Raw genomic sequence first — 54452 nt, 5'->3', positions numbered from 1 at the left:
GCGGGGGCGCCCCGGCCCTGGGCCACCCCGGCCGGCCCCCCCCCCCCGGGGGGGGGGGGGGGGGGCGCCCCCCCCCCCCCCCCCGGGGGGGGGGGCCCCCGCCCCCCCCCGCCGGGGCGCCCCCGCAGGTGATCGTCGTCCTCACCGACCAGCAGCGCTGGGACACGACCGGGGTGCACGGCAACCGGGCCGGGGTGACACCCGAGTTCGACCGGATCGCCCGCGAGGGCACCCTGTTCGAGCAGACCGTCACCCCCAACCCGGTCTGCGCGCCCGCCCGTTCGTCCATCCAGACCGGTCGCTACCCGACGGCGACCGGTGTCTTCCGGAACGGCCTTCCGCTCCCCGGGAACATTCCCACGCTCGCCGGTGAGTTCGCGGCGGCCGGGTACGCAACCGGCTACATCGGGAAGTGGCACCTGGCGGGTGACGAGAATCCCGACGGCCCCGTTCCGCCCGCCTTGCGCGGCGGCTACGGCAGCTGGCTCGCGTCGGACCGGCTGGAGTTCACCTCGGACGCCTACCGCACGGTGGTGTACGACGAGGACGGTGCTCCGGTCCGGCTGCCCGGCTACCGCTCGGACGCACTGATCGACGCGGCGATCCGGTTCGTCGCCGACCACCACGACCGGCCCTACCTCCTCTTCGTCTCCCTCCTGGAGCCGCACCACCAGAACCCGACCGACGACTACCCGGCCCCGGCGGGCTACCGCGAGCGGTACGAGGGCGCCTGGCTGCCGCCCGACCTGGCGGCGCTCTCCCCGGGCGCCGTGCAGGGCGGCGCACACCGCCACCTGGGCGGCTACCTCGGGCAGATCAAGCGGGTCGACGAGGGCGTGGGCCGGCTCCGGGACGCCCTGCGCAGCCTGGGCACCGAGGAGAACACGGTCCTGGCGTGGACGGCGGACCACGGCTCCCACTTCCGTACCCGCAACAGCGAGTACAAGCGCTCCCCCCACGACGCGTCGGTGCGCGTCCCCTTCGCGATCACCGGTGCCGGCTTCACCGGCGGCGGCCTCGTCCGGCAGCCCGTCGGCACCCTGGACCTGATGCCGACGCTGCTGGAGGCCGCAGGCCTCCCGGTGCCGCCGGGCGTGCAGGGGCGCTCGCTGCTCCCGCTGACCGGCGGCGGGCGCGATCCCGGGCGACCGGACTCCGCGTTCGTCCAGATCAGCGAGGACCAGGTGGGGCGCGCGGTACGCACCTCACGGTGGAAGTACGCCGTGGAGGCGCGGGGCGCGGACGCCTGGAACGACCCGGACGCGGGCCACTACACGGAGACCGGGCTGTACGACCTGGCGGCCGACCCGTACGAGCTGGACAACCTCGCGGGGCTGGAGTCGCACCGCGCGGTCGCCGACGAGCTGCGCCAAGACCTCCTCGACTGGCTGGAGCGGATCGAGGGCGCGAAGCCCGTCGTCGAGCGGGCTCCGGTGCGCCCGGCCGGGCAGCGCCGCGCGGAGTCCTCCCCGGACGGCGCGCCGTGGGAGGGGGTCCGCTTCGGTCACAGCCCGCGCGGGTGACGCCGCGAGGGCATGGGGTACGTGACCGCGCTCGGCGAGGGCGTCGAGGAGCTGGCCGCCGGTGCCCGGGTGGCGTGGTTCCACCCCCCCGGGCAGCTGCGCGGAGCTTCTGGCCATCCCGGCGGAGAGGCTGGTCAAGGTGTCCGACGAGGTGCCGGACGAGACGGCGGCCGCGGTGATGACGCAGGGGCTCACGGCGAACCGCTTCACCACCGAGACGTACGCCGTCGGCCCCGGCGACACGGCCGTGGTGCACGCGGCAGTGTCCGCTCGGCATCGTGGTCTCCGGGATCGGGCCGGCCTCGGCGGGCGCGCAGGCCGTCGCCGCCGAACTGCTGGACCGCCGGCAGAACGCGCCGGCCGCCGGGTCCGGCACATGCAGTCGATCGGGGAGACCGACGCCGGCCGGGACGCGGACCGCTCGGCGGCGGCGCTGCCGGCCGGGATCCGGGGAGGTGTGGTGATCCTGCTGTCCACCGGCAGCCCGGCGCATCCGGAGGCGGCCCTGGATCAGGGGCATCACCGATCTGCGCAGCCGAAACGAAAGGCCGTGAGCGGGGACAGCTGCTAAGATCGACGGGCCGTTCAGCGTGTACGAGGAGACCAGACATGGCAGGCGACGACGACATCTCCGGGTGATCCCGGAGCCCCGTAGCCGCAGCGGGCGCCCAGGGCGCCACCGCAGTGGCCATGTCGTTGTTCCCTCAGGCCATTTCCCCGGGGCCGCGGGCTCCGCCCTCCCCGGATTCACACGCGAGGTCCCCGTATGCCCGACGCATCCCTCATCTGCTCGAACCTCTCCTTCTCCTGGCCGGACGACACCCCGGTCTTCTCCGGCCTGTCCTTCAGCGTGGGCAGCGGCCGTACCGGGCTCGTCGCCCCCAACGGCTCCGGGAAGAGCACGCTGCTCAAACTGCTGGCCGGCGAGGAGCGCCCGAGCGCCGGTTCCGTCACCGTCGACGGCACGCTCGGCTACCTCCCGCAGAGCCTTCCCCTGACCGGTGACCTGTCGGTCTCCGAGGTCCTGGGCGTCGACGCGGTGATCCGCGCGCTGGACGCCGTGGAGTCCGGCGACGTGGACGAGAAGCACTTCGCCGCCATCGGCGACGACTGGGACATCGAGGAGCGCACCCGCGCCCAGCTCGACCGGCTCGGCCTCGACGGCATCGCCCTGGACCGGAGCATCGGCACGCTCAGCGGCGGCCAGGTCGTCTCGCTCGGACTCGCGGCGCAGCTGCTGAAGCGGCCGGACGTCCTGCTGCTCGACGAGCCGACGAACAACCTCGACCTCGACGCACGGCACCGCCTCTACGACACGCTGGAGTCGTGGAACGGCACGCTGATGCTCGTCAGCCACGACCGCGCGCTGCTGGACCGCATGGACCGCATCGCCGAACTCGGCGTATCGGAACTACGGCTGTACGGCGGCAACTTCACGGCGTACGAGCAGGCCGTACGGGCCGAGCAGGAGGTGGCCGAGAAGAACGTCCGCAGCGCGGAGCAGGAGCTGAAGCGGGAGAAGCGCGAGATGCAGCAGGCCCGTGAGCGGGCCGAGCGGCGCGCGAGCAACGCGGCCCGCAACCTCAAGAACGCGGGCCTGCCCCGCATCTTCGCCGGGAACATGAAGCGGGGTGCCCAGGAGGCGGCCGGGAAGTCGGGCCAGACGCACGCCGCGCGGGTCGGCGAGGCGCAGGCCCGCCTCGACGAGGCGGGGCGTGCGGTACGCGACGAGCAGCGCATCACGCTCGACCTGCCGGACACCGATGTGCCCGCCGGCCGCACGGTGCTCCTGGCCGAGCGGCTGCGGGTGCGTCTCGGCGGCCGGGAGCAGTTCGCCGGCGACGGCGTCGATCTGACGATCCGGGGCCCCGAACGCATCGCGCTGACCGGGCCCAACGGCGCCGGCAAGAGCACCCTGCTGCGGCTGGTCAACGGCGACCTGGAACCGGACGGCGGGTCGATCAGGCGGGCCGACGGGCGGATCGCGTACCTCTCGCAACGGCTCGACCTGCTCGACCTCGGGCGCACGGTGGCCGAGAACTTCGCCGCGTACGCCCCGCACCGGGAGGAGGCCGAGCGGATGAACCTCCTCGCGCGCTTCCTCTTCCGCGGCGACCGCGCCCATCTGCCGGTCGGCGTTCTGTCGGGCGGCGAGCGGCTGCGGGCCACGCTGGCCTGCGTCCTGTGCGCGGAACCGGCCCCGCAGCTGCTGCTCCTGGACGAGCCGACGAACAACCTGGACCTGGTGAGCGCCGGCCAGCTGGAGAGCGCGCTCGCCTCGTACCGGGGCGCGTTCGTGGTGGTCAGCCACGACGAACGGTTCCTGGAACGAATCGGGGTGGGCCGGTGGTTGCGGCTGGCGGACGGGGAGCTGCGCGAGACGGGGGCACCGGAAGCATGAGCCGCGCCCTCCTCGCCCACGACCTGGTACGCGTCCTCGGCACGAAGCGCGTCCTGGACGGCGTGTCGCTCACCGCGTCGCCCGGCGACCGCATCGGCCTCATCGGGGAGAACGGTGTCGGCAAGTCGACACTCCTGCGGCTGCTCGCCGGGGTGGACGAACCCGACGCCGGACAGGTCACCCGGCCCGCCGATGTGGGATTCCTGCACCAGGAGATGCCGTTCGACGCGGACTCCACCATCGCGGGCGTCCTGGACGACGCGCTGCGCGAGGCGCGGGCCGGTCTCGCCGAGCTGGACCGGCTCTCCGGTCTGCTCTCCCGTACGCCGGAGGACTCTCCGGAGCACGCGGAGCTCCTGGAGGCGTACGGCGGGCGACTCGAACAGGCGGAGGAGCGGGAGGTCTGGGACGCCGACCGGCGCGCGGCCGTCGTGCTCGGCGGGCTCGGGCTCGGGTCCCTGCCGCACGGGCGGACGCTCCGCTCGCTCTCGGGCGGGCAGCGCGGCCGGCTGGCGCTCGCCGCGCTGCTGGTCCGCCGGCCGGCCGCGCTGCTCCTCGACGAGCCGACCAACCATCTGGACGACGAGGCCGCCGCGTTCGTGGAGGACCACCTGCGCACGATGTCCGGGCCCGTGGTGCTCGCCGGCCACGACCGGGCGTTCCTGGACGCGGTCTGCACGGATGTCATCGACCTCGATCCGGCGGTCGACGGGCCCGTACGGTACGGCGGCGGGTACAGCGCGTACCTGGCGGAGAAGCGGGCGGAGCGGGCCCGGTGGGAGCGCCGGTACACCGAGGAGCAGGAGGAGATCGGGGAGCTGCGCCGGTCGGCCGCGGTGACCGCGCGCCAGGTCGCGCCCGACCGGGGCCCGCGCGACAGCGAGAAGATGGGGTACGGGGTGCGGGCCGGCCGGGTGCAGAGCCAGGTCGCGCGCCGGGTGCGCAACGCCACCCGGCGCCTGGACGAGGCGGAGCGCCGCCAGGTCGCCGAGCCGCCGAGCCCCTTGCGGTTCCGGTACCCCGAGCGGGCCGAGCCGTCGGAGCCGGGCACGCTGGTGTCCCTGCGCGGGGTGCGGTTCCCCGGCCGGTTGGCCGTCGACAAGCTCGATGTCGGGGCGTCCGACCGCCTGCTGGTGACCGGCGGCAACGGTACGGGGAAGTCGACGCTGATCGCGGTGCTCGCGGGCCGGCCGGTGGCGGTCGGCGAGGTGGTCAGACGGCCGGGCCTGTCCGTCGGGGTGCTCGCGCAGGACAGCGTGTTCGCCCGGCCGGACCGTACCGTCGCCGACACCTACGTACGGGTGCTGGGCGCCGACCGGGCGGAGCTGGTGCCGTTGGTCTCGCTCGGGCTGTTGCGCGAGGCGGACCTCGGCAAGCAGGTGCGGCAGCTGTCGGCGGGCCAGCGGCGCAGGCTCGCGCTCGCGCTGCTGATGGCCCGCCCGCCGGAGCTGCTGCTGCTGGACGAGCCGACCAACCACCTCTCCCCCGCGCTCTGCGACGAGCTGGAGGAGGCGTTGGGTCCCGGACCGGGCGCGGTCGTGGTCGCCAGCCACGACCGCTGGCTGCGGCGGCGCTGGCGGGGGCGCGAGGTGCGGCTGGGCGCTCAGGCAACCGATTGAACAGGCCGACGGCCGGTCCCCCAGGCCGAGGCTGATCCGCTGCCCGGCGTCCGCCCAGGCGGGCGGTGTTCTGGCCACCAGGTGCACGGTGGCCGGCGCCCGGGCGGTCCCGGCGCGCGGCTCGGATTCGTACCGCGCGAGCGCGTCGCGCACGCGCAGCCAGAAGGACAGGAAGGGATCCTCGTCGGGCCGGTGAGTGGTCATCAGCACTCACCTTGCGCGGACGGGTCCCCCAATCTGTGGAGGTCCGGTCGCCGGCCGCGCAGCCCCTATTCGGTCAGGCCGGCCGCCAGCGCGGCTCCCAGCTCCCAGCATGCCTCGGTGTCCGCCCTGGTCGGTTCGCCGGTCACCTGCACGGCGTCCGCCGCCCGGCGCCAGCCGAGACCGGTGGTGATCGTCTCGATGCCGCGCACGGCGCCCGTGACGTCGTTGCCGCCGTGCACGTAGTAGCCGAAGGGGCGGCCCCGCGTCGTGTCGAGGCACGGGTAGTAGATCTGGTCGAAGAAGTGCTTGAGCGCCCCGGACATGTAGCCGAGGTTCGCCGGCGTGCCGAGGAGCAGCCCGTCCGCTTCGAGTACGTCAGTGGCCGTCGCGGCGAGCGCGGCGCGCCGTACCACGCGTACGCCCTCGATCTCGTCCGTCGTCGCGCCGGCGACGACGGCCTCGAAGAGGGCCTGGCAGTTCGGCGAGGGCGTGTGATGCACGATCAGGAGAGTGGGCACAGCACGGAACCCTGCCGTCCCCCTTCCTCCGCCGCAAGCCGGGCGCGCGTGGCGCGCCGCGGTGTCAGGAGCGGTGGCCGAAGAACTCGACCTCGGCGACCGCCACCCGGCGGCCCTTCCCGGTGCCGTAGGCGGAGTCGATGGTCAGCCGGAGGCGGACGGTCTGCGAGCCCCGCACGTCGAACGTCTGCTGGCCCGCCTGGTCGGCGAGCCGGATCGTCTTCGTGCTCCTGGTGCCGTCCCGCGCGGTCAGTTCGGCGATGAGCCTGGCCGGCCGGGCCTGCGTCAGATATTCGTCCGTACGCGTCGACGTGCCGGAGAACACCACCATCTTCCGCAGCCGGACCGGCGAGTCGAACGTGCACTCAAGGAACTCCCCCGCACCGCCGCCGGCGGCCCTGGGCGCCCAGTAGCGGTTGTTGAAGCCGTCCACGGCGGCGGCCGCGGCATGCCCGGGGGCCGCGCTCGACGCGTGGCACGCGGTGGGGGGCATCGACTCCGGCGCGCCCGTCTCCTCCTTGGCGAGGCCCAGCAGCCCGGACAGGTGCGGCAGCGCGAACCACACCCCGGCCAGGACGAGGAGCAGGGCGAGGGGGATCCCGAGCCGTGGCCCCCGCCGACGGCGCCGCGGGCGCGCCCCGGCCTCGTGGCCCCGCGCCGGGCCCCTGCGGAAGAGGCGGCGCCACCACGGCGGCCGGGCGGCGGGTGCCGGACCGGGGTCGAGAAGCAGGGCGCACCGGACGCACAGGGTGCGGTCGGGTGCGTTCTCGGTGCCGCAGCCGGGGCACCGCACGGGCGCGCCGGCCCTGGCCGGGGCGGTGGCCGGTGGTTCGGGCGACGACGCGTCGGGGGTCCAGGCAGCGGGGCCGGGAGGGGTGTCCGGCCGGTCCCCGGGGCGCCGGGGGGCGGCGCCGGCGGGCGGCACGGGGGCGGGGGGCGTGCGGGGCGACGGGTCCGGGGCGCGGAGCGCGGGGACCGGCGGGCGTTGCGGCGGGATGGCGGGGAGGGGGTTCGCCGCGTGGGGCGGATCCGGTGGGGCGGGAGACGCCGGGCGGGGCGGGTCCGGGCGCACAGCGGCGGGCGGCGCGGTGGCCGGGGGGACCGCGCGCCGTCCCGGTTCGGGAGCGACGGGTGGTGGCGGGGCGGACGCGGGCGGGGCCGGTTCCGGCGGACCGGGCTGCGCGGGCGGGCGGGCCGCAGGAGGTCCCGGTGCGGGTTCGTCGCCCTCCTCCCACGCCAGGAACGCCTCGCACGACACGCAGAATTCGCGGCCCGGTTCGTTCCTCGTCCCGCACGACTCGCAGATCACCGCACAGCACCCCCCGCGCCCTCCTCCGAGGGCAGGATCTCCAGCGTGAAGCCCACGTGGGCCGGCACCTCCGTGCCGATGAGTTCCTCCAGCCGGGCCCGGTCGACGGGCCGGCCGCGCCCCTCCCGGACCCGGATCGTCACCCAGGGGCGTGGCGCGCCGGGGAGTGTGGTGCCGGGCCCGGTGGACCAGGCGGTGCCACCGCTCTCCGTGATCTCCGGGTCCGCGCCGGTCGCCAGGCGGAGCGCCTCGGCGAGCCCGCCCGCCGTCCCGCGCCGGGCGTGCCGGGCCACCGCACCGCGTACCGTCTCACGGCGCCGTTCGGCCGGGCCGTCCTCGGGGGACTCCGCCGCGACCCATTGCGCGAGCCAGGCCAGGAAGTCGTCGGGGGCGCTGCGCGGGTCCAGGTGGGCGGGGAGGTTGTCGATGGTGAGCAGGACCGGGGCGAGGACGTCGTCCAGCGCGCCGAGGAAGCGGCGGAGGAAGTCCTGTTCCAGGTAGACGGCGGGGAGCTGGTCGATGAGGGGGTGCGGGGTGGGGAGCCCGGGGACGCCGGTGCGCATGGGGTCAGGCTCCTCTCACGCGGAGCTGGTGCTCGTAGCTGAAGACCAGCGCGTGCCGGTCGAGCGGGATCTTGGTGGTGGCGTCGGTGCGCTCACCGGTCACCGGGTCGGCGCGGTAGAGGCGTACGTCCTCCACCAGGTCCACGCCCGGCACCCGCTGGAGCACGGCGAACGCCTCGCCGGACTGGACCGGGCGCCCGAAGGGCCAGCCCTGCCCGTTGGGACCGCCGGTCAGGGGGTTGAAGTAGCCGTACAGCGCGGCCAGCGCCGCGTCGCGCACGCGGTCGCGGTCCGCGCCCGGCTCGGCCTGGACCGAGGCGACGACGGTGACGCCCTGGTAGAAGGGCGGTTCGACGGCGAGGCGGGCGCCGATCGGGCGGCGCTCGTCCAGGTGCCCGGCGATGAGGCGCAGGGTCCGGGCCGGCGGGACCAGCTCGTCGAACTCGATCCGGCCCTGCTCGTCGCTGCGCCCGGCCGGCACGACGAGGAGCCGTACGCCCTGGGCGGTGGCGTCGCTCTCGTCGCCGTCGGCCCCGGCCCGGATGCAGTGGACGCGGGCGGCGTCCGGGGCGACCTCGCGGGCCAGGAGTTCGTAGTCGTGCGGGACGACGGCCCGGTGCAGGGTGCGCAGCGTCATGGGGCCGCGTACCCGGGCGCTGTCGACGCTCTCCCCGTCGACCCCGCCGAGCGCGGGCCTGCGGTTCTCGACCCGGGCCACGTACGGGATCGCGCTGCGCAGGATCCTCAGGGTCGAGCGGGCGACGTTGCCCCGCAGTCCGCCTCCGGTGCGGTACGAACGCACCCGGACGGTGGCGCCCTTGGCGGGGACGGCTCCGTAGTAGCGGATGGAGCCGTCCCGTTCGCGTACGGCGGGGCCGAACTCGACGCGGCCGGAGTTCGGGTCGAGGGTGATGTGCCGGTCCTCGGGGCCGGAGTGCGCGAAGTCGTCGACCCTCGTCCAGCGGGTGTACTCCGGCTCGGGGCCGCCGGCCGGGTCCGCGACCTCGACCACGAAGTCCCCGGGCACGACGGGCGACCGGGCCAGGGTGAACGCCTGGCCCGGTACGCCCTCCGCCGCGCCGAGCACTTCGTCGGTGATGGTCTCGGCGTGCTCGGCGGCGACGGTCGCGCCGATGGTGAAGGCGGTGACGGAGCGGACCACGGGGGGCGCCAGGTAGGTCGGGCGGCCGGGCTCGGCCTCGATCAGGCGGCAGCGCAGCCAGCCGCCGGTGCGCCGGACGACGGCGGCCGGGGTGTGGGTCCTCGGCAGGTGCAGGATGAGTTCGCCGGAGCGGTTGAAGCCGCCGGTGTCGTCCTTCTCGACCTCGCAGGCCGCCCAGGTGGCGCCGTCCCACGCCTCCCAGACCAGGGGCGGGCGCAGCGGGTCCACGCCGACGCCCTCGACGCGGCAGTCGAGCCGCAGGACGACGACTCCGGCCGGCACGGCGGCCGACAGGCCCACGTAGAGGCAGTCGCCGGGGGCGGGGGTGGCGCCGAAGCAGGCCACGTCGCGGCCGATGGCGAGCTGTTCGGTGCGGTCGACCACCTCCTCGGCGACGGGCCAGGTCGCGAGGTGGGCGAACGAGCAGGGCACGACGGTCAGTTCGGACGAGGTCGTGAAGACGACCGCCTCCTCCGTCTCCGTACGGACGGTCGCGACCTCGGTCCCGGCGCGCACCACGACGGGGTCGGGGCGGGGCGCGGACAGCCGGAAGGTCACATCGGTGCGCGCGGCCGTCGGCGGGTGCAGCCGTACGCCGATCAGGTCGAGGAAGGTGAGGTAGCTCTTCTCCGGTACCCGGTTCACCCGGTAGACGAGCTGGTCGACCATCGTCGCGAACGCCTCGATGAGCGTGACGCCCGGGTCCGACACGTTGTGGTCGGTCCACTCCGGGCAGCGCTGCTGGACCAGGCGTTTGGCCTCGTCCACCAGGCCCTGGAAGCGGCGGTCGTCCAGATGGGGACTGGGCAGCGTCACGCGCCGGCCTCCTCGTCGTCGGGGTTCGTCTCCGGCCCGTGCGGGGGGATCACGTAGAACGGGAAGACGAGGTTGCGCGGGTCGTTGGAGCCGCGCACCGTGTAGCCGATGTCGATGTAGAGCACCCCGCTGTCCGCCGCGTCGAACCGGACGGTGACGTCGGCGACCTCGATGCGCGGTTCCCAGCGTTCCAGGGCGAGGCGCACCTCGTACGCGAGCTGCCCGGCCGTTCCGGCGTCGGCGGGGGCGAACACGTAGTCGTTGACGGCGCAGCCGAATTCGGGCCGCATCGGGCGCTCGCCCGGCGAGGTCGCGAGGATCAGCCGGATCGACTCCTCCAGTTCGCGTTCGCCGCGTACCAGGGCGATGGACCCGGTGGCGTCCGTACGCGGCGGGAAGGCCCAGCCGGCCCCGATGAACTGCTCTCCCATGTCCGTTCAGCCTCCGATCAGCACCGTGGCGCAGCCCGAGAGGATCGGCGCTCCGCAGCCGCTCAGGTCACCGACGCGGGCGGCCGGCCTGCCGCCGATGAACACGCTCCGGCTGCCCGGGGGCGCGATCGGAGTCGGCGGATGTCCGAGCGGCGACGCGCACTGGTGGGTGGTGCCGACCGTGGCCGCGGGTCTGCCGCCGATCAGCACCGAGGCCACCCCGGGCGGCCCGACCGTGCCCGGGTGACCCGTGGGGTCGCCGACCCGGGCGGCTGCTGCTGACGGCATGCGGGGCGCTCCTGTTCGCTGCGAATGTGGCGGTATGTCAGTTGAGCTGGATCATGGGCGCGTTGACGGAGACCGAGCCGCCGCTCTTCAGGTCCGTGCGCCGGCTGCCGTCGACCGTGACCTGGCCGCCGTGCACCTCCACCGCGCCGTCCGTGGACAGGGCGACCCTGCCGGTGCCGCCGTTCAGGGCGACCCCGCTGCGGGAGGTGAGGGTGACGCTCTCGCCGGTGAGCGTCAGCTCGCCGCGCCCGGCGTCCAGGGACACGCCCTTGGCGGCCGTGACGGAGACCTGTTCCCTGGCCTCGATGGTGACGCTGCCGTCGCTGTTGATGACGACGGCGGTGCCCCGCCGGTCCAGGTCGATGGTGAGCTTCCCGTCGCCGGTGCGCAGCCTCACGCCCTGGGGGCCGTTCGCCGCGTCCAGCAGTTCGAGCTGGTTGCCGCTCTTGGAGGCGAAGGCGCGGCGGTTGACGGCGCCGGTGGTGGGGTCGACCAGGTCGCCGCCGCCCGCGTCGGGTGCGCCGGGGGTTCCGGACGCCCCCGGGGCCCCGGAGCCGCCTCCCCCGCCGGGCCGGTCCTTGCCGTTGTAGAGCCCCGCCAGCACGTACGGCCGGTCCAGGTGCCCCTGCTCGAAGCCGACCAGCACCTCGTCGCCGACCTCGGGGATGAACGCCTCGCCGCCCCCCGTGCCGCCGGACTGCGCGGTGCGCGCCCAGTCGCTCGCGTACTCGTCCGACAGCCAGGGGAAGCGCACTTTCACCCGGCCCGAGCCCTCCGGGTCCTGGGTGTCCGTGACCGTCCCGCTGACCAGCCCGGACCAGCGCGGGCCGCTTCCGGACGCGCCGGAGGCGGCCGTGAGCCCGAGCAGCGAGCGCTCCTGCTGGCCGGAGACGGTGATCCAGGTCTCGTAGCCGCGTACGGCGTCGAATACGTGGCGCGAGGAGGTGACCGTGTAGCGGCCCTCGAAGGGCGCGCCGACCGCGTTGAGGGCGACCGCGCTGCCCGCCGTGACCTCGGGGTTGCCCCGGATCACCGCCTCCAGTTCCGCGAACGATCCGGCGATGCGCTCCGCCAGCGCCTTCGCCGCCTGGTCCACCTGCGCCTGTGTGCCGTACACGGCGTCGGTGACGACGAACCGGGCCTCGCCGAAGGGGGCGGCCACCTCGGCGGCCGTGACGCCGAGGTCCAGCGTCGCCGACGTGCCGGCGGCCGACCGGCCGACCAGCGGCTCCTTGGCGCCGATGTCCCAGCCGCGCACCTCGACCTCGGAGACCTGCTCGGCGGCCGAGACACCGGCGCGGCAGCGCAGCAGGTTGCTGCCGAGTTCGAGGACGAGCGGGTCGCGGTCGGCGCGCGCGGAGCTGTCCGGCGCCCCGCTCGCCTCGGCGGGCCGGGTGATGTGCAGCTGCCCGTCTCGTACGTACGCCTGGGCGCCCGCCTCCTCGGCGAGTCCGCGCACGAACTCCCAGTCGGTGACGTTGGGCTGGGCCAGGTGCTCGATGACCGGGCCCGCGATGTCCACGGTGCCGGGTTTGAGTCCGGCACGCTGGGCGACCTGGCCGCAGATGTCGGACAGGGTCATGTTCTGGTAGCTCGCGACGCGCCGGCCCCGCAGCAGCCGGTGCGATGCGTCCAGTCCCCGGACCACGGTGAAGGTACCGGTCTCGTCCAGCTCCACCTCCAGGGCCGTGACCGCTCCTTCGAGGAGCGGTTTCGGGGCGGTTCCCCCGCCGGCCCTGGCGAGGAGCCGGGCCTCGCTGCCGATCTTCAGGCCGGTCTGCTGGAGGAGGACGCGGTCCGGGTCGCGGAACCGGAGCAGGAAGAGGTCGGGGAGCGTGCGGCTGTCGTCCACGTATCCCTCGACCAGCGTGTTGAGGAACTTCGCGGGCAGCGGGCGGCCGTCGAACTCCACCACCAGTGCGCTGGCGACCCCGGGGCGCGTCATCGGCCCACCCCCCGGCCGCCGTTGTCGTCCAGTCGGCTCAGCTCGTCCGGCGCGGGCAGCAGCAGCTGGGTGCCCGGGGCCAGCCTGATCGGGTCGTCGATGCCGTTCGCCTCGGCGATGACCCGCCAGGCGCCCGCATCACCGTACTCCCGGTGGGCCAGCGACGGCAGCGAGTCCCCGGACGCGACCCGGTGCACCCGCCGGGCCGCCAGCGCCCCGGACGTGGGGTTCTGGCCGGGCGTCTCCCCGCTGATCTCCTCCATCGTCACCTGGCACACGGCCCGGATCGGCACGCCCGACGTGGTGAACAGCGTGTACTTGGCGGCGACTTGGCTCACGTAACCGGGGAAGCCGGTCAGTCCGCCCCAGTGGAACACCACCCAGGGCGGCGAGGAACGCTGCTGCTGCCTGGTCTCGTTCGTCGGCACGCAGCACGCGAACAGCTGCTCCACCGCCGTCACGACCCGGGTGTCCTGGGTGTCGCCCGCGTCGAAGAACATCTCGACGGTCAACTTGCTGGGCTGCGACCCCTGGTACTCCGGCGGACCCGAGCTCTTGGCGCCCTTGGCCGGGGTGCGCTTCCAGGAGGCCGCCTTCGTCAGGCTCAGCTCCTTCGGGTTGAACTGGAAGTCGATCCGCCCGCACGGGCCGCCGGGGGTCAGCCCGCCCCCGCTGGGCGGTGTACGCAGCTCCAGGTAGGCGTGCTCCAGCTTGGGCCTGGCCGAGCCGCCCTTCGCGGCGGACGCCACCCCGGAGGTGCCGGCCGCGCTGAAGGCGATGGGTCCCGCGCCCACGCCGCTCAGCCCTCCATCACATAGCCGTGGTGGGCGATCTCGATCGTCTCCATCGCGACCTTGGGCGACTCCGGCGTGAACGAGGGCCCGGTCCAGCGCACCGGCACCACTTCGAGCAGCCCCCACTGGGCCACCTTGCGGCCGTCGCCGGTCCGCGCCTCGATGTGGGCGGTCTTGCGGCTGAACCCGGTCGTCATCGTGGCGAACCAGCGCGCCACCTTCTCCGTCTCCCTGGTGAGCGGACGCGACAACTTCACGTTGGAGTACTTCAGCCGGGTCGGCAACTGCCACACGTGCCCGTTGTTGCCGCCCTCCTCGCGGGTCTCCAGGACGACTTCGCAGCCCAGCCCGTCGCAGGTGTTGAACGACCCGAGTTCGATGTCGTCGATCGTCACGACGAAGCAGACGCTGACTGCGGGGTCGTCCGGGGCGGTGGCGGTGGCCATGGCGCGTGCCTCTCAATCAGTGACGGGTGTTGATGAGGGAGCCGGAACGTTCGCGTTCGAGCCTCAGGTCGGCCTTCAGCAGTCTGCTGAGGGGCGCGTACAGCGCCCGGACCAGTTCGTCGGTGACGGGGGGCGCCTGCGGTGTCCCGTCGGGGTTCACGGACGAGCTCGTCGTCGCCGCGGGTTGCTCCGCGGCCGGCGGCTCGGGTTCGGGCCCCGGCTCCGGACCGGGTTCCGGCGGGGGCGGTGGCGGGGGCTCCTCGGCGGTCTCCGAGTCCCGCTGGACGACCGGCCGAGAGGTGCCGTCACGGGGTGCGGACGGGAAGACGACGCTCCCGTCCGCCATGCGCTGCGCCACCCCGGCCGCCACGGCGACGGCCCCGGCGTTCTGCACGGAGGCGGGGACGCGCGGCCCCCGCCCGCTCGCCGGCTCCGGCCGGCCGGGCGGCGGAGGTGACTGCCGCTGTACGGCGGTCACCGCACGCTGCAACGGTACCCCCGGGGCACTCGGCGCTCCCCGCCCTCCCGGCCCCCCGGGCGCGATGCCCGCGTCCGGGCCGGTCGCGGTCCAGCGGACGGCCACGGCGGGCGGCTGGTCCGGGGGCGCGGGGGCGAAGGGCGACGGCCTGGGGGCGCCGCCGTCGGCGCCGGTGCCTTCCGCCGCGCGCTGGACGGCCGGGGTGGCTCCGGGGGCGTCGGTGGTACGGAGGGCCAGGGGCCGGTCCCCGAGCAGGGGGGCGGTGGGGCGGTCGGGGGCTGCGGGCGGCGGGGTGGTGGTGCGCTGCACCGGGGCGGCGGGAGGGTGGCGGTCCGTCGTCGCGTCGGGGGCGGGGGCGCCGTCCTCCGGCTTGAGCGGGGCGTCGCCCAGGAGCGGGGCCACGGTCTCCGCACCGGTGGAGGTGCCCGGGGTGCCGGATACCTCGGGGGTCAGCGGCTCCGCGCTCCCGCCCGGGCCGGGCGCCGGGACGGTGGTGCGGGCGGGCGGCGGGGCGCTGCCGCGCTGCACCTGGGGCGGCTGGGAGGGCTGGACCGCCTTGCGCTGGGCCGTGGGCGGCAGACCGGGCAGCGGTGCCCCGAGGCCGCCGGTGCGCCGGGGCGGGTGCGCGGGTGGCACCGGCCCCGGTGGCCCCTCGGCGGGGGTGGCGGCGCGCTGCACGGGCGGGGCGCCCTGCGTCGGGGCGGCGGGCTCGACGGCGTCCGCGCGAGGTGCCGGGCCCACCGGCTCGGTGTGCCCGTCCAAGGGTACGAGGGGCTGCTCGCCGACCAGTTGGCGTACGGGCGGCCCGGCGGACGCCGAGGCCGGTCCGGCCGAGGTGAGATTCGGCAGGCCGTCCCCGTACGTCCGCTGGACGGCGACCGCGCCACGCCGCGTACCGGAGAGCGCCGGCATCGGCACCCCGATGGCACGCTGGACCGGTGGCGGCGGGCTTCCCGGGGCGGCGTCGACCACACCGCGTACCAGACCGGCGGGGGCCTCGGGGCTCACCAGGTGACCCAACGGCGTTCCCAGCGACGTACGCCGGCGCGTCGTCAAAGCGTCCTCGAAACCGGTCGGGTTGATCAGCAGGTCCTGGCCCGTGACGGACCGCTGCACAGGTTCCAGCCGGTTCACGTCGACCCGGTCGGCCCGGTCCGGCCCCGACGGGCCGGGCGGCTGCGAGGGCGGGGCGGCGGCGGAACGGCCGCCGCGCAGCCAGGACATCAGCCCCATGGTTCCTCGTCCTCCTCCGTGCTCCTGGCTACTGCCCGTTGAGGCGGGCGACCTGTGCGACGAACTTCAGGCGTTCGGGGTGTTCCAGGTCCAGCAGGTCGTCCAGCGGCCAGTGGAAGTGGTAGGCGAGGTACGCGACCTCCTCGTAGAGCAGGTCGGCCGCGTACGTCACGATTCCCCCAGGCGACCGCCGGCGAGATCCACCGCGAACTCCTCGTCGCAGGACGGGCAGGTGACGGCCGCACGGGTGTGCCCCTCGGCGTTGATCCGGCGGTAGAAGTCCTGGAGGAACGCCAGGTCCGACGCGAACAAGTCCTCGATGACGCCCGGATGGATGTCCTCGACCGTCCCGATGCGGGTCACCACCCGGGAGATCAGCACGACCGAGAGGTACGCGGAGTTCTCCCGCACCCGGTCGTCGCGCAGGGGAACCAGCTCGTCCCGTGCGGTCGCCAGCCGCATCACCCCGCTGCGGTGCACCGCGCCCGACTCGTCCACGTATCCGCGCGGCAGCTCGAAGGGGAACTCGGTCCGCAGCGGTTCGGGCCGGCCCGTGTCCGTGTCCCGTTCCGGTGGCGCCTGGAACTGGACCGTACGCCGCATCAGTCGAGCTCCATGCTCTCGTACGTGATCGCCAGCTTCTCCGTGAGCACCGAGGTGTCGCCGGCCTTGAGCGTGCCGATCTCCAGTGACTTGGGCCAGGCGTTGATGAGCTTGTACCGCTTGATGGGCAGGCCCTCGTAGTCGTACACGATGACCGCGCCGTTGCGGCGGGCGCTCGTCATACGCCCGAAGCGGGAGTCCTTGATCCAGCGCTCGAAGCTGTTGTCCTCGGTCAGGCCGCGTGTGACGGTGACCTCGCCTGCCTTGGGGCGGCCGGGCAGCTTCTTGATGGCGTACTTGCCGTCGGCGGTGTTCTGCTTCAGCTCGATGACGTCCTGCTCCATCTTCAGACCACTGACCTCGGTGATCTGCTTGATGACGACGCTGTCGAATTCGAGACCGAAGGAGTGCCCGACGGAACTGTCGAGATCGGGAAGTGGCACCACAGGCTCCTTACGCCAGGTTCGGGGACGGGCCGGTCACTGCAGGGCGGCGCGCGCCGGTCACTCGTCCACGCCTCCGGTTCCGCCGGTCAGCTGGGAGAGCCGGAACACGACGAACTCGGCCGGTTTGACGGGCGCGACGCCGATCTCGCACACGACCTGCCCCGCGTCGACGCTCTCGGGCGGGTTGGTCTCCCGGTCGCACTTCACGTAGAACGCCTCGTCCGGGGTGAGGCCGAAGAGCGAGCCCTTGCGCCACTCGTTCACCAGGAACGCGGAGACGGTGCGCCGGATGCGGGCCCACAGGGCGTCGTCGTTCGGCTCGAAGACGACCCACTGGGTGCCGGCGAGGATCGACTCCTCCAGGTAGTTGAAGAGCCGCCGCACGTTGAGGTAGCGCCACGCGGGGTCGGATGCCAGGGTGCGGGCGCCCCAGACCCGGATGCCGCGTCCGGGGAAGGCGCGGATGCAGTTGAGCCCGATCGGGTTGAGCAGGTCGTGCTCGCCCTTGGTCAGCTGCGTCTGCAAGGCCACGGCCCCGCGCACCACCTCGTTGGCCGGTGCCTTGTGCACGCCGCGCGAGTCGTCGTTGCGGGCCCAGATCCCGGCGACGTGACCGCTCGGCGGTACGAGGGTGGCGCGGCCGGACGCCGGGTCGGCGACGCTGATCCACGGGTAGTAGAGCGTGGCGTACTTGGAGTCGAAGTTCGCCCGGTCGGTGCGCCAGGCCCGGACCTGCTGCGGCGTCAGGCCGGGCGGCGGGTCGAGGATGGCGACCCGGTCGCCCATCAATTCGCAGTGCCCGATGAGCGCTTGCTGCACGGCGACGACGGATTCCAGGTCGAGCAGCCCGCGCTCGTACGCCCCCATGAGGTCCGGAACGGCGATCATGGTGACGTCGTCCACCGCTTCGAGACCGCCCAGGCCCGTGCGGCGGTCGGCGTCGCCGACGTACACCTCGGGGGCGAGCGCCCCGGCGCTTCCGGCGGGCGGGGCTGCGGGGGCGAGGGTCACCGACTGGGGCGCGGGGCGGGCTGGGGCGGCGCCGCGCCCCGACTCCCGTATCTCGATCAGCTCCGATGTGGCGTTGACCCGGGTGGCGACGTTCTCCTTGCTCCGCTTGGTCGTCACGGACGGGTACGTCTCCGCGACCTGGCCGTCGCGCTTCACGATCAGCTGGAACACGTCGGACGGCGGGTCCTCACCCTCGGCCTCGGCGACCTCCACGCTGATCTCGCCGGCCACGCCCGCCTTCGGCTTGACGGCGTACGGTCCGACCTGGACCTCGGAGCCGGCCGCGCGTTCGCCCTCCGCTCCCCCGGCCGCGGTGTCCGAGCCGTCGCCGATGCGGACGACGTAGCAGATGCCGCCTCCGTTGGCGAAGAAGCCGTAGACGCTGGAGGCCAGGTACGTGCCGTCCACGAAGTCGCCGAAGGTGCTGACGAACTGGCTCCAGTTCGTGATCAGCGTCGGCTCGTCGAACGGGCCGCGCTGGGCGAACCCGACGAAGGCGGCGACCGACGTGCCCACCCCTTCGATCGGCCGGGAACCGGACTCGACCTCTTCGACATAGACGCCCGGGGACAGGTACGACGGCATATGGGCCTCTCCTTGACGTGCTCCTCGACGTGCTTCCCACCCCGTTCCGCGGTCTCCTGAGCGGTGCGTGACGCGGTCCGTTGTGTGACCGTCGCCCGACCGGGGAACACCGGCGATTCTCGCCACTGCGGCGATCACCGGGAACGGATGGTCGGCCGCCCCGGCGTGCAGGGGGAGCTGCCCGATGAGGCAAAGGGACGGCGCCGGGTGCACCGCACGGGCCTGCCCCTCCCCCGTCCCACCGGTCCTCCCTCCGCCCCGGGGACGCCCGGCAGCCTGGCTGACCACCGTGTGCGGGCGGCTGTACTGGCGGGAGGCGGCGTATGAAGGCGGGTCCCGAGAAGCCGCCCTCCGCCCCCGCCGCCGCATCCCGGGCCGGCTCCCCTCCTACGGAGGCGGCTCCCGCGCCCACGCCCGCCCCTGCGCCGGCGCCGGACCGCCGCGGTCTCCAGCGGCTGCAACGGGCGGCCGGCAACGCGGCCGTCTCCCGCCTCGTCGCCCAGCGCTACACGGCCCCCGTGAAGCCGTCGCCGGCCCAGGCGCCGGGCTTCCGGGGTGTCAAGGCGGACATCGCGGCGAAGAGACAGCGGCTGGCCCAACACCGGCCGGCCGCGACGGAGTCGAAGGCGTCGCAGGATGCCGCAGTCGCCCCTCCGGACGACAAGGAGGCGCAGGGCAAGGCGGCCAACGCGGAGAAGATGAACGCCGCGAAGCCGGGCGAGTTCGACAAGAAGGCGTTCATCGACGCGGTGAACAAGGCGATCGACGCGCAGGCCCCCAAGAACCTCGACGACGCCGACAAGTTCTCCAAGTCCGGCAAGGCGGAGCGGGTCAAGGCGGAGGTCGACGGCAAGGTCTCGGACGGCAAGCAGGCGTCGGCCAAGGACATCGACACGGCGACGAAGGCCCCGCCGGACACGTCGGCCGCGAAGGACAAGCCCGTCACCCCGCTCACCCCGGACCAGCCGCCCGGCAACCCCGGGGCGCCGTCCGCGGCGGCCGCGATCCCCGAGAAGCAGCCGGCGTCGGTCACGGACTTCTCCGAGGGGCCCGCGCAGAACGACAAGGCGATGGCGGACGCGGAGGTCACCGAGGAGCAGCTCGCCAAGGGCAACGAGCCCGAGTTCAACGAGGCGCTCAGCGCGAAGAAGACCGCCGAGGCGGACTCCGCGAAGGCACCGGCGCAGGGCAGGTCGGCCGAGAGCCGGCAGCTGTCCGCCGCGAAGGCGGGCGCCGCGGCCTCGGGCGCCGCCGCGATGAGCACGCTGACCGCGACGCGTGCGCAGGCCGGGCAGAAGGTGGACGGCGGCAAGGGCGAGACCAAGTCGAAGGACGAGAAGAAGCGCGCCGAGGTCACGGCGAAGCTCCAGAAGGTCTACGACGGCACGAAGAAGGACGTCGAGGCGACGCTGTCCGGCCTGGACCAGAAGGTCGACGCGGCGTTCACCTCCGGTGAGAAGGCGGCGCGGGACGCGTTCACGGCGGACCACAAGCGCCGGATGAAGAAGTACAAGGACAAGCGGTACTCCGGCTGGACAGGCAAGGCCCGCTGGGTGAAGGACAAGTTCGCCGGCCTGCCCGAGGAGGCGAACAGCCTCTACCAGGAGGCCCGGAAGCTCTACGTGTCCCAGATGCAGACGGTGATCTCGTCGGTCGCCGACATCATCGGCACCGAGCTGGGCAAGGCGAAGGCACGGATCGCGAAGGGGCGGGGCGAGCTGAAGGCGGAGGTCGACAACCTCCCCGCCGATCTGCGGCAGTTCGGCGAGGAGGCAGAAAAGGACTTCGCGGGAAAATTCGATGACCTGGAAGCGACGGTCAACGAGAAATCGGAACAGCTCGTCCAGGACCTGGCCCAAAAATATACGGCGGCGCTCAACAAGGTCGATGAGGAGATCAAGAAACTCCAGGAGGCCAACAAGGGGCTGATCGACAAGGCGAAGGACGCGATTGTCGGCGCGATAAAGACCATCAACGAGCTGAAGAACCTCCTCCTTGGCATCCTCGCCAAGGCCGCCGGCGCGATCATGAAGATCATCAAGGACCCCATCGGCTTCCTGGGCAACCTGGTGTCGGCCGTCAGCGCGGGCCTGAACCTCTTCATCACGAACATCGCCGGCCACCTGAAGACCGGGCTCGTGTCCTGGCTCCTCGGCACGGCGGTGAAGGCGGGCCTCGAACTCCCCCAGAAGTTCGACATGAAGGGCATCATCCAGCTGATCGGCTCCCTCCTCGGCCTCACCTGGGACAACATCCGGGCCCGGGTCACCCGCAAGGGCGTACCCGAGGAAGCGATGACAGCGGTGGAGTCCTCGGTCCCGGTCGCCCAGAACATCGCCCGGGAGGGCCCAGCCGGGGCGGTCAAAGAAATCCAGGAGGAGGCGGGCGACCTCAAGTCCACAATCCTGGAAAAGCTGACGAGCTACCTGATCCCCACGGTCATCATCGCTGGCATCACCTGGATCCTCTCCCTCCTGAACCCCGCCTCCGCGTTCGTCCGCGCGGTCAAGGGAATCATCGACATCGTCACCTTCGTGGTGAACCAGGGCGCCCAGATCGTGGAGTTCGTCAACTCGGTCCTGGACGCGGTGGTGGCGATAGCCAACGGCGGCAAGGCGGGCGTCCCGAAAATGGTCGAAACCGCCCTGGCCGCGAGCGTCCCGCTGCTCATCGGCTTCCTGGCTTCCCTGCTGGGCATAGGCAGCCTGGCCGCGAAGGTGAAGAGCGTCTTCCACGCGGTGTCGCGCCCGGTGAACCGAGCGATCGACAAAATCGTCGACTTCGTCGCCAAAAAGGGCAAAGCGCTCTGGTTGAAGCTGAGGGGAAGAAAGGGAAGGAACGGCGAAGAAGCTGACTTCCGAAAAACTCGACCGAATCGCCCCGGTCGCTTCGGCGTCGACGACAGCAGGAAAGAGGGCAAGGACCCGGTCTCGTACAAGCTCCCGAAAACCAGATTTCGCACGGCGGATCGCGAAAGCCACACGCTCCTCTTCAAGGAAACGAGCAGCCGAAGGGAGCTGATGGTCCATAGCACACCAGTTTCGATCTCCGATTACCTGTCACACTGGAAGGAATCCCTACCGAGCCTTTCTCCACCCGAAAGAGCAACTCAGGAATCCGCCTACCAAAATGCCTTCAACCAGCACGCGGAAGTGATACGGGCGGAGCAGGCACTGCCAACGAGGAGATCTGCCGCTGCCAGCCATCCCAACATGCAGAGCCGTTTCAATGAGTTGGTGCTTAAATGCGAGCGGCTCGCTGAAGCTTTGGCCTTGCAGAAGAAGCCGCTACCACCGCTTCCTCCTCCCGTACTCCCGCCATTCCGGAACAGTGTTCTGGCTACTGATTTCACCGCTCATTACATAGCATGGCCACCCCCACAGGGTCAGGTTTCCACGGCCAACAAGGGGCTCACCCTCAAGGGTTGGCACTACGTCGACGCGAGAAATCTCCAGGGACCGCAGGAATACTGGCTGAAGATGCACCTCCTTCCCGGTCGACTGGGAGGGATGGCGACGGACTCAAATCTTGTACCGGCGCGCCAAAGTGTGAACAATCCAGACTTCCTGACAAGGGTTGAGGAACCTGCGCATGCATTCCTCGCATCCACCAATGAGCACCCAGAAAACCCAGCGATCTGGTACCGCGTCAAGGTAGAGTTCGGGCACGGGGCACTGTACGAGGGTTTTCCGAGCCTCATAGACGTCTCCTGGGGAACCTACGACAGCGACGGCACTCAGTGGATACGCAGGAGCACCCCTTCAGGGTCCTTTGCAGACCCTCAAGCTCCTCCGCCGGCCACAGCCGTCCAAACCATTAGTATCAATACGGCCGGTGAGGCCAGAATCGCAGCCCGCATGGGCGGGGAACAGTACCTCTACTTCGCACGACAGGTCGTTGCGCTCAGAAAGAATTCCCAAGGGATGCAGGACCCTTACACCTCTCTCACCGACCTAGAAGATCGACTGGAGGAATGGGACCAGTCAAAACCCACTCCGTGGGCCGATTTCCCCACCATGCTCAGTGCACTTAGATCCGCTATTCAACTTGGACAGATCACGATTCCCTGAACACTCCGGAGTCTCACGATAGGGGCCAGCCGTGACAGAACTGAGCGCCATTGAGCAGACCTTTACCCAGGTAGCAGAGGACCTCCTGTCATGCCCAGAAGTGACAGTACTTTCCAGCAATCAAGGCCCTCTCCTGAATCGAGCCGGAAACGCACAGAAGGTGTTCGACCGGCTAGCGTCCTTAGGCTACGCCTCCCTCCCCGAGGTAATGCAGAGTTGCTTTATGCGCTTTCGGGAGTTCGGGGCTCACTGGCAAGCATCGGACCCCGAATCGGAGATAGGCGGAGAATTCAATCTGATCCACCTGTCCGAGACCATAAGAATGGGCCCGCCGCCATGGTCCGATCGCAGCGAGTGGAGCGCCGAAGAGCGGGACCTGTATTCCCAGTTTCGAATCTTTGACACACACTTGCAAAGCGGGTCCGGCACTCTGGGAAGTCTGAGGATGATGCCATTCGGAACGGCGCCAGAGGTGTGGTTCTACGACAACACCCGAGGCCCGTTCAAGTTGGACATGAGTTACTGCTCGTACCTTGACAATGTCCGAATCACCAAAGGCGGACACTATTGGCAGTACCTATTCTCCGATATATCTCTGACGGAGCCGGGTAACATATACATCGCAACCCACATACAAAAACTTCTCGACTTCTTGCAATCCGCTTTCCCGCACGTCGATTACGAACCTCTCCTCGATCGCCTTTCTCTAAAAACCTCGCATTGAACCTCTTTCACAGCACTGCATCTATCGGCCTTGGTGATGGCCGACACGATGAAGCATTCCCCTCAACGCCGGAACGGCTGTCTCGCCGGCACCGGCTTGGCCCCTTCGGCCCCTGATCCTCAGGCCGGGCCCTGACGGTGTCGCTCGACCGGCGATGGAACACGATGCAGCCCACACCAGCGCACGAAAGCGAGCAACTTCATGACGGAGCCCGCTCCGATGGACCTTATCCACCCCGCCGGTCTGGACGAGGGCCGCTGCATCGTCCGCGTCACGGGACGGGTCCAGCCGGGCGTGCTGACCGGCCACGACACACCCTGCACGCGGACGTGCTCGCCTCCGCGAGTTTCGTCGACGCCCGGCTCGACCTTTACCTCTTCCCGCATGACCTGGACTCCTGGGAGCAGGTCCAATCTGCGTCCCGGCCGGACAGCCGGCATCGGCCAAGAGCGCGGCCTGAGCCTCGACATCCACATGCACGAAGACGGCTGGCTGTCGATCCAGGTGAGCGACCCGGACCGCCTGACGACGGTTCTGGGGGCGCGGCCCCAGGGAGACTGGATCGCTGAGCACCGCGGGCGCCTGGAACAGGTCCGGCTGGCCTGGACCCGCGAAGTCATCGAGACGACCGCGGGAGCCTACGAGTGGAGCCCCGACCGCAAGCGGTGATCACCTGTCCAAGCCGCCGACATCACGCAGTCAAGTTCAGTACTTGCCACCAACGGCGCGCGAAGCACGGTGGATGTCACCGGCTTCGGCGTCCTGCGGGTCCCCTGAACTACTCAGGGCACCGGCATGGATATCAACAACTCCGTCGCCCTTGTCACCGGAGCCCGCGGCCTGGGCCGCGCCTTCGCCCAGCGCCTGCTCGAACGCGGCGCCCACAAGGTCTACGCGACGGCCCGCCGGCCGGATTCCGTGGACCTGCCCGGGGTCGAGGTGCTGCCCCTCGACGTATCCGATCCCGCATCCGTGCGGGCCGCCGCTGTCGCCGCCCCGGACGTCTCACTACTCATCAACAACGCGGGAATCACTACGGGGGCCGGCCTGGTGACCGGTTCGCTGGACGCGGTGCGGCAGGAGCTGGAGACCAACATGTTCGGTCACCTGGGAATCATCCGGGAGTTCGCGCAGGCGCTCGCCAGGAACGGCGGGGGCGCGATCGTCAACGTCCTCTCCGCCATGTAGTGGTTGGGGGGCGCCGGCGCCAATGCCTACCACCTGAGCAAGGCCGCCGCCTGGGCCATGACCAACGGCGTCCGCCTTGAGCTCGCCGGGCAGAGCACCCTCGTCACAGCGGTACACCTCGGCCTGGCCGACACCGACATGGCGGCGGGCCGGCCCGTGGACGAGATCACTCCGTCGGACCTGGCCGACGCGGCACTCGACGATGTCGAGGCGGGCTCCGCCGAGGTCCTCGCCGACCGGTGGAGCCGGGACGTGAAGTCCCGGCTGCCGCTGGCGCCGGAAGAGTCCAACGCCGCGATGGACCGCGCCCTGGCGGCGCTGACTGCGGTCTGAGGGGCCCTCGGGCCCCTCAGACCGCAGTCGCGGATCTTCATGGTGTGGCCTCGCGTCCGCGGCGGTAGTGGCAGCCCTGGGCGCGGGCCCGGTGTCGGCCACGCCATGGGGCCGGCGCAGGCGAGGGGCGTATGGGCCGTTCGTATATGCGGCGGGTTCCGGTGACGCGGACAAGGCCGGACGGCGGCACCGGCTGCGGGCTGGAGAGGCGGTAGCAGACCGGTTCGCCGGTGGTGCGGTTGCGCCGGAGGCGAGGGCGTTCTGCGGGGGTCGAACACGTCGGAAACGGCCCCCTGCAGCACGGGATCGCTCACGCCGTCCCCTCGCCGTCACCCGCGTCCGCCCGCAGGAAGTCCTCCACCACCCGGATCAGGTCGAGCGGCGCCTCGTCCATCGCGTAGTGGCCGCAGGACGGCAGCTCGACGAGCACGCCGCGCGGGAACCACCGCATCCAGGTCGCCCGCTGAACCGCGGCGGAGAGCGCCGGATCGAGCGCTCCCACGATCGCCAGGGCCTCGACCGGCGATCCTTCGATGCGGTCGTGGAAAGCCTCGCCCGCCCAGGAGTCCAGCCAGGCGCGGAACGCCCGCTCGTCACTGCACCGGACCGAGCGCCGGACCATGCGGTCCAGCCAGGCCGCCGGACGCCGGCCTCCTGTGGTGAAGTCCAGGATGATCCGCCGGTTCTCCGGACTCGCCGCCGCGCCGGAGAACAACTCCCACTGCTCGGGCGACAGCGGCAGGCCGGACGCGGGGACCGGCGAGATGCCCACGAGCCGGCGCACCCGGTGCGGTGCGGCGGCCAGCACCCGTTGAATGACGGAGCCGCCCATCGAGTGGCCGATCAGCGAGAAGCGCTCCCAGCCCAGCCGGTCGGCAAGCGCGAGCACGTCCGCCGCACCCTCGGCCGTCGTGTACGAACCGGCGACGCCCCTGGCCTCGCCGTACCCCCGCAGGTCCGCCACGGCGTACTGGAAGGCGCCGGGGTCGAGGTCGCGCACCACCGGGTCGTACGCCGAGCGGTCGGCGAACCAGCCGTGCAGCGCGATCACCTTGTGCGGGCCCTCGCCATACAGCGTGTGGGGCAGAACTCCTCCAGGCAGAGCAGACAACGCGCTCACACCGGCTCCCGTCTCCGTGGGCATCGGTCCAGCCGGTCATCGACAACCCGGCTCCGACCACGGTGGCTCCCCGGCCAGTTCCGCGCAAGGGTGACACCCGTGTCCGGGTTGCGGGCCCGCCTCCTCGGGTCAGAAAGTCAGCAGGTCCATATACGGCCCGAACTCCGAAGCCAGGGTCAGCCGGCCAAGCTTCTGGTACTCCCGCTGGACCGCATGGATCAGCGTCGCCATCGTCACCGCGCCCCCTGTGTCCGCCGCCAGGTACGCCGCCGTCACCGCGATCGAGCGGATGTTGCCGCCCGCCAGCTCGAAGTTCTCGGCGCAGAACGGGAGATCCAGGTCCGCGGCGCGGGGGAGCACCGGCCCCAGGCAGCGGTCCCAGAGGACCAGGCGCTGTTCCGGGTCCGGGACCGGGAAGTCGATGACCAGGTCCAGGCGGCGGGTGAAGGCGTCGTCCAGGTTGGCGCGGAGGTTGGTGGCGAGGATGGCCAGGCCGTCGAAGGACTCCATGCGCTGGAGGAGGTACGCGCTCTCCACGTTCGCGTAGCGGTCGTGCGCGTCCTTCACGTCCGAGCGCTTCCCGAAGATCGCGTCCGCCTCGTCGAAGAGCAGGACCCCGTTGACCCCCGCGGCCTCCGTGAAGATGCGTTCCAGGTTCTTCTCGGTCTCGCCCACGTACTTGTCGATCACCGTCGCCAGGTCGACCGTGTAGAGGTCGAGACCGAGGTCGGCCGCGATCACCTCGGCCGACATGGTCTTGCCCGTGCCGGAGTCCCCCGCGAAGAGCGCCGAGACCCCGCGCCCCCGGCCCCCGCCCGGCCGCATCGCCCACTCCCCCAGCACCCGGTCCCGGTGCCGGGCGCGGGCGGTCAGCTCGCGGAGCTGGGCGTGGGCGTCGGGCGGGAGGACCAGGTCGTCCCAGGTCACCGTGGGTTCGATGCGGCGGGCCAGGCGGTCCAGGCCGGCCGCGTTCTGGGCGCGGGCCCCCTGGCGTAGGTGGTCCGGGGTGAGGGTCCCGCCGTCGAGCCGGGCCGTCTGCGCGGCGCTCCGGGCCGCCCCCCGGACCTGCTCGGGGGTGAGCAGGAAGGGTGCCAGCAGGTGGTCGGGGTCGACGCCGGCGGGCACATCGCCCGACCCCGTGCGCCGGTACGCCGCGCTCCACAGCGCCCCGCGCGCCGACGGCTCCACCCTCGGGGCGTGCACGAGCAGCGGCGGCACCGTGGACCAGGACGCGTCCCACGGCACCCGGCCCACCATCACCGTCGGGACCGGGGTGGCCGTCAGCAGCCGCAGCAGGTGCGGGTGTTCGCGGGACACCGCGTCCAGCGGCGCGCACACCAGGCCCGCCCCGGTCAGCCGCGCCTCGCGGACCAGGGCCCGTACGGCGTCGGCGGGGGCCGGGTCGGCCGCCAGGCGGGCGAGGTCCACGCCCAGGACGCTCCGGCCCGCCCGCTCCAGCGCCGACGCGGCCAGGGCCGTGCCCGCACCGCCCTGGTCCTCGCTCAGGTAGACCAGCGGGACGCCGCCGGCCAGGACCCGGGCCAGAGCCGCCGGGTTGCCCACATCACCGGCCGCCTCCCAGGGCGCCGTGACGTCCGCGATGCGTGGGTCCCTCGTGTCGTCGCCGAGCAGGTGCGCCGTGACCCGGTCCGGCACGCGGAGCGCCCGGCTGAGGAACGGGCGGTCCAGGTCCTCGGCCAGCAGCAGCCCGGCGTCCCGGAGCGGGGCGGCCGCGGCCAGCCGGCCGCGCGCGACGGCGTCGGCCGGCGACACCCCGCACAGGCCGAGGGCCAGGCCAATGGACGGGCGCCGGCGGGTCACATCGTCGTTGAGGTACCCGTAGAACGCCTCGAAGCGGTCGTCCAGGTCCGGTACGAGCGCGATGAGCAGGATCTCGGTGTCGAGCCGGGTGAGACCGAATTCCGTTTCCAGCGCGGTGAGCCGGGACGGCCCGGCGGCCTCGCCCTCCTCCCCCACCGGGTCCGGGAACCCCCGCGCCCCCTCCTCGTTCAGCAGTCGCGCGATGTTCTCGTCGCTCAGGTACAGGCCCCGGAACTCGTCCTCCGGGTCCGGATCCGTGCGCTGCCGGACCTCCACCGCACGGCGGACGCGTTGCTCGACGGCCGTCGCCCTGGCGAGGAGGTGGCGCAGGTTCGGGTCGTCGTCGGGGTGGCCCGGGGACGTCATGCGGTGGGGCCCTCCTCGACGGCCGCGGCAGCGGTCTCTCCGGCCGCGCGCTTCTCCGTGATCCGCAGCCCCAGGCCGCGACGCGCCGCGGAGGCTGCGGGCACCTCCCGTACCGGACGGCCGGGGCGGCTTCCGTACACCGGCAGACCGGCCCGCACCGGCTCCGGGACGTCCGGCATGTCGCCGAACCGTGCGTGCAGGCCCTCGTCGCCGACCGGCGGTCCCGCAGGGTACGTCGGCGAGGCCGTCACCGGCACGCTCACCACCAGGTCGAGCGACGGCTTCAGCTCACCGCCGAGCGCGCTCCACACGTCGGCGAAGGAACGGTCCTCCGGCGGGGGCAGGGCGATCGACATCGGGACGGCGGCCCCGATCTCGGCGAGCGATCCGGCCAGCCGCTCCGGGGGCAGCGCCTCGTACGCGAGGAGGCAGGCGAGCAGCGAGGAGAGCAGGCGGTGTTCGTCCTCCGGGCGCTTGGTCCACGCGGTGATCAGGTACGAGAGCTTGAAGTAGCGCGGCGGGCGGCGCCGCGCCACGACGGCGCCGCGTTCGTCGTACTCGTTGTGCAGACCGCGCTCGCGCCGCCGCATGTCCTCGCGGATGTCGTACAGGTAGAGGTTGACCATGGGGGCGTTGACCTTGGCGGCCCACTCCCGGGTGGGGGCGTCGAAGACGACCGTGATCTGGCCACCGCCGAGCACCTCCGCCCGGATCAGGGACCGGAGTACGTCGTCCACCTCGTGGATCACCTGGTGCCCGCCCCTCTCACGTACGGCCCTTGAAGTCCGGTGGCTGAAGGTTGCGCTGGACCACCAGGACGGGCTTCTGGAGCCGTGGCAGCCCGGCGATGTCCGCGCGCAGGACGCGGGGGCCGAGGGTGTCCTTGCGCAGCACCAGGACCTGCACCTCGAAGGTGCCGTCGCGGCCCACGCGTACACCGGTGCGGTCGGCCGTGATGCCGGTGTTCCAGGTCAGGAGTACGGTCTCGCCCGGCGGGTAGTCCTTGCCGCGCGCCACGACGGGCTGGCCGGGTTTGGCGACCTGCGGGGTGACGGTGAGGGAGGGCTTGAGGACGCGCAGCCGGGCCGTGTCCTGGTTGTTGACGGGGCGCAGGTCGCCCAGATTGCCGCTCACGGTGGCGCGTACGTCCCCGGTGACCGGCGCACGGTACGTGCCGGTCCGGGTCACCTCGATCCGTCCGCCGGGCGGGATGGTGCAGGGGGCGGCGGCCGTGCAGCGGCTGAGGGAGGTCACGGTGCGGTCCTTCGCCTTGCCGGGCTTCGGCCAGCTCGTGGCGAGGACGACGTCCCTGGCGGTGTCCGGGCCCGCGTTGGTCACGGTGAAGCGGGCGTGGGCCCGGCGGCCGATGTACGTACGGCCGGGGCTGACGTCCACCTGAACGGCGACGTCCGTCGCGGGTGGCGGGGGCAGCGGCGGCGGGGGCGGGTCCAGCACCCGGAATGCGGCGGTGTCGGTGGCGGTGTTCCCCGCCGTGTCCGTGGCCGTGCAGGTGACCGTGGTCGAGCCGATCGGAAAGAGGGAGCCGGACGCGGGGGTGCAGGTGACCGGGAGGCGGCCGTCCTGGGCGTCCCTGGCGGTCGCCCAGTAGCTGATCCTCGTACCGTCCTCGTCGTCCGCCCGGGCGATGCGGTCGTCCACGGCGACGACGGGCGCGTCGACGTCGTTCACGTCGATGGTGATCTGCTGCTGGAAGTCGGGGTCGGGCGCGGCCGTGGGGGCGAGTCTGTCGGTGCCCGGGATCTGGGGGCCGAGCAGGAACTGGACGGTGCAAGTGAGCCGTGCGCCCTGCGGGGCGTCGGCCGCGACGTCGATGGTCTCGGCGAAGTGCGTTGTGTCGCCGCTGGTCACCCGGCGGGTGGGCGGGTCGAGCGCGACGGTGAGGTAGGGGCTGCAGTCGCTGAGCTGGTGGCCGACGGAGGTGGGGAGGTTGTCCATGCCGTCGACGATGGCCTGGGCGACCTCGTCGCCCTGGATGCCTTCGAGGAGCCGGCCCTGGGTGGCTTCGATGATGCGGGTGGCCTGGCCCGCCTTGGTCGGCGGTTTCTCGACCTGGTCGGGGTAGTCGGGGTTGTGCGCGTTGCCGGTGCCGTTGAGCCCGTCGCCGAGCGCGCTGTCCACGTCGACGCCGACCACCCGGACGCCCTTGTCCTGGAGGGCGAAGATCGTGTCGTCGATGGTGTGCCCGGCGCTCGGTGCGTGGCTGGAGGCGTCGCTGACCAGCACGATCACCGGGTTGGAGCCCTCACGGAAGACCGTCTTGCCACCGGCACCGTTGGCGATCTGCCAGAGACCGTTGATCCAGTCCTCGGACGGGCCCATGCTGTAGGCGCCCCGGTCCGTCTTCAGCTCGTTCACGCCGGCCTGCACCTTGACGAGGTCGTCCGTCAGTCCCTGGAGGACCTCGAATTCTCCTCCTGTGGGGTCGAATTGCTGGTCGCCGAAGGTAGCGACGGCGAAACGCGACTCGGGCTGTTCCGCCAGTACCTTCTTGGTGATGGCCGACAGGTTCGTCTGCACGTCGGTGATGGGCTTCTCCATGCTCCCCGTGCCGTCCACCAGCAGGACGACCTCGGGTTTCGGCGGGATCGCCGGCGTACGTACCGACTTGTCGACACCGGTCGAGCCGCCCGGGTCGAGCGCTTCGTGCACGGTCGCCGGGGTGACCCACGGGTCCGGAGGCACGGGCACGGCGGGGGCGGCGCCGGCCGAGCCCGAGCCGGGGACGAACGCGGTGGCCAGCAGGAGCAGGGCGAGCGCCGTGGACCGGCGCGCGCCGGGCAGTCCGGGTGGGCGTCCCGCCGGCCGAATCCACCGCACAGCTTCTCTCCCCCGCACCCGGACCTCCCACCGAAGAACAGCGCCCACACGGTCCCCCGTGTGCGCTTCGCGCACAGCGGGAAGGCAGCCCTTTCGGCGGGTAGCGCCCGCTGCCCTTTGGGGCAGCCGCCCGGACCGCGTGGGTCCGGGCCGCTCTCAGATCAGGCCCTGGCGCATCGCGTACGCCACCGCGTGGGAGCGGTTGCGCAGTTGGAGCCGGGTCATCACGGAGTGCAGGACGTTCTTGATGGTGCGTTCGGAGTAGGCGAGCTTCGTGGCGATGTCGGCGGTGTCGTAGCCCTCGGCGACCAGGCGCAGAACGTCCACCTCGCGGGCGGCGAGTCCGGTGAAGTGCAGGCCGCGCGGTGCGAGGACCTGGCCCTGGAGCCGGCCCACCTCCGCGAGGAGCCGGCCGAGGAGGTCGGAGGGGAGGTGTCCATCGCCCCGGGCGACCGTCTCGATGACGTGCACCAGGTGCTCGGGTGTCGATTCGGCCCGCCTGATGACCCCGACGACCCCGCATTCCGCGGCGCTCACCAGCTTCTGTTCGTCGATGTCCCTGGTGACGAGCACGGCGCGGGAGTCGGTGGTCCGCTGGATGTGCCGCAGTGTCGTCAGCAGGTCCTCCTCCACGGCGTCCACGACCATGACGACGACATCGGGCCAGGGGCCCTCCTCGTTCCAGTCCACGACGTTCACTTCGGGCCGCGCCCTCAACTGGCTGGCCACTCCGGCTTGCGAGATCGGGTCCTGGGCCCGTAACGCGACAGTGGTGCGCTCCATGTCGTGCTCCCCCTGTGTGACGGCCGGAAGCACTACTGGCACACGCCTCGCAGCCGTGTTCGTGCGCCTCATCGGTATGGAGGCGGACAGAAGATGCCCCGGTTCGTCGAGGAGGAAACCGGATGGCTTGGCCGGGGCACCGGATGTGCCCGAAAGTGTTCCTTCACGGCCGGTGTACGACGTGGGCGGCGACTTTACCGTCCGCGGTATGAGTCTCACGGCAAGCCTCGACGCGTCCACCGTCAGCGCCGCACCGGGCGCCGAGACGGCTGTCCCCCTTCAGGTCCGCAACTCCGGCCGGACCGTCGAGGAGTACCGCTTCGAGGTGGTCGGTGCGTGTGCCGCCTGGGCGGCGGTGGAGCCGGCCGTGCTGTCCCTCTACCCGGGCGACTCGGGCACCGTGTCGCTCATGCTGCGGCCGCCCCGTGACGCGACGGTTCCGGCGGGCGAGACGCCGTTCGGGGTGCGGGTGGTGCCGACCGGTGAGCAGGGCGAGACGGTGGTGCCCGAGGGCCGGGTGACCGTGCTGCCGTTCACCGGGACGACGGCCGAGCTGGTCCCGCGTGGTTCGCACGGCGCGCTGGCCGGACGCCACCAGCTGGCGGTGGACAACCGGGGCAACACCCCGGTCACGGTGCGCCTCGGCGCCCAGCCCGGGACGGAGCGGGCACGCGTCGTCTTCGCCGTGCCCGAGCTTCACGTGGCGCCCGGCAAAGCGGAGTTCGCGCGGCTTCGGGTGCGTCCCGTCAAGCGGATGTGGCGCGGCACACCGGTCACGCACCCCTTCCAGGTGTTCGCCGCGACGCAGGTGGCCGAGGGAGAGGACCCGGTGGAACCGGTCCTCGTGGACGGCAGTTACGAGCAGGAGCCCCTGCTCCCCCGCTGGCTGCCCCGCGCCCTGATCACCGCGGCCGTCCTGGTGCTCGCCCTGGTCGGCCTCTGGTACGCGCTGCTGCGCCCGGCCGTGAAGTCGGCGGCGCGGGAGGCGGTCACCCCCGAGGCGGTGCGCTCGGCCGCCGCGGCCGACAAGAGCAAGGCGCCGGAGCAGGGCGGCTCGGGTGGTTCCGGGGCGGGCGGGGGCGATTCCGCCGGGAGTGGTTCGGGCGGGGGCGGCGGCGAGTCGAAGCCCACGCCGAGCCCGAGCCCGTCGGCGGCGGCCGACGCGGGAGCGGCGACACCGACCAGCGCGCAGGTCAGGGTGCAGGACTCGCTGGGCGGCGGCACGAACGCGGGGACGGCGCTCACCGTGCCGGCCGGGAAGACGTTCCAGCTGACCGACATCGTGGTCCAGAACCCGCAGGGCGACGCCGGGACGCTGGTCGTCTCCGCGGGCAGCGGGACCCGGGTACTGAGCCTGGGTCTGGAGAATTTCCGGGACTCCGACTACCACTTCGTGACGCCGATCGTGGTCCCGGCGGGCGGCAAGGTCACCATGACCATCGACTGCCGCAAGGTGGGCAAGCCGGTGGGCGCCCAGGCGCCCGCGCGGTGCGCGGAGTCGATGTTCCTGGGCGGCACCATGCGTGCCGCCCAGGCCGACTGACGGCGGCCCCGTCAGGCGGGGCTCTCCTCTTCCTCTTCCGGGCTCTTCTCCTCCGCGCGTTGCACGAACGAGCCCTGGACGTCGGCGGGCTGCTCGTCCTCGTCCTCCGTGGCCGCGCGCTGGACGGCGGGCGCCGCCGCGGAGGGCGCGGTGGTGGGGGCCGCCTGGGGGACCGGGGCCGGGTCGGAGAGCACCCGGTCGGCGTTGGCGACGGCCTCGCGTTCGAAGCGGTCGGAGGGGTCGCTGACCCGGATGCCGCCGGGCGCCTCGGTGCCTTCGACGGGCCCGCTGCGCTGCTGGATGACATGGGTCAGCTCGTGCGCCAGGGTGGTACGGCCCTGGGGCGAGGTGGGGTCGTAGGCGTCCCGCTGGAAGACGACGTTGTTGCCCACGGTGTAGGCGTGCGCGCCGACGCCCTTCGCCGATTCGTGCGCGGCCGAGTCGTTGTGGATGCGTACGTCGGAGAAGTCGGCTCCCATCCGGTTCTCCAGGTCCACCCGGGTCTCGGTGTCGAGGGGGGTGCCGCCGCCGGAGGAGACGACGTCGTGCACGGGCGAGCGCGGTTGCGCCTCCTCGGCCTGCTCCGGTGCCGCCGCCCGGGCGCGCTGGAGCACCGGTCCGAGCGCGGCGTTGCCGACCGTGCGCTGGAGGACGCCCATGCCCGCGGTGCCCACCACGTCGGTCCGGCCGGTGGCGGCGGCCCGGAAGAGGTGGTGGGCGTCGGAGGCGGCGGGCGCCTCGGCCGTCGCGTCGCGCGGGGGGCCGGCCGCCGGCCGCTCATGGTCCTCCCCGGTCTCCAGGGGCTTCGCATGGTGCTCGTGCTCGTGGTCATGGTCCTGTGCGTTCACCGTCATCTCCCCTGACCGCACCGGGGCGGCCTCGGCGGACCGCCCGCTCCTGCCGGCCTTCCACCCTGGGGGACGCGTCGCTGCCCCGTCCAGCCCGGTCCCGTCCGGTGCGGGGCACGGCGGGGTGCCTCTTCGGGCAGCGGGGCGGTCCGGAAGGCCGCCGGCGGGGCTGCGGGGAACCGGTCAGGATTCGAGAAGCGCGGCGTCGGACCCGTGCCTAGCATGATCTTCATGGACATCACCATTCACACCAGCTTCCTCCCGCACGACGACCCGGAGGAGTCCCTCGCGTTCTACCGCGACACGCTCGGCTTCGAGGTCCGCAACGACGTCGGCCAGGGCAAGATGCGCTGGATCACCGTCGGCCCGAAGGACCAGCCGAGCACCTCCATCCTGCTGGCGCCGCCGGCCGCGGACCCGGGGGTCACGGACGACGAGCGGCGCACCATCACCGAGATGATGGCCAAGGGCACCTACGGCTGGATCCTGCTCGCCACCCGCGACCTGGACGCCACCTTCGAGAAGGTCCAGGCAGGTGACGCGGAGGTGGTCCAGGAGCCGACCGAGCAGCCGTACGGCATCCGCGACTGCGCGTTCCGCGACCCGGCGGGCAACCTGGTCCGCATCCAGGAACTGCGCTAGGGCCGAAGGCTTACGGTCCCGTGACGTGCCGTCTCCAAGGCACGTGACGGGACCGTGCACGTCCTAGCGTGGCCCGCATGCGCGTACTTGTCACCGGCGGTGCCGGGTTCATCGGTTCGGAGATCGTCCGCGGTCTCGCCTCGGCCGGGCACGAGGCGGTGGTGCTCGACGCACTGCTCCCCTCGGCACACGGCCCCTTTGCGCACCATCCGGCCGGAGGTGACGACGGGCGGTTGATCGTCGCCGACGTACGGGACCGCGGGGCCGTGGACCGTGCGCTGTACGGCGTCGACGCGGTGTGCCACCAGGCGGCGATGGTCGGCCTGGGCAAGGACTTCGCGGACGCCCCGGAGTACGTGGGGTGCAACGACCTCGGCACCGCCGTCCTGCTCGCCGCGATGGCCGGGGCCGGGGTGCGGAGCCTGGTGCTCGCCGGGTCGATGGTCGTGTACGGCGAGGGCCGTTACGCGTGTACGCGCCACGGCACCGTCCGCCCAGGGCCCCGCGACGCGGCCGACCTGGCGGCGGGCCGCTTCGAGCCGCGCTGCCCGGACTGCGGGGCGGCACTGGTCCCCGGGCTCGTGGGGGAGGACGCGCCGGCCGACCCGCGCAACGTGTACGCCGCGACGAAGCTGGCGCAGGAGCATCTCGCCGCGTCCTGGGCACGGGCGACGGGCGGGACCGCGGTCGCGCTGCGCTACCACAACGTGTACGGGCCCGGGATGCCCCGGGACACGCCGTACGCGGGTGTCGCGTCGTTCTTCCGGTCGGCGCTGGCCCGGGGCGAGGCGCCGCGCGTCTTCGAGGACGGCGGGCAGCGGCGCGACTTCATCCATGTACGCGATGTGGCCGCCGCGAACACGGTGGCGCTGGAGGCCGTCGGCGTCCGCACTCCCGGCAGCTTCGCGGCGTACAACACCGGGAGCGGAGAGCCGCACACCATCGGCGAGATGGCGGGGGCGCTGGCGGCGGCCCACGGCGGTCCGGCGCCGGTGGTGACCGGTGAGTTCCGGCTCGGGGACGTACGCCATGTGACGGCGGACTCGCGGCGGCTGCGCGAGGAACTGGGCTGGCGGCCCGCCGTGGGGTTCGCCGAGGGCATGGCCGATTTCGCGGCGGCGCCGCTGCGGGAGACCGGGGCGGGGCTGCCGGCCTGATCCCGGCCGAACGGCTCTCGGGCTCACGCCGGGGGCAGCGTCACCTCGAAGCAGCAGCCGCCGGTGACGTTGCGGACCTCCGCCCGGCCCGCGTGGGCCTCGACGATGCCGCGCACGATGGCGAGTCCGAGGCCCGCGCCGGCCGGAGGTGTTCGGGCATGGCTGCCGCGCCACCCGGTGTCGAAGACCCTCGGCAGGTCCTCCTCCGGGATGCCGCCGCAGCCGTCGGTCACCGAGAGGACCACCCCGTCCGGCGCGCGGTGGGCGGCGACGGCGACCGTGCCGTCGGCGGGCGTCCGGCGGATCGCGTTGATCAGGAGGTTTCCCAGGACCCGGCTCATCTCCTTGCCGTCCACCTCCACGGGCACCTCCTCGATCCGTCCGCCGACCAGCCGCACCCCGTGCTCGCGCGCGAGCGGGTCCGCACCGGCGAGGGCGTCGCCCACCAGGTCGTAGACGGAGACGCGGGTGGGGGTCAGCGCGAGCGAGCCCGCGTGGATGCGGGAGAGCTCGAAGAGGTCGCCGACCATGTCGTTCATCCGCTCGACCTCGGTACGGATCTGGCGCAGATAGCGCGGCGAGTCGACGGCCATGCCGTCCTCCAGCGCCTCGGACATGGCCCGCAGCCCCGCCAGCGGGGTGCGCAGGTCGTGCGAGATCCAGGCGACGAGTTCGCGCCGCGAGGTCTCCAGGGCGCGTTCCCGCATCCGCGAACTGTCCAGCTTGGCGCTGGTGGCGGCGAGTTCGCGGGTGAGGGCGGCCAGTTCGGCGGTGGCCGGCGCCTCGGGCGCCGCGAAGGTCCCGCCGTCGCCGAAGGAGCGGGCGGCGAGGGTCAGCTCGCGGCTGCGGGCGGCGACCCAGCGGCCGAGCAGCATCGCCGTGACGAGGGAGACGACGGCGGCCATGGCGACGACGGTCGTCACCACGCTCAGGTCGTGCGGTGACAGGAACATCGCCCAGGCGACCACCAGGGTTCCGGCGAGCATCGCGGTGACGGCCACGGCGGCCACGATGCTCAGGGAGACGACCAGTGAGCGGTGCCGGGTGAGGCGCAGCGCGAACGCCCCGAGCAGTCCGGCGGCTGCGGCGCCGAGGAAGGCGCAGAGGGCGATGAGGAGCAGGTCGGTCATGACGGGGTTCCCGCGCCGACGGGGAGGTCGAGGCGGTAGCCGACGCCCCAGACCGTACGGATCAGCTCCGGGTGGGCCGGGTCGGTCTCGATCTTCCCGCGCAGCCGCCGCACGTGCACGGTGACGGTGGACAGGTCCCCGAAGTCCCAGCCCCAGACCTCGCGCATCAGCTCCTCCCGGGTGAAGACCCGGCCCGGGTGGCGCAGGAGGAAGGCGAGCAGGTCGAACTCGCGGAGCGTGAGGGCCAGCCGCCCGCCCCGGCAGGTCGCGCTCCGGGCCGCCGGGTCGAGGACGAGCCCCGCGCCTTCCAGCAGCCGGGGCTGTCCGGCGGGGACCGCCGCCGCCCTGGCGCGCCGCAGCACGGAGTCGACCCGCAGGACGAGCTCGCGGGGGCTGAACGGCTTGGTGACGTAGTCGTCGGCGCCGGTTTCGAGGCCGAGGATGCGGTCGTCCTCGTCGCCGCGCGCGGTGAGCATGATGACGGGCACCGGCCCCTGGGCCCGCATCCGGCGGCAGACCTCGAAGCCGTCCATGCCGGGGAGCATGAGGTCGAGGACGGCCAGGTCCGGCCGGCGGGCCGCGTACAGCGCGAGCGCGGCGGGTCCGTCGGCCGCCCGGGCGACGTCGTAGCCGGCCCCGCTCAGGTATCCCGCGACGACTTCGGCGACGGTCGGGTCGTCGTCCACGACGAGGACATGGCCGCGCGCCGGGGCGACGGTGGGCGCCTCGCCTGCGGGGACGGGCGGCGGTGTGTCCGGGGGCTTCTGCATGGATCCACCCTGGCATCCGGGGCGGCGCGGCCGGAAACGCGGGCGGCCGGTGGCGGGCGACGTCCATGTTTCGTAAGAATCCAAAGCCCGAAATGCCGGTTTTCGCTCCGTAGGGTGAGCCGGGTGATCCTTCCTTCCGATGACTCAGGCCCCCGCGCCGACATCGTCCTCCCCTGTCTTGACGAGGCCGCGGCCCTGCCCGGCGTGCTGGCCCGGGTGCCCCGGGGCTGGCGGGCGGTCGTGGTGGACAACGGCTCGACCGACGGCTCCGCCGACGTGGCCCGTGCGCTGGGTGCGACCGTGGTGCACGAGCCCCGGCGCGGTTTCGGCGCGGCCTGCCATGCCGGGCTGCTCGCCTGCGAGGCGGAGTTCGTCTGCTTCTGCGACTGCGACGGCTCGCTGGACCCCGCGCTCCTCACCGGCTTCGTACGCCGGGTGGCCGACGGCGAGTGCGATCTGCTGCTCGGGCGGCGGCGCCCCCAGGAGCGCGGGGCCTGGCCGGCACACGCGCGGGCCGGGAACGCCGCGCTGTCCCGGATGCTGCACCGCCGGACCGGGCTGCGGCTGCGGGACCTGGGTCCCATGCGCGCCGGCCGCCGCGCGGATCTGCTGGCGCTCGGGCTGACCGACCGGCGCAGCGGCTACCCCTTGCAGATGGTAGTGCGGGCGGCCGACGCAGGGCTGAGGGTGGCCGAGACGGACGTCCCGTACCTCGCGCGTACCGGCAAGTCGAAGGTCACCGGTACCTGGCTGGGCACCTGGCACGCGGTCCGCGACATGCGGGCCGTGCTGGCCGAGCCGCCGGTCCCGGCGGGAGTGCCCCAGTGAGCGCGGCGGCGCCCGGACCCGGGCCGGCCGGTGCGACGACCGTGCTGGTCATCGCGAAGGAGCCGCTGCCCGGGCGGGTCAAGACCCGGCTCACCCCGCCCTTCTCCCCCGCCGAGGCCGCGCGCCTCGCGGAGGCGGCGCTCGCCGACACCCTGCACACCGTCCTGGCCCTGCCGGCCGCCCGGCGCGCCGTCGTCCTGGCGGGGGCGCCCGGACCGTGGCTGCCGCCGGGCATCGAGGTCGTGCGGCAGGGGGCGGGCGGGCTGGACGAGCGGCTGGCCGCCGCGTTCGGGGCGTGCACGGGGCCGACGCTGCTGATCGGGATGGACACCCCTCAGATCACGGCGGCCGATCTGGCCCCCGCACTGGCCCCCGGGGCCTGGGACGCGTGCGGTGCCTGGTTCGGCCCGGCGGAGGACGGCGGGTTCTGGGCGCTGGGCCTGGCGGAGCCCGACCCCGGGCTGCTGCGCGGGGTGCCGATGTCCGTGCCGGAGACGGGTGCGGTGCAGCGGCGCCGGCTGGTCGACGCCGGGCTGACCGTGCGGGACCTGCCCCGGCTGCGGGACGTGGACACGGCGGCCGACGCGGCGGAGGTCGCGGCGCTCGCGCCGGACGGGCGGTTCGCCGCCGAACTGGCCCGGACGCGCCGGACGGCTGTCCGATGAGCCGCACCGGCCAGGAGCGGAACGTGCTGGTCCACCCGCCCGCGGACCCGGGCGCCGGGCTCGTCGGCGTGGAAGCCGCGCCCGCGGACCCGGGCGCCGGACCCGCGCCCCGGATCACCGCGTCCCAGGCCCCCGCCCACCCGGAGGCCGACGCGTGGGGCACCGACCCGTACGCCAACGCCCTGCGCAACGGGCACGGGCCACTGTTCCTGCGCCGTACGGACGGCTGGCTGCTGCCGCTGGACGTCGAGCGCTGGTGCTCCGGGGCCGACGCGGCGGACCTGTCGGCGCTGCGGCGCTGCGAGGGCCCGGTCCTGGACATCGGGTGCGGGCCCGGCCGGCTGGTCGCCGCACTCGCGGCGCGCGGCCACCGCGCCCTCGGGATCGACGTCAGCGAGGCGGCGGTCGCCCGGACGGTCCGGCTCGGCGGGTACGCGCTGCGCCGGTCGGTGTTCGATCCGCTGCCCGGGGAGGGCCGCTGGGGCACCGTACTGCTCGCCGACGGCAACATCGGGATCGGCGGCGACCCGGACCGGCTGCTGCGCCGGGCGGCGGAACTCCTCGCGCCGGGCGGCCTCCTCATCGCGGAGACCGTGCCGCACGACCTGGACGAGCGGGTCCGGGTGCGGCTGGACGACGGGCGTGCCCCGGAAAAGGGTGCGGCCGCTGGGCTCTTCCCGTGGGCGCGCCTCGGCTCCTGCGCCCTGCTGGGGTACGCCCGCCCGCACGGGCTGCGGGCCGAGGGTCAGTGGGAGGCGGACGGCCGCGCCTTCGTCGCCCTGCGGCGGAGCCGGAGCGTCCGGCCCCCGAACCACAGCGCCGACAGCAGGAACAGCGCGGCCGTGGTCAGCAGCCAGTTCCCCAGGAACACATCGGGGGACAGTCCGCTCGCCGGCTCGTAGCGCTTCGGCCGCGCGATCAGCGGCAACCACACGAGCAGCAGCAGCCCGGACAGGAAGGCCGGCACCCGTACGTAGTTGACGGAGGCCGGCCTTCGCCGTCCGAGGCCCCGGCGCAGCGCCAGGTCCACCGAGGCGTACAGCGGTACGAGCACCAGGTCGTGGATCAGGGCCGCACCCACGAACCACAGGGTGACGCCGAGCCAGTCGCCGGCGAGCAGGCGTACGCCCGCGTATCCGGCGAGTGCGAAGGAGGCGGCCAGGAGTACGAGGTGCAGGGGCCCCGCTCCGTAGCGGCGGCTCAGGAGGGCACGGGGGCCGGTGGGGTTCACAGTTCTCCGAAGGTCAGCCGGGCCACCCATTTGGTGTTGAGTACCCCGGGGGCGGCGGGCACGATGATCCGGGCCGGGTATCCGTGGTCGGGTGACAGATCCTCGCCGTTGGCCTGGAGCGCCAGCAGCGAGCGCGGGTCGCGCACCTGGTTGTCCCGGAGCGCCGCCCGGCGGAAGGGGCCGCTGCGCTGAAGGGACTCCACCAGCACCCCGGGCGGCCGGTCCGGGTACCCCGCGAGGGCCGCCAGGTCGCTCAGCCGCACCCCGCGCCACCACTGGTCCGAGGTGGACCAGCCCTCCACGCAGGCGATGGGCAGGGCCGCGCTGTGCTGCTCCATGGCCAGCAGCTGTTCCCGGCCGAGCCGCAGGTCGCCGGCCGGGCCGCTGACGGTGAGCCACCAGCCCTCGCCGGTGTCGGCGGTGGTGATCCCGACGGCGGCGGCGGTCTTGTTGATCTGGAAGCCGCCCGGGCCGGACCCCGGTTCGGCGGCGCCGCGCGGGGTGAGCACGGCGAGGCGGCGCAGGGGCCCGTCGAAGCTCCGGCCCGCCGAGGTGACCAGCAGGAGCAAGGATCCCGCGCCCACCATGGCGAGGGCGCCGCGCCGGGTCAGGGTCGGCGGGGCCGGGGCGGGCGACTCCAGCACGTCGCCGGAGACCGGCCCGTTGAGTCCGCCCGACCGCAGTACCCGTACGGCCTGCGGGGTGCGCAGTCCGGCGTGGGCGAGGAAGGCGGCGAAGAACACCCATGCCCCGTAGAAGTGCAGTGGGTAGAAGGAGCCGGGGAACAGGTACTCCAGCTGGATGTTGAGCAGCCCGGTCACGAACTCGAAGAGCGCACCGCCCACCAGCAGGAGCAGCGAGATCCGTTCCAGCGCATGGGCGAGGGACCGGGCCGGGGGCAGGGTGAAGAGCCGGGGCACCACGGACCAGAGCTTGGCCAGCAGCACGGGGACGAGGACGATCCCGAGGGTGACGTGGAGTCCCTGCGTCAGCCGGTAGAGCCAGTGCGGCGAGGTGGGCCAGGGGAAGAGGTAGAAGCCGAGCAGCCCCTTGTCCGGCGTCTTGTCGTTGACCGGGGCGAGATCCGGGTTGTACGCGGCGTACGACAGCAGGCCGGTCACGAAGAGCAGCGTGATCCCGGCGAGCAGGACGAGCCCGAGCACGGCGGTGAACGGCACACCGCGCACGGGGCTGCGCCAGAAGCCGGGTGCCGTCGGCAGCCGTTCGAGGAGCGCGGCGGCGCGGGGCCGGGAGGAAACCAAGGAGGATGTCGGAGTCTTCCGACGGCTGTCGCCCATGGGCCCGACGCTATGCCCGTGGCCTGCGCATTCGGTGGGCGCGACTCCTGACGAAACGATGACGTCACCCTGGCGAACGTACGGCCGGGGTCATGAATCTGACGGTTGTGTGACGCGCCCCGCCGGTACCCGCCGTCGCGGCGTCCCGGTGCGTACGGTGCCTGCGTGAAGACCGAGGACCGCATCGAGCCCCGTACCGGACCGGACACCGCCAGGAACTCCGGGCAGCGCTGGGATCTGGTGGCCGCCGGGGCGGGCGCCCTGCTCGTGGTCGCCGCCGCCCTCGGCGGACGGGCCGTCGAGGACTACGCGCGGACGCTGTACGTGCACTGGCCGCCGCTGCTGGCGTCCTGGTACCCGCACACGGGCCCGGGGACGGTGGCCGCTCCGGTCGTGGCCGTCGCCGTGATCGCGTACGGGCCGCTCCTCGCCCGGCGGCTGCGCTGGCGATCCTTGCTCCTCACGGCCTACGCCTGCTCGCTGGCGTGGATCTTCTCGCTCGCGCTGATCGACGGCTGGGGCCGGGGCGTCGCCGAGCGGCTGACCACCAAACACGAGTATCTGCGGGTCATCGACCGCTTCGGGGACATCGGCGCCGCGCTGCGCACGTTCGACACGCACATCCTGATCGGCCCGCCGGGCAACTGGCCCACCCATGTCGCCGGTCATCCGCCGGGCGCCACGCTCACCTTCGTGTTCCTGGACCGGGCCGGTCTCGGCGGCGGCGCCTGGGCCGGGGTCTGGTGCGTTCTGACCGCCGCGTCCGCCCTGATCGCCGTGCTGGTCACGGTGCGGGCCCTGGCCGGTGAGGACATCGCCCGGCGCGCGGCGCCGTTCCTCGTCCTGGCCCCGATCGCGGTCTGGGCCGGGACCTCGGCGGACGCCTATTTCGCGGCGGTGGCCGCCTGGTCCGTCGCACTGCTGACCCTGGCGGCGACACGTACGGTGCGAAGCCCGGGGGCCGCCGCGCTGGGCGCGGGCCTCCTCTACGGCTGGGTCTGCTATCTGAGTTACGGGCTGGCGCTGATCGCGCTCCTGCTCCTGGCCGTCCTCGTCCTCACCGGCACCCTCCGGCCGCTGCCGCTCGCGCTGCTCGGGGCCGTGGTGGTGCCGGCCGTGTTCACGGCGGCGGGCTTCAACTGGTGGGAGGCGTACCACGTACTCGTGGAGCGCTACCACCAGGGCGCGGGCGGGTTCCGGCCGTACGGGTACTGGGTGTGGGCGAACCTCGCCTGCACCGTGATCGCCGTGGGCCCGGCGGCGGTCGCGGGGCTGCGCCGCGCCTTCGCGGGTGCGCCGGGTGCCGTACGGGCGCTGCGCGGCGGGGAGGCGAGCCCGGTGGACCGGCTGGTTCCGCTGGTGCTCGTGGCTCTGCTCCTGCTGCTGGCGGCCGACCTGTCGGGGATGAGCAAGGCGGAGACCGAGCGGATCTGGCAGCCGTTCATGGTCTGGCTGCTGCCCGCGGCGGCGCTCCTGCCCGGCCGGGGCCGACGGGGCTGGCTCGCCGTCCAGGCCGTGGTGGCCCTGGCCGTCAACCATCTGCTCTGGACGGGCTGGTGACGGCGGGGCCGGTCACTCCAGCCCGGCCCGGACCAGGGCTGCGGCCAGCCGGGGCAGGTCCGCGTCGGCGACCAGGCCGGCCAGCTTCTCCGGTGAGCGCGGCAGCCCCAGCTCCTCGGCCGCGTCCTGGGCGCGCTGGTCGAAGGCGGGGCGCAGTTCGGGCCACAGCCCCTGCGCCTCGCGGCTGAAGATGTCGGCGCCCACGGGCCCGATCCGGGGGAACTCCGTGAGCAGTTCGCGCAGCTTCTCCGGATCTCCGCCGGCTTCGTCGCGGAGCCTTCGCAGGTCGCCGTGGTACCGGTCGAGTACGAGCTGCGCGCCCTCGCCGAGGGCCGTGGCAGTGCTCTCGTCGTAACGCCGGTAGTGGGCGCGGCCCAGCGCGTCGACCCGGTCCTGCCAGGAGGCCTCCACCATGGCGTGGGGGGTGCGCATTCCGGCGGCGAAGAGTTCGCGGGCGGCGGCGACCGCCATGCCGGCCTTGATGGGGACCGAGAACAGGGCGCACAGGGTCAGCAGCTGGTAGAGCGGCATGGGCGTGTCGCGGAGCCGGATGCCGGCTTCCTCGGCGTAGGTCTGCCCGTGCTCGTCCAGCAGGTTCCGCACGGTCGTGGTGGTGGACACGGTGGTGCTCCGTTCGGTTCTACGCGGTGAGCGCGTCGAGCAGGGTGCGGGCCCGGCCGAGCGAACGGGGCCGCGGGGGGCGGTGCCAGGGGTCCCGGTCCACGAGCGCGTCGGCGTCCCGCAGGGTCCAGCGGCGGGCGTCGAGCGCCGGGTCGTCGATGTCCTCCCAGGCCAGAGGCGCGGCGACGGGGGCTCCGGGGCGGGCCCGGACCGCGTAGGGTGCGACGGCGGTCTGGGCGTAGGCGTTGCGCTGGACGTCGAGGTAGAGGCGGTCACCGCGGGCCTTCTTCCGGGCCTCCGTGGTGAGGCGGTCGGGGTCGCGGGTGACGAGCGCGTCGGCGACCGCGCGGGCGAACTCCCGTACGGCGTCGAAGTCGTCCCGGCGGTCGAGCGCCACCACGACGTGGAGTCCGCGCGAGCCCGTGGTCATGACGAGGGACGGCAGCTCCAGTTCGTCCAGGAGTCCGTGCAGTCCGCGCGCCGCCTCGCGGACCGGGGCGAAGTCGTCGCCGGGCGGATCGAGGTCGAACACCATCCGGTCCGGGTGGTGAGGCCGGTCGGCGCGGGAGAGGAAGCGGTGCGGGGTGATGCTCGCCTGCCCGGCGAGGTGGACGAGCGTGGCGGTGTCGTCGGCGATCGGGTAGGTGACGGTGCCGCCCTCCTTGGGGAGTTCGGCGCGGTGGATCCAGTCGGGGAAGGAGGCGGGCACGTCCTTCTGCATGAAGCCGTGGCCGCCGATGCCGTCGGGGAAGCGCTCCAGCATGAGAGGGCGGTCCCGCAGGTGGGGCAGCATCCGGGGGGCCACCGTGCGGTAGTAGCCGGCGAGGTCGGCCTTGGTGATGCCGTCGTCCGGGAAGAGGACCTTCTCCGGGCGGCTGATCTCGGGAATCCGGTGTGCCGTCATGTGCTCACCGGCCCCGGACCGCGCGCCTGCCGAGGGCCGTGGCGCCGCAGGCGGCCCCCGCTGCCATGACCGCGGCGAGGGCCGGGTGCCGGGAGACCCACAGCTGCGGGTCGCGCCGGTGGGACTCCTGGTCGAAGGTGCCGTGCGCGCCGTGGTCGGTGGAGTCGTCCTCCGGCTGCCACAGGTTGTTCTCGCGGCTGGTGTCGGAGGCGTCGCCGGACTGCTGGGAGTCGAAGCCGGTCCGCGCGAGGTAGCGGTCGAGCAGGCCCGCCGCGAACTTGTTGGCGACGAGGGTCGCGACCGTGCTGGAGCCCACGTAGTACTGCTTGCGGCCCGGGTGGTCGGCGGCGTACAGCACGGCCTCGGCGGCGACTTCGGGCTGGTAGATCGGGGGGACGGGCTGCGGGTTGCCGCGCACCCGGGAGAGGACCCAGGAGAACTGGGGGGTGTTGACGGCCGGCATCTGGACCACGGTCACCCGGATGCCGCTGCCCTGGTGCATGAGTTCGGTGCGCAGGGACGAGGTGAAGCCGTTGATGGCGTGCTTGGCCCCGCAGTACGCCGACTGGAGCGGGATCGACCGTTCGCCGAGCGCCGAGCCGACCTGGATGATCGTCCCGGCGTCACGCGGGCTCATGTGTGTGAGGGCGGCCCGGGTGCCGTTGACGAACCCGAGGTACGTGACCTGGGTGACGCGCTCGTATTCCTCGGGCTCGATCTCGGTGAAGGGCGCGAAGACCGAGGTGAAGCCGCAGTTGACCCAGACGTCGATCCGGCCGAAGGCGTGCACGGCCTCGTTCGCCGCGGCCTCGACCGCGCGGTGGTCGGACACATCGGTGGGGACGGCCAGCGCGCGCCCGCCGGCCTCCTCCACCTCACGGGCGGCCGCGTCGAGACCGGCCCGGCCCCGGGCGAGCAGGGCCACGTCGGCCCCGCGCGCCCCGAAGGCGCGGGCCACCGCCCGGCCGATACCCGCGCTCGCTCCTGTGATGACGACGCTCTGGCTCACGGTGTCTCTCCTTCGGTGGGGGCCGGTGCGGCGAGGCGGACGGAGGTTTCGAGCATCAGCGCGTGGACGAACGCCTGCGGGAGGTTGCCGCGCAGCTGCCGCTGGCCGATGTCGTACTCCTCGGTGAACAGGCCGGGTGGCCCGCAGGCCGCCCGGTTGCGCTCGAACCAGCGCAGGGCCTCGCGGTCGTTGCCCTGCTGGTGCTCGGCGAGCGCCATCAGGTGGCCGCACAGCAGGAACGCTCCCTCCGCCTCGGCGAGGGGGCGTTCGTCGTGCCGGAAGCGGTACGCGTAGTGGTCGTGGGTCAGCTCGGCGCGGTAGGCGTCGAGCGTGCGGACGGTCCGGGGGTCGCGGGCGGAGACACCGCCCCGGATCGCGGGCATCAGCAGGGCGGCGTCGGGTCCGGGGTCGTCGGGAGCGCGCTGCCAGCGCCCGGTCGGGTGGGTGCTGGTGGCCGCCGTCCGGGCGAGGAGCGTGTCGGCGAGCCCGGCCCAGGAGGCCGCCTGCGCGCAGCGGACGTTCGCGGCCATGGCGCGCAGGCCCGCCACGCAGATGAGCCTGCTGTGCGTCCAGGCCCGGTCGTCCAGCTCCCAGATGCCCGCGTCCGGCTCGTGGTGGCGCCGTTCGACGGCCGCGACCGCGATGTCCGCCGCCCGCCGCCCGTCCGGGCCGAGCCGGCCGTTCCGGGCCGCGGCGGCGAACAGGAGCAGCGCCTCGCCGAACGCGTCGAGCTGGAACTGCCGGTTGACGTGGTTGCCGATCCGGTTCCCGCCGCCCGGGTAGCCGGGGAGCGGCAGCGTCTCCTGGCCGGGTACGGGGGCGCCGGTGACGGTGTAGGCGGGCGCGAGCCGGGGGCCGTCCTCGTGGAGGCGGGCTGCGACGAAGCGGACGGCGTCGTCGGTCAGCCGGTGCGCGCCGGCCGCCGCCGCGGCCTGCCCGGCGTAGCACTGGTCGCGGATCCACACGTACCGGTAGTCGTAGTTGCGGCCCGCCTCGGCGCGCTCGGGCAGGCTGGTGGTGGCCGCGGCGACCATGCCGCCGGAGGCGCTGGTGAGGCCGCGCAGCACGGTGTGGGCGTGGCGTGCGTCGTCGGGGGCGAGGGAGTCGGACAGCGGCTCGGCGGCGCGGGCCCAGGCGTCCTGGGTGGCGTGCCAGGCCCGGTCCGGGTCCACCGGTTCGCCGCGCCGGACACGGTCCTCGTTCTCGCAGAGTTCGAGGACCAGGTCGTGGTGGCCGCCCGCCGGGACGGTCAGTTCGGCCGCCAGGCCCGTGCGGTGGCCGTCGCGGACGGGGTGGGCGGCCTCGGCCCCGGTCCACCGCCAGTGCAGGGGGCCGGTGCGCCCGGTCCACACCCCGGGCCGCTCGCGCCGCACGTCCCGCGAGCGGTGCGCGCCGAAGTCCGCGTGCGGTTCGAGGCGTACGGTCACCCGGGCGTCGCCCTCCACGGCGTGGATCCGGCGCAGCAGGACGGCGTGCCGTGCGTCGCCGGGGAAGGCCAGGGCCTCGCGGCACTCGATGACACCGGCGGTGGTGACCCAGCGGTTGCGCCAGATCAGTGTCCCGGACTCGTAGGAGCCGCCCCATACGAAGCGCTCGCCGGGCATGACGGTGTAGTGGCCGGGGCCGCCGATGAGGGCGGCGAAGACCGCGCCGGAGTCCCAGCGCGGGGCGCACAGCCAGGCGATGTCGCCCTGGGGGCCGACGAGCGCGCCCCGCTCCCCGTCGGCGATGAGGGCGTACTCGCGCAGTACGTGGGGCGGCGGGTTGCGGTGCGGGGGGTGCGGGCGGGTCATGCGCCTCCTCGTGGCGTCCGGCCGGTCACCGGACGCGGTAGCGTTCCGCGGCCCGGGCGCGCAGTTCCAGGCCGTGCCCGGGGGCACCGGACGCGCCGGGGCGTACGGCGCCGCCGGCCGGGTCGAGCACCCCGTCGAAGAACATGTCCTCGATGCGGACGTGGTCGTGGAACCACTCCAGGTGGCGGAGGTTGGGTACGGCCGCCGCGGCGTGGGCGTGGACGTGCGGGGCGCAGTGCCCGGAGAGGCCGAGACCGGCGGCCTCGGCGAGCGCGGCGGCGCGCAGCCAGACGGTGATGCCGCCGCAGCGGGTGGCGTCCGCCTGGAGGCAGTCCACGGCGCCGGCGGTGACCAGCTGCCAGAAGTACGGCAGGGCGTAGCCGTATTCACCGGCTGTCACGTCGGCCGTCGTGGCCGCCTTGATCTGGGCGAGCCCGGCCGGGTCGTCGGAGGAGACGGGTTCCTCGTACCAGGTCACCCCGTGTTCCTCGAAGCAACGCGCCACCCGGACGGCCTGTTTGCGGGTGTAGGCCCCGTTGGCGTCCACGTACAGCTCGGTGCTGTCCCCGATGCTGCGGCGGGCCTTCGCGATCCGGTCGAGGTCGCGCTGTTCCTCGCGGCCCCAGGACTCGCCGATCTTGATCTTGACGCGGGGGATGCCCTGGGCCTCCGCCCAGCCGCGCAGCTGCCGGTCCTGCCGGCTGTCGTCGTACGGGGTGAAGCCGCCGCTGCCGTAGACGGGGACCTCCTGGACGCTCGCCCCGAGGAGACGGGTCAGCGGCAGGTCCAGGAGGCGGGCCTTGAGGTCCCAGAGGGCGATGTCCACGGCGGACAGTGCCTGGGCGACGAGTCCGGGGCGCCCGGCGTTGCGGACGGCCCGGCTCATGGCCTCGTTGGCGGCGGGCACGTCCCAGGCGCTGCGTCCCGTGACCACCCCGGCCAGCAGCTGGTCGACGGCCGCGGCGGTGGCGGGCGCCCCGTAGGTGTAGCCGAGGCCGCTCGTCGGGCCGGAGCCGACCCTGACCAGGACAAGCGTGGTCTCGTCCCAGGTCAGGGTGCCGTCGCCCTCGGAGGCGTCGGTGGGCACGGTGTAGACGGCGGTCTCCACCCGGTCGATCAGGGGGGCGTCCGCGTCGCCGGGGCGCGGGGTCACTTGTCCGAGGACCCGTCATGGTGGCCGGGCAGCATCTCCTGGACCTTGGCCTTGAGGCCCTGGCGCACCATGCCCACGCGGTCGCTGTCGCCCTTGACGATGGCGGACGCGGCGGCCTCGATCTGGTCCAGGCTGGCGTGCGGCGGGATCGGCGGTACGGCCGGGTCGGTCCGGAAGTCGATGACGAACGGCCGGTCGCAGGCCAGGGCGCGGTGCCAGGCGTCCTCGACCTGGCCGGGCTTCTCGACGCGGACGCCGTCCAGGCCGACCGAGCGGGCGAAGTCGGCGTAGCGCACGTCGGGCAGGGACTGGGAGGGCAGGAACTGGGGGGCGCCGGACATGGCGCGCATCTCCCAGGTGACCTGGTTGAGGTCCTCGTTGTTGAGGACGGCGACGATCAGGCGGGGGTTGTCCCACTCGCGCCAGTACTTGGCGATCGTGATGAGCTCCGCCATGCCGTTCATCTGCATCGCCCCGTCGCCCACGATCGCGATGGCCGGCCGGCCGGGGTGGGCGAACTTGGCGCCGATGACGTACGGCACGCCGGGTCCCATGGTGGCGAGCGTGCCGGACAGGGAACCGCGCATGTTGCCCCGGAAGCGCAGATGCCGGGCGTACCAGTTGGCGGCCGAGCCGGAGTCGGCGGCCACGATGACGTCGTCCGGGAGGAGCGCGTCGAGTGCGTGCACGACGTACTCGGGGTTGACCGGGTCGGCCTCGACCGCGGCGCGGCCCTTCATGACCTCCCACCACTTGGCGGTGTCCTTCTCGATCTTCTTCCGCCAGGAGCCGTGCTTCTTGCGCTTGAGGCGCGGCAGCAGGGCGTCGAGGGTGGCGCGGGCGTCACCGATCAGGTTGACCTCGAACGGGTAGCGCAGACCGATCATGAAGGGGTCGATGTCGATCTGTACCGCACGGGCCTGGTCGAGTTCGGGCAGGAACTGGGTGTACGGGAAGCTGGAGCCGATCACCAGCAGGGTGTCGCACTCCTGCATCAGCTCGTAGCTGGGGCGGGTGCCGAGCAGCCCGATGGAGCCGGTCACGTACGGCAGGTCGTCGGGCAGGACGTCCTTGCCGAGCAGCGCCTTGGCGACTCCGGCGCCCAGCACCTCGGCCAGCCGCTCGACCTCGGCGCGTGCGCCGCGCGCGCCCTGTCCGACGAGGATCGCGACCTTCTCGCCCGCGTTCAGGACTTCCGCGGCGCGGGCGATGTCGTCCTCGGCGGGGACGGGCGCGTACGCGCTCGCGCCGAGGCTGGAGGGCACCATCTTGAACGCGTGGGTGGGCGGCGAGTAGTCCAGTTCCTGGACGTCGGCCGGGATGATGACGGCGGTCACGGTGCGCTTGGCGTACGCGGTGCGCATGGCCCGGTCGATGACGTTGGGCAGCTGTTCGGGGACGGTGACCATCTCGCAGAACTCGGAGGCCACGTCCTTGTAGAGGCTGAGCAGGTCCACCTCCTGCTGGTAGGAGCCGCCCATCGCGCTGCGGTTGGTCTGGCCGACGATCGCGACGACGGGCACGTGGTCCAGCTTGGCGTCGTACAGGCCGTTGAGCAGGTGGATCGCTCCGGGGCCCGAGGTGGCGGCGCAGACGCCGGCCTTGCCGGAGAACTTCGCGTAGCCGACGGCCTGGAACGCGGCCATCTCCTCGTGCCGCGCCTGGACGAACTTCGGCTTGTTCTCGGCCCTCCCCCAGGCGGCGAGCAGTCCGTTGATCCCGTCGCCGGCGTAGGCGAAGACGTGGTCGACGTCCCATTCGCGCAGCCTCTGAAGGACGTAGTCGGAGACCTTGGTCGCCATGGTTCGCTCTCCTATCGGTGGTGCGTCGTGCTTCGGTTCCGGCGCAGGGCGGCGTACGCGGCCGTGCCGAGTGCGGTCAGTGCGGTGAGCGCGGCGCCCGTCACCAGCCGGCTCGCGGCGGGGGCCGGGCGGGCGGGGCGCGCGGTGGCCTTCTCGGGGTGGTCGGCGGGCAGCGGCCCGTCGAGTCCGAGGGCGAGTGCTTCGGCCAGGTGCATGGCGCGGCGGCCGGTCCCGCCCTGCTCGATCTGGGTGCGGCAGCTGAATCCGTCGGCGACGACCAGCGCGTCGGGGGCTGCGCCCCGGACGGCGGGCAGGACGCCCTGCTCGCCGATGTCCATGGACAGGCCGTAGTGGCCGCGTTCGAAGCCGAAGTTGCCGGCGAGGCCGCAGCAGCCCTCGTCCAGGACCTCGGCGTCGAGCCCGGCCCGGCGCATGAGTTCGCGGTCCGCGTCGAACTGGGTGACGGCGTGCTGGTGGCAGTGCGTCTGCACGGTGGCCCGCCGGGTGAGGACGGGTGGCCGCCAGCCGTCGGGGGCGTCGTTGACCAGGAGTTCGGCGAAGGTGCGGAACTGCCCGGCGAGGCGCTGGATGTCCTGGTCGTGCGGCATCAGCTCCGGCGCGTCGGACCGGAAGACGGCCGTGCAGGACGGTTCCAGGCCGACGATCGGCGTGCCGGCCTCGATCCACGGCCGCAGCACCTCGGCGGTCCGGCGCAGCACCTTCTTCGCGGTGGCGGGCTGTCCGGTGGAGATCCAGGTGAGCCCGCAGCACACGGCCCGCTCCGGGACGGCGACCCGGAATCCTGCATCCTCCAGGACGCGGACCGCCGACCGGGCGATGCCGGGGTGGAAGGAGGAGGTGAAGGTGTCCGGCCACAGCACCACGGTCCGGGCGTCCGCCGGGTCGGGCTCCGGCAGGCCGCGCGCCCGCCACCACTGGACGAACGACTCCTCGGCGAACGCGGGCGGCTGCCGTTCGTCGGCGACCCCGGCGACCCGCTTGGCGACACGGCGGAGTCCGGGGGCGTCGAGCGCGGCGTTGACCAGGCGGGGTGCGATGCGGGAGAGCCGGGCCCACAGGGGCAGCCAGCCCAGCGAGTAGTGGGCGGTGGGGCGCAGCCGGCCCGCGTAGTGGTGGGCCAGGAATTCGGACTTGTACGTGGCCATGTCGACGCCCACCGGGCAGTCGGACTTGCAGCCCTTGCACGCGAGGCAGAGGTCGAGCGCGTCGCGGACCTCGGTGGAGCGCCAGCCGTCGGTGACGGGGGTGTCCCGGTGGCCGCCCAGCATCTCGAAGAGCAGCCGGGCCCGCCCCCGGGTGGAGTGCTCCTCCTCCCTCGTCGCCCGGTAGGAGGGACACATCACACCACCGCTGTGGGAGCGGCAGTTGCCGATGCCGACGCACCGCATGACGGCCCGGTTGAAGGAGCCCTCGTCGTCCGGGTAGTGGAAGTGCGTCTCGTCGTTCGCGGGGCGCCAGTGCGGACCCAGCCGCAGGTTCTCGTCGGTGCGGTACGGGTCGGTGACCTTGCCGGGATTCATCCGGTTGTCGGGATCCAGCAGGGCCTTGACCTCGCCGAACGCGGCGACGAGCCGTTCACCGTACATGCGGGGCAGCAGTTCGCCGCGCGACTGCCCGTCGCCGTGCTCTCCGGAGAGCGAACCGCCGTACGAGACGACGAGGTCGGCCGCCCGGAAGAGGAACTCCCGGAAGGACGCGACGCCCTCGGCGGTCTTGAGCGCGAAGGGGATGCGGGTGTGCACGCAGCCCTGCCCGAAGTGGCCGTAGAGGGAGGGGTGGTCGTAGTCGAACTCGGCGAAGAGCTTCTTCAGGTCGCGCAGGTAGTCGCCGAGCCGTTCGGGCGGAACGGCGGAGTCCTCCCAGCCCTCCCACGTCTCCCGTCCGTCCGGCGGCCGGGCGGTCACGCCGAGCCCGGCCTCCCGCGCCTTGAGCATCCGGCGCTCGCGCGGCGGGTCGTCGGAGAAGGTCACCGTGGGGTCGTCCTCGGCGCGGCCGAGCGCCTTCAGCAGGTCGCGCGCCTGCCGGTCCACGTCCTCCTGGGTGTCCCCGCTGAACTGGAGCAGCAGCCAGCTGTCGCCCTCGGGGAAGGTGTCCAGCGATGCGACGTGGCTGTCCTCCTCGCGCATGAGCTGCGCCATCCGGCCGTCCAGCGCCTCCAGCTGGGTCGGAGAGCTGTGTTCCAGCAGGCGCGGCACCTCGTCGGCGGCCGCGCAGATGTCGGGGTAGCCGAGGACGAGCATCGCCTCGTGGGGCGGGACGGGGACCAGGTCGAGCTCGGCGCGCAGGACGGTGACGAGGGTGCCCTCGCTGCCGACGAGGGCGCGGGCCACGTCGAAGCCCTTCTCCGGCAGCAGCGAGTCGAGGTTGTAGCCGGAGACGCGGCGCGGGATGCCGGGGAACCCCTGGCGGACGTCGGCCAGGTGCGCGTCGATGATCCGGCGCAGGCCCTGATACACCTCGGCTCGGCGGCCGCCCGCTCCGACGATCTCCGCGAACTCCGCGTCGGAGGTGGGGCCCACCCAGCAGCGGAGTCCGTCGTAGGTCAGGATCTCCAGCCGCCGGACGTTGTCGACGGTCTTGCCGTACGCCTGCGCGGACGCGCCGCAGGAGTTGTTGCCGATCATTCCGCCCAGTGAGCAGTGGCTGTGCGTCGAGGGTTTCGGGCCGAACCGCAGGCCGCGGTCCGCCAGCCGCCGGTTCAGTTCGTCCAGCACGATGCCGGGCTCCACCACGCAGGTGCGGGCGGCCTCGTCCACGGAGACGAGGTGGTGGCAGTACTTGGTCCAGTCGATGACGACGGCGGCGTTGGTGCACTGCCCGGCGAGGCTGGTCCCGCCGCCCCGGGACAGCACCGGTACGCCGTGCCGGGCGCAGACGGCGACCGCCTGGGCGCCCGCGTCCACCGTGCGGGGGACGACGACTCCGATGGGCACCTGCCGGTAGTTGGAGCCGTCTGTCGCGTAGGCGCCCCTGCTGCCGGCGTCGAAGCGGACCTCGCCGTCGACGCGCCGTTCCAGCTCACGGCGGAGGGCCCGCACGTCGGGCGCGGGCGCCGGGTCCGTATCCGTACCGTGCTGCCCGTCCGCCGGGGCGTTCCCTCCCGTGGCCATCCGTCGCTCCTCCTCGTCGTCCGGCGCGCGCCGGGGTGGCCCGGCCTCGCGGAGACCCCGGTACCCGAAGTCGGCGGGTTCACTTATGGGCGGCTCGGTGAATGACCCCGATCGGCCCCGAGGAACCGGTCGGCCGGCCGTACGGGCAGCCGTGGAGGTCACCCGAGCGCGCGACCCGGTGGGCGCCCCCGCCGCGGCGGTGCCATGTTTCGGACGTGGCCGCCCGGCAACCCGGGTGGTGACCCCGGACCGGGCCCGAGTGGCCGAGGACGAGAGCGAGGAGGACGGCGTCATGCCGGCAGGATCGAGCCCCAAGCGCGAGCGTCAGTACGAGCACGTGAAGGAGGGCGCGGAGAAGCGCGGCACGTCCGAGAAGCGTGCCAAGGAGATCGCCGCCCGCACGGTGAACAAGGAGCGTGCCCGTTCCGGCGAGTCGAAGACGGCGAGCAGGACGTCCACGCGCGACCCCAAGTCGGCCTCCCAGCGCGGCGGTGAGCGCTCGCACAAGGGGGCGCAGGGCCGCACGAAGGACCAGCTGTACGAAGAGGCGAAGAAGAAGAACATCGAGGGCCGCTCCACGATGAACAAGGAGCAGCTCCTGAAGGCCGTCAGCCGCTGAATCGGCGGGGCGTGGCCGAAACCTTTTTTGGGGGGGGGGGGGGGGGGCGCCCCCCCCCGCGAGACCCTCAGATCCGGTCCAGCACCCGCGCCAGCAACGACCCCATCCGCGCGGCGGAGTCGCGCCCCGC

The 54452-nt window shown here is 73.1% G+C and carries 45 protein-coding genes and 2 pseudogenes; 17 read left to right on the top strand and 30 right to left on the bottom strand.

The features are described 5' to 3' along the window. Positions 1–128: 128 nt before the first annotated feature. The 4 genes from ACLQ2N_RS20795 to ACLQ2N_RS20780 all read left to right on the top strand — a co-directional run bounded on the left by ACLQ2N_RS20795 (position 129) and on the right by ACLQ2N_RS20780 (position 5543). On the top strand, positions 129–1523 hold the full coding sequence (locus tag ACLQ2N_RS20795; protein ID WP_425815141.1) for a sulfatase-like hydrolase/transferase: 1395 nt from the start codon (positions 129–131) through the stop codon (positions 1521–1523). Positions 1524–1674: 151 nt separating this feature from the next. Next, the gene (locus ACLQ2N_RS20790) at positions 1675–2094 is read left to right on the top strand and encodes a hypothetical protein (protein ID WP_425815139.1); all 420 of its coding nucleotides are present in this window, start codon (positions 1675–1677) and stop codon (positions 2092–2094) included. Between the two features lie 195 nt (positions 2095–2289). Continuing rightward, complete coding sequence (abc-f, locus tag ACLQ2N_RS20785) at positions 2290–3924, top strand: ribosomal protection-like ABC-F family protein (RefSeq protein ID WP_425815137.1); 1635 nt, start codon at positions 2290–2292, stop codon at positions 3922–3924. Continuing rightward, positions 3921–5543, top strand: a complete 1623-nt coding sequence (locus ACLQ2N_RS20780; RefSeq protein WP_425815135.1) for an ABC-F family ATP-binding cassette domain-containing protein — start codon at positions 3921–3923, stop codon at positions 5541–5543. Before abc-f ends, ACLQ2N_RS20780 begins: the two co-directional genes overlap by 4 nt. 269 nt (positions 5544–5812) lie before the next feature. Here the strand turns inward: ACLQ2N_RS20780 and ACLQ2N_RS20775 are convergent, their stop codons facing one another. The 14 genes from ACLQ2N_RS20775 to ACLQ2N_RS20710 all read right to left on the bottom strand — a co-directional run bounded on the left by ACLQ2N_RS20775 (position 5813) and on the right by ACLQ2N_RS20710 (position 18375). Beyond that, positions 5813–6265, bottom strand: a complete 453-nt coding sequence (locus tag ACLQ2N_RS20775) for a flavodoxin family protein (RefSeq protein ID WP_425815133.1) — start codon at positions 6263–6265, stop codon at positions 5813–5815. A gap of 64 nt (positions 6266–6329) precedes the next feature. Further along, entirely contained in the window at positions 6330–7190 is an 861-nt protein-coding gene (locus ACLQ2N_RS20770; RefSeq protein ID WP_425815131.1) for an NADase-type glycan-binding domain-containing protein, read from the bottom strand. A gap of 380 nt (positions 7191–7570) precedes the next feature. Then, the gene (locus ACLQ2N_RS20765; RefSeq protein WP_425815129.1) at positions 7571–8137 is read right to left on the bottom strand and encodes a phage tail protein; all 567 of its coding nucleotides are present in this window, start codon (positions 8135–8137) and stop codon (positions 7571–7573) included. A gap of 4 nt (positions 8138–8141) precedes the next feature. Beyond that, positions 8142–10115 (bottom strand): putative baseplate assembly protein, encoded by a 1974-nt coding sequence (locus tag ACLQ2N_RS20760; RefSeq protein ID WP_425815127.1) that lies wholly within the window; start codon positions 10113–10115, stop codon positions 8142–8144. Further along, on the bottom strand, positions 10112–10546 hold the full coding sequence (locus ACLQ2N_RS20755; RefSeq protein WP_164404606.1) for a GPW/gp25 family protein: 435 nt from the start codon (positions 10544–10546) through the stop codon (positions 10112–10114). The genes ACLQ2N_RS20760 and ACLQ2N_RS20755 overlap by 4 nt, the downstream gene beginning before the upstream one ends. Before the next feature lie 6 nt (positions 10547–10552). Then, positions 10553–10834, bottom strand: a complete 282-nt coding sequence (locus tag ACLQ2N_RS20750; protein WP_425815125.1) for a PAAR domain-containing protein — start codon at positions 10832–10834, stop codon at positions 10553–10555. A 37-nt stretch (positions 10835–10871) separates the two neighbouring features. Continuing rightward, on the bottom strand, positions 10872–12779 hold the full coding sequence (locus ACLQ2N_RS20745) for a VgrG-related protein (protein ID WP_425815123.1): 1908 nt from the start codon (positions 12777–12779) through the stop codon (positions 10872–10874). Then, entirely contained in the window at positions 12776–13573 is a 798-nt protein-coding gene (locus tag ACLQ2N_RS20740; protein ID WP_425815121.1) for a peptidase M23, read from the bottom strand. Before ACLQ2N_RS20740 ends, ACLQ2N_RS20745 begins: the two co-directional genes overlap by 4 nt. 5 nt (positions 13574–13578) lie before the next feature. Next, positions 13579–14019, bottom strand: a complete 441-nt coding sequence (locus ACLQ2N_RS20735; protein WP_425815119.1) for a phage tail protein — start codon at positions 14017–14019, stop codon at positions 13579–13581. 16 nt (positions 14020–14035) lie between these two features. Next, entirely contained in the window at positions 14036–15730 is a 1695-nt protein-coding gene (locus tag ACLQ2N_RS20730) for a hypothetical protein (RefSeq protein ID WP_425815117.1), read from the bottom strand. A gap of 28 nt (positions 15731–15758) precedes the next feature. Next, the gene (locus ACLQ2N_RS20725; RefSeq protein ID WP_018099790.1) at positions 15759–15902 is read right to left on the bottom strand and encodes a DUF6760 family protein; all 144 of its coding nucleotides are present in this window, start codon (positions 15900–15902) and stop codon (positions 15759–15761) included. Beyond that, the gene (locus ACLQ2N_RS20720) at positions 15899–16333 is read right to left on the bottom strand and encodes a hypothetical protein (protein ID WP_425815114.1); all 435 of its coding nucleotides are present in this window, start codon (positions 16331–16333) and stop codon (positions 15899–15901) included. Before ACLQ2N_RS20720 ends, ACLQ2N_RS20725 begins: the two co-directional genes overlap by 4 nt. Further along, positions 16333–16776 (bottom strand): phage tail protein, encoded by a 444-nt coding sequence (locus ACLQ2N_RS20715; RefSeq protein WP_143616868.1) that lies wholly within the window; start codon positions 16774–16776, stop codon positions 16333–16335. The genes ACLQ2N_RS20720 and ACLQ2N_RS20715 overlap by 1 nt, the downstream gene beginning before the upstream one ends. Before the next feature lie 60 nt (positions 16777–16836). Further along, positions 16837–18375 (bottom strand): phage tail sheath family protein, encoded by a 1539-nt coding sequence (locus tag ACLQ2N_RS20710; RefSeq protein ID WP_425815112.1) that lies wholly within the window; start codon positions 18373–18375, stop codon positions 16837–16839. A gap of 323 nt (positions 18376–18698) precedes the next feature. On the opposite strand from ACLQ2N_RS20710, the gene ACLQ2N_RS20705 reads away from it, so the two are divergent. The 5 genes and pseudogenes from ACLQ2N_RS20705 (at position 18699) to ACLQ2N_RS20685 (ending at position 24690) form a co-directional block, all read left to right on the top strand. Beyond that, positions 18699–22445 (top strand): phage tail protein, encoded by a 3747-nt coding sequence (locus tag ACLQ2N_RS20705; RefSeq protein ID WP_425815110.1) that lies wholly within the window; start codon positions 18699–18701, stop codon positions 22443–22445. A 31-nt stretch (positions 22446–22476) separates the two neighbouring features. After that, the gene (locus ACLQ2N_RS20700; RefSeq protein ID WP_425815108.1) at positions 22477–23169 is read left to right on the top strand and encodes a hypothetical protein; all 693 of its coding nucleotides are present in this window, start codon (positions 22477–22479) and stop codon (positions 23167–23169) included. Positions 23170–23333: 164 nt separating this feature from the next. Continuing rightward, a pseudogene (locus tag ACLQ2N_RS20695) lies at positions 23334–23531 on the top strand (hypothetical protein); the annotation flags it as partial. Between the two features lie 22 nt (positions 23532–23553). Next, complete coding sequence (locus ACLQ2N_RS20690; protein WP_425815776.1) at positions 23554–23838, top strand: DUF5959 family protein; 285 nt, start codon at positions 23554–23556, stop codon at positions 23836–23838. 126 nt (positions 23839–23964) lie between these two features. Continuing rightward, positions 23965–24690: pseudogene (locus ACLQ2N_RS20685) on the top strand (SDR family oxidoreductase). A 310-nt stretch (positions 24691–25000) separates the two neighbouring features. Here the strand turns inward: ACLQ2N_RS20685 and ACLQ2N_RS20680 are convergent. From ACLQ2N_RS20680 to ACLQ2N_RS20660, 5 genes are all read right to left on the bottom strand, one after another. Then, the gene (locus ACLQ2N_RS20680; RefSeq protein WP_425815106.1) at positions 25001–25834 is read right to left on the bottom strand and encodes an alpha/beta fold hydrolase; all 834 of its coding nucleotides are present in this window, start codon (positions 25832–25834) and stop codon (positions 25001–25003) included. Between the two features lie 105 nt (positions 25835–25939). Further along, positions 25940–27997, bottom strand: coding sequence for an ATP-binding protein (locus ACLQ2N_RS20675; protein ID WP_425815104.1), 2058 nt, complete (start codon positions 27995–27997; stop codon positions 25940–25942). Next, positions 27994–28746, bottom strand: a complete 753-nt coding sequence (locus ACLQ2N_RS20670) for a DUF4255 domain-containing protein (RefSeq protein ID WP_425815102.1) — start codon at positions 28744–28746, stop codon at positions 27994–27996. The genes ACLQ2N_RS20675 and ACLQ2N_RS20670 overlap by 4 nt, the downstream gene beginning before the upstream one ends. Before the next feature lie 16 nt (positions 28747–28762). Then, on the bottom strand, positions 28763–30835 hold the full coding sequence (locus ACLQ2N_RS20665) for an HYR domain-containing protein (protein WP_425815101.1): 2073 nt from the start codon (positions 30833–30835) through the stop codon (positions 28763–28765). 156 nt (positions 30836–30991) lie between these two features. Beyond that, positions 30992–31618 carry a response regulator transcription factor gene (locus ACLQ2N_RS20660; RefSeq protein ID WP_425815099.1) on the bottom strand — a complete coding sequence of 209 codons (627 nt, stop codon included), beginning with the start codon at positions 31616–31618 and terminating at the stop codon, positions 30992–30994. A gap of 208 nt (positions 31619–31826) precedes the next feature. Here ACLQ2N_RS20660 and ACLQ2N_RS20655 point away from each other — a divergent pair, with 208 nt between their 5' ends. Further along, on the top strand, positions 31827–33161 hold the full coding sequence (locus ACLQ2N_RS20655; RefSeq protein ID WP_425815097.1) for a hypothetical protein: 1335 nt from the start codon (positions 31827–31829) through the stop codon (positions 33159–33161). A gap of 11 nt (positions 33162–33172) precedes the next feature. Here the strand turns inward: ACLQ2N_RS20655 and ACLQ2N_RS20650 are convergent, their stop codons facing one another. Continuing rightward, entirely contained in the window at positions 33173–34015 is an 843-nt protein-coding gene (locus tag ACLQ2N_RS20650; protein ID WP_425815095.1) for a DUF4157 domain-containing protein, read from the bottom strand. Between the two features lie 225 nt (positions 34016–34240). Between ACLQ2N_RS20650 and ACLQ2N_RS20645 the strand changes: the two genes are divergently transcribed. Then, positions 34241–34651, top strand: coding sequence for a VOC family protein (locus tag ACLQ2N_RS20645; protein ID WP_073967342.1), 411 nt, complete (start codon positions 34241–34243; stop codon positions 34649–34651). 77 nt (positions 34652–34728) lie between these two features. Further along, complete coding sequence (locus ACLQ2N_RS20640; protein ID WP_425815092.1) at positions 34729–35808, top strand: NAD-dependent epimerase/dehydratase family protein; 1080 nt, start codon at positions 34729–34731, stop codon at positions 35806–35808. Positions 35809–35831: 23 nt separating this feature from the next. Here ACLQ2N_RS20640 and ACLQ2N_RS20635 read toward each other — a convergent pair whose 3' ends face one another. Both ACLQ2N_RS20635 and ACLQ2N_RS20630 read right to left on the bottom strand, forming a co-directional pair. Beyond that, positions 35832–36938, bottom strand: coding sequence for a sensor histidine kinase (locus tag ACLQ2N_RS20635; protein WP_425815090.1), 1107 nt, complete (start codon positions 36936–36938; stop codon positions 35832–35834). Next, positions 36935–37708, bottom strand: a complete 774-nt coding sequence (locus tag ACLQ2N_RS20630; RefSeq protein WP_425815088.1) for a response regulator transcription factor — start codon at positions 37706–37708, stop codon at positions 36935–36937. Before ACLQ2N_RS20630 ends, ACLQ2N_RS20635 begins: the two co-directional genes overlap by 4 nt. 123 nt (positions 37709–37831) lie before the next feature. Here ACLQ2N_RS20630 and ACLQ2N_RS20625 point away from each other — a divergent pair, with 123 nt between their 5' ends. The 3 genes from ACLQ2N_RS20625 to ACLQ2N_RS20615 are packed head-to-tail and all read left to right on the top strand — an operon-like array spanning position 37832 to position 40103. Next, a complete protein-coding gene (locus ACLQ2N_RS20625) occupies positions 37832–38536 on the top strand; it encodes a glycosyltransferase family 2 protein (RefSeq protein ID WP_425815086.1) in 705 nt (234 codons plus the stop codon). Further along, entirely contained in the window at positions 38533–39201 is a 669-nt protein-coding gene (locus ACLQ2N_RS20620; RefSeq protein WP_425815084.1) for a TIGR04282 family arsenosugar biosynthesis glycosyltransferase, read from the top strand. Before ACLQ2N_RS20625 ends, ACLQ2N_RS20620 begins: the two co-directional genes overlap by 4 nt. Next, positions 39198–40103 (top strand): class I SAM-dependent DNA methyltransferase, encoded by a 906-nt coding sequence (locus ACLQ2N_RS20615; RefSeq protein WP_425815082.1) that lies wholly within the window; start codon positions 39198–39200, stop codon positions 40101–40103. The genes ACLQ2N_RS20620 and ACLQ2N_RS20615 overlap by 4 nt, the downstream gene beginning before the upstream one ends. A gap of 325 nt (positions 40104–40428) precedes the next feature. Here the strand turns inward: ACLQ2N_RS20615 and ACLQ2N_RS20610 are convergent, their stop codons facing one another. Further along, on the bottom strand, positions 40429–41730 hold the full coding sequence (locus ACLQ2N_RS20610; protein WP_425815080.1) for a molybdopterin-dependent oxidoreductase: 1302 nt from the start codon (positions 41728–41730) through the stop codon (positions 40429–40431). 165 nt (positions 41731–41895) lie between these two features. Here ACLQ2N_RS20610 and ACLQ2N_RS20605 point away from each other — a divergent pair, with 165 nt between their 5' ends. Beyond that, on the top strand, positions 41896–43290 hold the full coding sequence (locus ACLQ2N_RS20605) for a hypothetical protein (protein ID WP_425815078.1): 1395 nt from the start codon (positions 41896–41898) through the stop codon (positions 43288–43290). A gap of 12 nt (positions 43291–43302) precedes the next feature. Here the strand turns inward: ACLQ2N_RS20605 and ACLQ2N_RS20600 are convergent, their stop codons facing one another. The 7 genes from ACLQ2N_RS20600 to ACLQ2N_RS20570 are packed head-to-tail and all read right to left on the bottom strand — an operon-like array spanning position 43303 to position 53703. Further along, positions 43303–43911 carry an endonuclease gene (locus tag ACLQ2N_RS20600; RefSeq protein WP_425815076.1) on the bottom strand — a complete coding sequence of 203 codons (609 nt, stop codon included), beginning with the start codon at positions 43909–43911 and terminating at the stop codon, positions 43303–43305. Between the two features lie 19 nt (positions 43912–43930). Continuing rightward, on the bottom strand, positions 43931–44815 hold the full coding sequence (ligD, locus tag ACLQ2N_RS20595) for a non-homologous end-joining DNA ligase (RefSeq protein ID WP_425815074.1): 885 nt from the start codon (positions 44813–44815) through the stop codon (positions 43931–43933). A 4-nt stretch (positions 44816–44819) separates the two neighbouring features. Next, positions 44820–45824, bottom strand: coding sequence for an SDR family oxidoreductase (locus ACLQ2N_RS20590; RefSeq protein ID WP_425815072.1), 1005 nt, complete (start codon positions 45822–45824; stop codon positions 44820–44822). Next, positions 45821–47617, bottom strand: a complete 1797-nt coding sequence (locus ACLQ2N_RS20585) for a glycoside hydrolase family 15 protein (RefSeq protein WP_425815070.1) — start codon at positions 47615–47617, stop codon at positions 45821–45823. The genes ACLQ2N_RS20590 and ACLQ2N_RS20585 overlap by 4 nt, the downstream gene beginning before the upstream one ends. Before the next feature lie 25 nt (positions 47618–47642). Then, positions 47643–48770 (bottom strand): enolase C-terminal domain-like protein, encoded by a 1128-nt coding sequence (locus ACLQ2N_RS20580; protein WP_425815068.1) that lies wholly within the window; start codon positions 48768–48770, stop codon positions 47643–47645. Continuing rightward, positions 48767–50572, bottom strand: coding sequence for a thiamine pyrophosphate-requiring protein (locus ACLQ2N_RS20575; protein WP_425815066.1), 1806 nt, complete (start codon positions 50570–50572; stop codon positions 48767–48769). The genes ACLQ2N_RS20580 and ACLQ2N_RS20575 overlap by 4 nt, the downstream gene beginning before the upstream one ends. Positions 50573–50583: 11 nt before the next feature. Further along, complete coding sequence (locus ACLQ2N_RS20570) at positions 50584–53703, bottom strand: FAD-binding and (Fe-S)-binding domain-containing protein (protein WP_425815064.1); 3120 nt, start codon at positions 53701–53703, stop codon at positions 50584–50586. Between the two features lie 292 nt (positions 53704–53995). On the opposite strand from ACLQ2N_RS20570, the gene ACLQ2N_RS20565 reads away from it, so the two are divergent. Then, positions 53996–54322 carry a plasmid stabilization protein gene (locus ACLQ2N_RS20565; protein WP_425815754.1) on the top strand — a complete coding sequence of 109 codons (327 nt, stop codon included), beginning with the start codon at positions 53996–53998 and terminating at the stop codon, positions 54320–54322. Positions 54323–54452: the final 130 nt, after the last annotated feature.

This window comes from Streptomyces sp. DT224, assembly GCF_049844595.1.
Classification (GTDB): Bacteria; Actinomycetota; Actinomycetes; order Streptomycetales; family Streptomycetaceae; genus Streptomyces.
The sequence above is the reverse complement of the archived record's forward strand: the minus strand, read 5'-3'. Positions and strand labels throughout refer to the sequence as shown.

What these genes read in the sequence shown, in the direction of transcription:
- ACLQ2N_RS20735 (WP_425815119.1), bottom strand. Translation starts at nt 14,019, where the DNA reads ATGGCCACCGCCACCGCCCCGGACGACCCCGCAGTCAGCGTCTGCTTC.
- ACLQ2N_RS20720 (WP_425815114.1), bottom strand. Translation starts at nt 16,333, where the DNA reads ATGCGGCGTACGGTCCAGTTCCAGGCGCCACCGGAACGGGACACGGAC.
- ACLQ2N_RS20705 (WP_425815110.1), top strand. Translation starts at nt 18,699, where the DNA reads ATGAAGGCGGGTCCCGAGAAGCCGCCCTCCGCCCCCGCCGCCGCATCC.
- ACLQ2N_RS20660 (WP_425815099.1), bottom strand. Translation starts at nt 31,618, where the DNA reads ATGGAGCGCACCACTGTCGCGTTACGGGCCCAGGACCCGATCTCGCAA.
- ACLQ2N_RS20650 (WP_425815095.1), bottom strand. Translation starts at nt 34,015, where the DNA reads ATGACGGTGAACGCACAGGACCATGACCACGAGCACGAGCACCATGCG.
- ACLQ2N_RS20585 (WP_425815070.1), bottom strand. Translation starts at nt 47,617, where the DNA reads ATGACCCGCCCGCACCCCCCGCACCGCAACCCGCCGCCCCACGTACTG.
- ACLQ2N_RS20575 (WP_425815066.1), bottom strand. Translation starts at nt 50,572, where the DNA reads ATGGCGACCAAGGTCTCCGACTACGTCCTTCAGAGGCTGCGCGAATGG.
- ACLQ2N_RS20680 (WP_425815106.1), bottom strand. Translation starts at nt 25,834, where the DNA reads ATGCCCACGGAGACGGGAGCCGGTGTGAGCGCGTTGTCTGCTCTGCCT.
- ACLQ2N_RS20630 (WP_425815088.1), bottom strand. Translation starts at nt 37,708, where the DNA reads ATGCAGAAGCCCCCGGACACACCGCCGCCCGTCCCCGCAGGCGAGGCG.
- ACLQ2N_RS20780 (WP_425815135.1), top strand. Translation starts at nt 3,921, where the DNA reads ATGAGCCGCGCCCTCCTCGCCCACGACCTGGTACGCGTCCTCGGCACG.
- ACLQ2N_RS20690 (WP_425815776.1), top strand. Translation starts at nt 23,554, where the DNA reads ATGACCTGGACTCCTGGGAGCAGGTCCAATCTGCGTCCCGGCCGGACA.
- ACLQ2N_RS20570 (WP_425815064.1), bottom strand. Translation starts at nt 53,703, where the DNA reads ATGGCCACGGGAGGGAACGCCCCGGCGGACGGGCAGCACGGTACGGAT.
- ACLQ2N_RS20615 (WP_425815082.1), top strand. Translation starts at nt 39,198, where the DNA reads ATGAGCCGCACCGGCCAGGAGCGGAACGTGCTGGTCCACCCGCCCGCG.
- ACLQ2N_RS20765 (WP_425815129.1), bottom strand. Translation starts at nt 8,137, where the DNA reads ATGCGCACCGGCGTCCCCGGGCTCCCCACCCCGCACCCCCTCATCGAC.
- ACLQ2N_RS20755 (WP_164404606.1), bottom strand. Translation starts at nt 10,546, where the DNA reads ATGGGAGAGCAGTTCATCGGGGCCGGCTGGGCCTTCCCGCCGCGTACG.
- ACLQ2N_RS20750 (WP_425815125.1), bottom strand. Translation starts at nt 10,834, where the DNA reads ATGCCGTCAGCAGCAGCCGCCCGGGTCGGCGACCCCACGGGTCACCCG.
- ACLQ2N_RS20640 (WP_425815092.1), top strand. Translation starts at nt 34,729, where the DNA reads ATGCGCGTACTTGTCACCGGCGGTGCCGGGTTCATCGGTTCGGAGATC.
- ACLQ2N_RS20655 (WP_425815097.1), top strand. Translation starts at nt 31,827, where the DNA reads ATGAGTCTCACGGCAAGCCTCGACGCGTCCACCGTCAGCGCCGCACCG.
- ACLQ2N_RS20610 (WP_425815080.1), bottom strand. Translation starts at nt 41,730, where the DNA reads ATGGGCGACAGCCGTCGGAAGACTCCGACATCCTCCTTGGTTTCCTCC.
- ACLQ2N_RS20635 (WP_425815090.1), bottom strand. Translation starts at nt 36,938, where the DNA reads ATGACCGACCTGCTCCTCATCGCCCTCTGCGCCTTCCTCGGCGCCGCA.
- ACLQ2N_RS20675 (WP_425815104.1), bottom strand. Translation starts at nt 27,997, where the DNA reads ATGACGTCCCCGGGCCACCCCGACGACGACCCGAACCTGCGCCACCTC.
- ACLQ2N_RS20645 (WP_073967342.1), top strand. Translation starts at nt 34,241, where the DNA reads ATGGACATCACCATTCACACCAGCTTCCTCCCGCACGACGACCCGGAG.
- ACLQ2N_RS20745 (WP_425815123.1), bottom strand. Translation starts at nt 12,779, where the DNA reads ATGACGCGCCCCGGGGTCGCCAGCGCACTGGTGGTGGAGTTCGACGGC.
- ACLQ2N_RS20710 (WP_425815112.1), bottom strand. Translation starts at nt 18,375, where the DNA reads ATGCCGTCGTACCTGTCCCCGGGCGTCTATGTCGAAGAGGTCGAGTCC.
- ACLQ2N_RS20730 (WP_425815117.1), bottom strand. Translation starts at nt 15,730, where the DNA reads ATGGGGCTGATGTCCTGGCTGCGCGGCGGCCGTTCCGCCGCCGCCCCG.
- ACLQ2N_RS20565 (WP_425815754.1), top strand. Translation starts at nt 53,996, where the DNA reads ATGCCGGCAGGATCGAGCCCCAAGCGCGAGCGTCAGTACGAGCACGTG.
- ligD (WP_425815074.1), bottom strand. Translation starts at nt 44,815, where the DNA reads ATGACGGCACACCGGATTCCCGAGATCAGCCGCCCGGAGAAGGTCCTC.
- abc-f (WP_425815137.1), top strand. Translation starts at nt 2,290, where the DNA reads ATGCCCGACGCATCCCTCATCTGCTCGAACCTCTCCTTCTCCTGGCCG.